This is a genomic window from Paraburkholderia sp. NMBU_R16, from assembly GCF_013282575.1.
Taxonomy (GTDB): Bacteria; Pseudomonadota; Gammaproteobacteria; order Burkholderiales; family Burkholderiaceae; genus Trinickia.
The window spans coordinates 57672-98767 of sequence record NZ_JAAAYE010000020.1 but is presented as its reverse complement, the minus strand read 5'-3'; the positions used below and the strand labels follow the sequence as shown (position 1 = coordinate 98767).

40 protein-coding genes are annotated in these 41096 nt (G+C 63.6%); 18 read left to right on the top strand and 22 right to left on the bottom strand.

Annotation, left to right across the window (positions count from 1 at the left end; all coding sequences use genetic code 11):
* Positions 1-206: acetyl-coenzyme A synthetase N-terminal domain-containing protein (locus GWC77_RS12835; protein ID WP_367949040.1), on the bottom strand; the 206-nt coding region annotated here is incomplete at its 3' end.
* A gap of 252 nt (positions 207-458) precedes the next feature.
* On the opposite strand from GWC77_RS12835, the gene GWC77_RS12830 reads away from it, so the two are divergent.
* Together GWC77_RS12830 and GWC77_RS12825 are read left to right on the top strand one after the other, a co-directional pair.
* Entirely contained in the window at positions 459-647 is a 189-nt protein-coding gene (locus tag GWC77_RS12830; RefSeq protein ID WP_173257278.1) for a hypothetical protein, read from the top strand.
* A gap of 145 nt (positions 648-792) precedes the next feature.
* Positions 793-1089 (top strand): YciI-like protein, encoded by a 297-nt coding sequence (locus GWC77_RS12825; protein ID WP_173257277.1) that lies wholly within the window; start codon positions 793-795, stop codon positions 1087-1089.
* Positions 1090-1105: 16 nt separating this feature from the next.
* Here the strand turns inward: GWC77_RS12825 and GWC77_RS12820 are convergent, their stop codons facing one another.
* A complete protein-coding gene (locus GWC77_RS12820) occupies positions 1106-1669 on the bottom strand; it encodes a cupin domain-containing protein (protein ID WP_173257276.1) in 564 nt (187 codons plus the stop codon).
* A gap of 120 nt (positions 1670-1789) precedes the next feature.
* Here GWC77_RS12820 and GWC77_RS12815 point away from each other — a divergent pair, with 120 nt between their 5' ends.
* Positions 1790-2386, top strand: coding sequence for an ATP-binding protein (locus tag GWC77_RS12815; protein WP_173257275.1), 597 nt, complete (start codon positions 1790-1792; stop codon positions 2384-2386).
* 37 nt (positions 2387-2423) lie between these two features.
* Here GWC77_RS12815 and GWC77_RS12810 read toward each other — a convergent pair whose 3' ends face one another.
* Positions 2424-3527, bottom strand: a complete 1104-nt coding sequence (locus GWC77_RS12810) for a saccharopine dehydrogenase family protein (RefSeq protein WP_173257274.1) — start codon at positions 3525-3527, stop codon at positions 2424-2426.
* A gap of 184 nt (positions 3528-3711) precedes the next feature.
* The gene (locus tag GWC77_RS12805; RefSeq protein WP_173257273.1) at positions 3712-4173 is read right to left on the bottom strand and encodes an Lrp/AsnC family transcriptional regulator; all 462 of its coding nucleotides are present in this window, start codon (positions 4171-4173) and stop codon (positions 3712-3714) included.
* Between the two features lie 205 nt (positions 4174-4378).
* Between GWC77_RS12805 and GWC77_RS12800 the strand changes: the two genes are divergently transcribed.
* Both GWC77_RS12800 and GWC77_RS12795 read left to right on the top strand, forming a co-directional pair.
* On the top strand, positions 4379-4867 hold the full coding sequence (locus GWC77_RS12800; RefSeq protein ID WP_173257272.1) for a Spy/CpxP family protein refolding chaperone: 489 nt from the start codon (positions 4379-4381) through the stop codon (positions 4865-4867).
* Between the two features lie 74 nt (positions 4868-4941).
* The gene (locus tag GWC77_RS12795) at positions 4942-5376 is read left to right on the top strand and encodes a PGDYG domain-containing protein (RefSeq protein ID WP_173257271.1); all 435 of its coding nucleotides are present in this window, start codon (positions 4942-4944) and stop codon (positions 5374-5376) included.
* 37 nt (positions 5377-5413) lie between these two features.
* Here GWC77_RS12795 and GWC77_RS12790 read toward each other — a convergent pair whose 3' ends face one another.
* From GWC77_RS12790 to GWC77_RS12760, 7 genes are all read right to left on the bottom strand, one after another.
* Positions 5414-5779: a DUF3022 domain-containing protein gene (locus GWC77_RS12790; RefSeq protein ID WP_173257270.1), complete on the bottom strand. Its 366-nt coding sequence runs from the start codon at positions 5777-5779 to the stop codon at positions 5414-5416.
* Positions 5780-5874: 95 nt separating this feature from the next.
* Entirely contained in the window at positions 5875-6957 is a 1083-nt protein-coding gene (locus GWC77_RS12785) for a LacI family DNA-binding transcriptional regulator (protein WP_173257269.1), read from the bottom strand.
* A 288-nt stretch (positions 6958-7245) separates the two neighbouring features.
* The gene (locus tag GWC77_RS12780; protein ID WP_173257268.1) at positions 7246-8244 is read right to left on the bottom strand and encodes a D-glycerate dehydrogenase; all 999 of its coding nucleotides are present in this window, start codon (positions 8242-8244) and stop codon (positions 7246-7248) included.
* 4 nt (positions 8245-8248) lie between these two features.
* Positions 8249-9535, bottom strand: coding sequence for an MFS transporter (locus GWC77_RS12775; RefSeq protein ID WP_173257267.1), 1287 nt, complete (start codon positions 9533-9535; stop codon positions 8249-8251).
* Positions 9536-9591: 56 nt separating this feature from the next.
* The gene (locus GWC77_RS12770) at positions 9592-10551 is read right to left on the bottom strand and encodes a sugar kinase (protein WP_173257266.1); all 960 of its coding nucleotides are present in this window, start codon (positions 10549-10551) and stop codon (positions 9592-9594) included.
* 26 nt (positions 10552-10577) lie between these two features.
* Positions 10578-11339 (bottom strand): TIM barrel protein, encoded by a 762-nt coding sequence (locus GWC77_RS12765; RefSeq protein ID WP_173257265.1) that lies wholly within the window; start codon positions 11337-11339, stop codon positions 10578-10580.
* A 118-nt stretch (positions 11340-11457) separates the two neighbouring features.
* Positions 11458-12372 (bottom strand): LysR substrate-binding domain-containing protein, encoded by a 915-nt coding sequence (locus GWC77_RS12760; protein ID WP_173257264.1) that lies wholly within the window; start codon positions 12370-12372, stop codon positions 11458-11460.
* Between the two features lie 110 nt (positions 12373-12482).
* On the opposite strand from GWC77_RS12760, the gene GWC77_RS12755 reads away from it, so the two are divergent.
* From GWC77_RS12755 to GWC77_RS12730, 6 genes are all read left to right on the top strand, one after another.
* Positions 12483-13559, top strand: a complete 1077-nt coding sequence (locus GWC77_RS12755; protein WP_173257263.1) for a YeiH family protein — start codon at positions 12483-12485, stop codon at positions 13557-13559.
* Positions 13560-13629: 70 nt separating this feature from the next.
* A complete protein-coding gene (locus tag GWC77_RS12750; RefSeq protein ID WP_173257262.1) occupies positions 13630-14364 on the top strand; it encodes a glutathione S-transferase in 735 nt (244 codons plus the stop codon).
* Between the two features lie 98 nt (positions 14365-14462).
* The gene (locus GWC77_RS12745; protein WP_367949043.1) at positions 14463-16196 is read left to right on the top strand and encodes a ClcB-like voltage-gated chloride channel protein; all 1734 of its coding nucleotides are present in this window, start codon (positions 14463-14465) and stop codon (positions 16194-16196) included.
* Positions 16197-16339: 143 nt separating this feature from the next.
* Positions 16340-17677, top strand: a complete 1338-nt coding sequence (locus tag GWC77_RS12740) for a C45 family peptidase (protein ID WP_173257260.1) — start codon at positions 16340-16342, stop codon at positions 17675-17677.
* Between the two features lie 92 nt (positions 17678-17769).
* A complete protein-coding gene (locus GWC77_RS12735; RefSeq protein WP_173257259.1) occupies positions 17770-18033 on the top strand; it encodes a hypothetical protein in 264 nt (87 codons plus the stop codon).
* Between the two features lie 98 nt (positions 18034-18131).
* Complete coding sequence (locus GWC77_RS12730) at positions 18132-18362, top strand: DUF2795 domain-containing protein (protein ID WP_173257258.1); 231 nt, start codon at positions 18132-18134, stop codon at positions 18360-18362.
* A 44-nt stretch (positions 18363-18406) separates the two neighbouring features.
* Here the strand turns inward: GWC77_RS12730 and GWC77_RS12725 are convergent, their stop codons facing one another.
* Both GWC77_RS12725 and GWC77_RS12720 read right to left on the bottom strand, forming a co-directional pair.
* Positions 18407-19483, bottom strand: coding sequence for a hypothetical protein (locus GWC77_RS12725; RefSeq protein ID WP_173257257.1), 1077 nt, complete (start codon positions 19481-19483; stop codon positions 18407-18409).
* 121 nt (positions 19484-19604) lie between these two features.
* Positions 19605-20213 (bottom strand): TetR/AcrR family transcriptional regulator, encoded by a 609-nt coding sequence (locus GWC77_RS12720; RefSeq protein WP_173257256.1) that lies wholly within the window; start codon positions 20211-20213, stop codon positions 19605-19607.
* A 222-nt stretch (positions 20214-20435) separates the two neighbouring features.
* Here GWC77_RS12720 and GWC77_RS12715 point away from each other — a divergent pair, with 222 nt between their 5' ends.
* From GWC77_RS12715 to GWC77_RS12705, 3 genes are read left to right on the top strand one after another with little or no spacing between them, the layout of a single operon-like run.
* A complete protein-coding gene (locus GWC77_RS12715) occupies positions 20436-21560 on the top strand; it encodes an efflux RND transporter periplasmic adaptor subunit (protein WP_367949042.1) in 1125 nt (374 codons plus the stop codon).
* A 41-nt stretch (positions 21561-21601) separates the two neighbouring features.
* Complete coding sequence (locus GWC77_RS12710) at positions 21602-24754, top strand: efflux RND transporter permease subunit (RefSeq protein ID WP_173257283.1); 3153 nt, start codon at positions 21602-21604, stop codon at positions 24752-24754.
* Between the two features lie 2 nt (positions 24755-24756).
* Positions 24757-26205, top strand: coding sequence for an efflux transporter outer membrane subunit (locus GWC77_RS12705; RefSeq protein WP_173257255.1), 1449 nt, complete (start codon positions 24757-24759; stop codon positions 26203-26205).
* A 33-nt stretch (positions 26206-26238) separates the two neighbouring features.
* On the opposite strand, the gene GWC77_RS12700 is transcribed toward GWC77_RS12705, so the two are convergent.
* The 4 genes from GWC77_RS12700 to GWC77_RS12685 all read right to left on the bottom strand — a co-directional run bounded on the left by GWC77_RS12700 (position 26239) and on the right by GWC77_RS12685 (position 30325).
* Entirely contained in the window at positions 26239-27057 is an 819-nt protein-coding gene (locus GWC77_RS12700; RefSeq protein ID WP_173257281.1) for an ABC transporter permease subunit, read from the bottom strand.
* The gene (locus tag GWC77_RS12695; protein ID WP_173257254.1) at positions 27057-27986 is read right to left on the bottom strand and encodes an ABC transporter permease subunit; all 930 of its coding nucleotides are present in this window, start codon (positions 27984-27986) and stop codon (positions 27057-27059) included. Before GWC77_RS12695 ends, GWC77_RS12700 begins: the two co-directional genes overlap by 1 nt.
* The gene (gene potA / locus GWC77_RS12690; protein ID WP_173257253.1) at positions 27983-29137 is read right to left on the bottom strand and encodes an ABC transporter ATP-binding protein; all 1155 of its coding nucleotides are present in this window, start codon (positions 29135-29137) and stop codon (positions 27983-27985) included. Before potA ends, GWC77_RS12695 begins: the two co-directional genes overlap by 4 nt.
* A 90-nt stretch (positions 29138-29227) precedes the next feature.
* On the bottom strand, positions 29228-30325 hold the full coding sequence (locus tag GWC77_RS12685; RefSeq protein WP_173257252.1) for a polyamine ABC transporter substrate-binding protein: 1098 nt from the start codon (positions 30323-30325) through the stop codon (positions 29228-29230).
* 388 nt (positions 30326-30713) lie between these two features.
* Between GWC77_RS12685 and GWC77_RS12680 the strand changes: the two genes are divergently transcribed.
* Entirely contained in the window at positions 30714-30917 is a 204-nt protein-coding gene (locus GWC77_RS12680; protein WP_173257251.1) for a DUF1289 domain-containing protein, read from the top strand.
* A gap of 24 nt (positions 30918-30941) precedes the next feature.
* Here GWC77_RS12680 and GWC77_RS12675 read toward each other — a convergent pair whose 3' ends face one another.
* The 3 genes from GWC77_RS12675 to GWC77_RS12665 form a co-directional block, all read right to left on the bottom strand.
* Positions 30942-32381 carry an aldehyde dehydrogenase family protein gene (locus GWC77_RS12675; protein ID WP_173257250.1) on the bottom strand — a complete coding sequence of 480 codons (1440 nt, stop codon included), beginning with the start codon at positions 32379-32381 and terminating at the stop codon, positions 30942-30944.
* Between the two features lie 109 nt (positions 32382-32490).
* The gene (locus GWC77_RS12670; RefSeq protein WP_173257249.1) at positions 32491-34083 is read right to left on the bottom strand and encodes an ABC-F family ATPase; all 1593 of its coding nucleotides are present in this window, start codon (positions 34081-34083) and stop codon (positions 32491-32493) included.
* 61 nt (positions 34084-34144) lie between these two features.
* A complete protein-coding gene (locus tag GWC77_RS12665; protein ID WP_173257248.1) occupies positions 34145-36445 on the bottom strand; it encodes an AsmA family protein in 2301 nt (766 codons plus the stop codon).
* A 212-nt stretch (positions 36446-36657) separates the two neighbouring features.
* Between GWC77_RS12665 and GWC77_RS12660 the strand changes: the two genes are divergently transcribed.
* Both GWC77_RS12660 and fetB read left to right on the top strand, forming a co-directional pair.
* Positions 36658-37350 carry an ATP-binding cassette domain-containing protein gene (locus GWC77_RS12660; protein ID WP_173257247.1) on the top strand — a complete coding sequence of 231 codons (693 nt, stop codon included), beginning with the start codon at positions 36658-36660 and terminating at the stop codon, positions 37348-37350.
* On the top strand, positions 37347-38153 hold the full coding sequence (gene fetB, locus GWC77_RS12655; RefSeq protein WP_173257246.1) for an iron export ABC transporter permease subunit FetB: 807 nt from the start codon (positions 37347-37349) through the stop codon (positions 38151-38153). Before GWC77_RS12660 ends, fetB begins: the two co-directional genes overlap by 4 nt.
* Positions 38154-38171: 18 nt before the next feature.
* On the opposite strand, the gene GWC77_RS12650 is transcribed toward fetB, so the two are convergent.
* Complete coding sequence (locus GWC77_RS12650) at positions 38172-38738, bottom strand: DUF6013 family protein (protein WP_173257245.1); 567 nt, start codon at positions 38736-38738, stop codon at positions 38172-38174.
* A gap of 264 nt (positions 38739-39002) precedes the next feature.
* Here GWC77_RS12650 and serB point away from each other — a divergent pair, with 264 nt between their 5' ends.
* Complete coding sequence (gene serB, locus GWC77_RS12645) at positions 39003-39854, top strand: phosphoserine phosphatase SerB (RefSeq protein ID WP_173257244.1); 852 nt, start codon at positions 39003-39005, stop codon at positions 39852-39854.
* A gap of 43 nt (positions 39855-39897) precedes the next feature.
* On the opposite strand, the gene GWC77_RS12640 is transcribed toward serB, so the two are convergent.
* Complete coding sequence (locus GWC77_RS12640) at positions 39898-41085, bottom strand: cystathionine beta-lyase (protein ID WP_173257243.1); 1188 nt, start codon at positions 41083-41085, stop codon at positions 39898-39900.
* Positions 41086-41096 lie beyond the last annotated feature (11 nt).

Below are 41096 nucleotides of genomic sequence, written 5' to 3'. Positions count from 1 at the left end.
TTCGATTCGTCGAGCACCTTCGTGAACGGCTTGTGCCACGACAACGTCTCGCGAGCGAGCTTCGCCCAGAATCCTTCGTAGTCGTGCTCCGCTTGCTCCATCAGCGCGCGGTACGCGTCCATTCCGGCAATCGATGCATTGGCAACTGTTTGAGCGCTGGGCTCGTAGATGCGGCCCTCGCGCAGAACCGATTCGATGACACTCACTGTCTCCTCCATAGGGTTGAGCACGCGAGCATCGGAACGACGCGCCGAGTTGCTTTCGGATATACAAGCATCCGCTCGAGCCCGGCTTTCGCGTGCGGCCTCGATTCCCTACGCTACCGCTCTTCTCTTACCCAAAACTTACTCGGCCCCGCTTATGCGGGCATACCCGCACAGGCATGTACGCAGCTTGCTCGATTGCGATAACGGCGCATGCCGCAACGGCATCGACGGTTTCTTCAAGGGAGGTGTCTCATGGCCACACAGCAGCAGCAAAACCCCGGCCGGCAGCCGTCGCAATCGGACGAAAAGCAGGGCAGCGACGAGACGTTTACAACTGACGTTTCGGAGACCGATAGCGAAGGAACGACGGTCCGCGAGGCCGAGGTCCGCAAGGACGACCTCAGCGAAGTCGACCCCGCTACCCGCAAGGACCAAGGCTGACACTACGGCCGGCCGCCGCCGAATGGCGCTCGGCCGGCGCGGCCTGGAGCCTGCCCTCGCCCTGCATGGGCAGGCTACGTGGTCCCTCGGCTGCGCTGCTAAGATGGCGATCTCGCGACCGAGGTCCTTTCACGGGAGAATCGCCATGCACTACCTGTTGTTTTACGAACTTGCGCACGACTACCTCGAACGGCGTCCGCTTTATCGAAACGAGCACCTGAAACATGCATGGCAGGCCGTCGAACGCGGCGAGCTCCTACTCGGCGGGGCGCTCGCCGATCCGGTGGATCAATCGATCTTACTTTTTCAATGCAAGGATCCCGAGACTGTCGATGCCTTTGCGCGCAACGACCCCTATGTACGGGAGCACATCGTCACCGGCTGGAAAATCAGGCCCTGGACGACCGTGGTCGGCGAAGGTGCCGACAACCCGATCCGCTGAGGCTGCCTATCCGGCTTCAGCCGTGCCGCGTGCTTGCGCCCGGGCTGAGTCGGCGCAACAGCGCGGCGTGTTGGGGATAGCGCGCGAGAAGCGATAGCGTGTCGGCGAGTTCGAACGCGGAAAACTCGAAGCCGGGTGCCACGGTACATCCCACCAGTGCGAAGCTTGCGTCGTCCGCCGGCACGCACTCAGCCGCGAACCAGCAGCCTGCGGGCACCACGACCTGATAGGCGGCGCCTTCGTGGCTCAGTGCGGCAGCAAGCCTTCGCGTCGTCAACACACCTGCCTCATCGATCATGTGGATATCGAGCGGATCGCCTGCGTAAAAATGCCACACCTCGTCGGCATCGATGCGATGCCACGCGGAATAGGCGCCATCGCAAAGCAGGTAGTAGATGGCAGTCGATGCGGCGCGTACCGGCCCCTTCGCCGCGTTTGCCGCGTTCGCGCTATCCGCCGAAGCCAACCGCACGACGCGGGCGCCGTCGCGGTGGGTTTCCCGGTAATAGCCTCCCTCCGGGTGCGGCGCAAGCCCGAGCCGATCGATCAATGCGCGCGCGGTGGCGTTCGACACGCTCATCGGTAGTCTCTCCTGCCCGAAATGATGGGAACAGCGACGCAGTTTAGCCGCGAACGCGCCGTCCCTGCAGCCAGCCGAACCGCTACACTTGAGCGCGTCAACTTCGAAGGACATCGATCCGTGACGCACCTCGTTTTCTTCTGCGGTCATTCGGGCACCGGCAAGACTACGATTGCCAAACGCCTGATCGGCCCCCTCATGCACGAGACGGGCGAAGCGTTTTGCCTGCTCGACAAAGACACGCTCTACGGCGGCTACAGCGCGGCGGCCATGCGGGCACTGACCGGCGATCCGAACGATCGTGACAGCCCGCTCTATCTTCAACATCTGCGAGACCCGGAGTATCGCGGACTGCTCGATACCGCGCGCGAAAACCTCGAACTGGGCATCAGCGCGGTGGTGATCGGCCCGCTTTCCCGCGAAGTCCGCGATCGGCGCCTATTCGATCGCAGCTGGCTCGGCATCGGCGATGACGTCGTCATTCGCATCGTCTGGGTTTCGACGTCGGAGGAAACGGCGCACGCCCGCATCGTGGGACGGCGCAATCCCAACGATGCGTACAAGCTCGCGCATTGGGACGAGTATCGGCAGCGCCGCTTCGTACCCGACGGTGCCGCGCGCGAGGGGCTGATCATGTTCGACAATACGTCGCCCCGGCAGACCGATTTCGACGCCCTGCTCCGGACTATCGTTGCCGCCCCGGGCCCCCTGCCTTGAACATCTCTCGCCCTCGCGCCGAGTGTTCGCCGCGCGCTCAGACGGACACGGCCGCTTGCGCTTCCAACGTCGCGCCATCGTAGAGACGCCCGAAGCGGTTCGCGAGAAATTCGCGCATCGACACCTGCTCCTGCCGAATGAACCCGCTGCGCGGCAGCCTGTTCTCGCGGAAAAGATCGAGGACCGCGCACATAGCGCCCGCCGTGGTGATTTCGATCGCGCTCATCGCCACGCCGCAGAGATCCTTTGCGAAAACCTTGCGCGTGAACACCTCCTGCACGAGTTGCCCATCGCGCATACCGGTGACGGTGACGAAAATGAGCACGACGTCTTGCGCAGTGGACGGTACCGCGCGCCGCATCATCGATTTGAGCGTATCGCGGTCGCTGGCAAGCCGCATATCCTCGAGCAGAAACTGCATGAGGTCTCGATGCCCGGGATAGCGCACCGACTTGTAATCGAGCGTCTCGACACGGCCGGAGAGCGTCTCGCACAGCGTACCGAGGCCGCCCGAGGTATTGAATGCCTCGTACTCGGTGCCGTCGAGAGAGAAGTGCTCGAGCCCTTCGAGCGGCTGCACCCATTGCTTGCGCGAGTCGCGGATCGCTTCGCAGGGCTGGCAATACTCGTTGATGAGCCCGTCGACACTCCACGTCAGGTTGTACTTGAGCGCGTTGGTGGGAAACTGCGGCAACGCACCGACACGCATCTTCACGTCGCGAACCTGCGAAAAGCGGTTTGCCAGTTCGTGAGCGGCAATGCCGATGAACCCCGGCGCGAGACCGCATTGCGGCATGAACGCGTGCGCGGCACCGTCGGCCAGGCTGCGGATCGCATGGGTCGCCCGTACGTCCTCTGTCAAATCGAAGTAATGAACGCCGGCCGCCTTGGCCGCCGCAGCCACGTTGACGGCAAGGTAATACGGCAATGCGTTGACGAGTGCGTCGAATCCGTTCAGAGCCGCCTTGAGCGCATTCGCATCGGCCGAGTCGACGCGGTACGTGGAGATGCCTTGCGCCGCGAGCTTCTCGAGTGCGACTGGATCGCGATCGAACGCGGCCACTTCGTAATCGCCGGTTCCCCGCAGCATGCGGGCGATGGTGTGGCCGATGAGACCTGCTCCGACGATGGCTACTTTCATGCGCTTCTCCTTGGCGTTCTGTTTGGTGGGTGCGCCCCTCCCGCCGCGCGGGACAAGGCGAGCGCAGTCCGCGCTTCAGAACAGTTTAAGGATGCGCAAAACCGGAAAACAGGCGCAAAGTGCCGCGGGCTGCCGCTAGTTTCGTCGAAAAGACGACTCGAACCGACACTTCGACGAAACGCGCCTAGGTGAGCGTTCCGCGATCGATTTTTCGAGCGAGGATGATCGAGGTCGTTGTCCGTTCGACGCCTTCCAGCGCACCGATCTGGTCGAGCAACTCGTTGAGCCGCTCAGGGGAATCGGCCCGCAGCCACGCGACGTAGTCGTATTCGCCACTCACGGCGCAGAGCAATTGCACTTCCGGCATCTTCGCGAGCCGCTTTTGAACGTCCGGACCGTACTTCGGCGCGAGAATGATGCCGACAAAGGCATTGATACTGGCGTCCAGAACGTCCTGTCCGAGCCGTACGCCATAACCGGCGATCACCTGCGTGCGCTCTAGCCGCTCGATCCGAGCCAGGACCGTGGTACGGGCCACGCCGAGGCGGCGGGCCAGATTGGCGACGCTCTCGCGCGCGTTGGCCTGCAGCAATGCCACCAGGTTGCGGTCGAGTTCGTCGAGTTGATCGAGGCGTGGCGGTCTCATCGATGAAAGGCGGGGCGCCCGGCTAAATGACAAGCGCCGCATTATCGCTCATAGCGCTTGCTCACGGGTGCGCTTACGAGGCGGTTTCATTTGTAAGCGCATGTCTCAAGGCAGACGAATGCCGCAGCGCAGTGGTACAAATCGACTTTGCTTGGCGCAGGTCGCTGCGCGCCGGCTGCTTGTCCGAACGAACGAAGGAGCTCCAATGAAAAAAACGTTTGTCATCGTCGCGTGCACGCTCGCGGTCAACGGGGCGTTCGCGCAAACCGCCTCACAGGCGCCTGCGTCGGCGGCCTCTTCGCCCGCGACACCCGCCGCGAAGCATGAAGCTCGTATCGAGCAGCGTATCGCCTATCTGCACGATCAGTTGAAGATCACCCCTGCGCAGGAGACGCAGTGGAAGGCATTCGCCGACGCGATGCGCGAGGACGGCGAGACGATGGGTAAGCTGTACGAGCAGCGCATGAAGGGCATCGACACGGAGACGGCGCTCGACAACATGCGCGGCTACGCACAGCTCACGCAGGCGCACGCCGATGGCGCGAAGAAGCTCGTGGCGGCGTTCGAGCCGCTTTACTCGAGCCTCTCGGCAGAACAGAAGAAGCTGGCCGACACGACGTTCCGAGAGAACATGGGCCGGCACAAGCACCGCGGCGCGCCCATCCCGAAGATGCCGAAGCCTTCGCAGCAATAACGCTTGCGCATGAAAAGGCGTGCGCGATGGCCGGCTTCGGGCTACGCTCACGCCTTTGTCTTGACGCCGCTTCGATGAACGAACTGAAAGATGTCGATTTGAGCCGCGATCCTGCTGCGGACCGATACGTGAAGGACGAGACAGTCAGTGTGGCCTTCGCGCGAAGCCCCGGCACGTTGATGAGCCTGGAGGGCCCCAATCGTTACGAGCCGGGCGACGCGCTCGTCACCGGAACGGGCGGTGCCCGATGGGTCGTCGAGCGCGCGCGCTTCGATGCCAAATACCTCCCCGCCGTCCCCGGCGTCACCCACGGTGAAGCGGGTGCCTACCGCAATCGGCCGGTCGCCGTGCTCGCGAAGCGAATGACGCAACCGTTTTCAATCGCGCGCACGGCCGATGGCGATACGCTCACCGGTGCAGCTGGAGATTGGCTCATGCAGTACGCGCCCGGTGACTACGGCGTCGTGAAGGCTGAACGTTTCGCCGCCGTCTACCGTCGAGCCGATTGACGAGCCGGTCCGACGGCGTGTCCGTCATGGCCGCGGCTTATGCGAATTCGTCGCCCAATTCGATATCGACCTCGCGCGGCACGGCCTCACCGTTGGCATACTGCTCCTCCAGCGAGCCCAGCGCCGCTTCGACATACGCGCGCAGGACCGCAAAGCTGCGCGCGCGCATCGCTGCCGGCACTGCGACGTAGCGCGCATAGGCGGGCGCGGGGAGACGGACGGTCAATGTCATGCGCCGCGCGGTCGGCCCGAACCGCATCGCGACCCATTGAACGGCAAGTCCGGGCGTGCCGTCGTCCGCCGGCCGATCCGAAAAGAGCGTCTGCTCGGGAAAGAGGTCGCTAATGACGCGCGCGAGCGTTTCCAAGTGCGCGTTCGCACATTCGTAGCGATAAGCTTCCATCGTTGCGCACTCTCTGTTTTATGTCGACGACGCGTATGCGCCTGCGGATGCGGATGCCCTGACGCTCGCCGCGTGCGGCGAACCTGCCATACCGGTCACACCGGGCCGGTGGACGCCCGCGCAATCAGTTCGCCGGGCAGCATCGCTTCGCGTACCGGATCGGTCGCGCCTTCTATGCGCTCATGTAAAAACTCGACGGCCCGGTAGCCGATCGCATAAGTCGGCTGACGGATCGTCGTCACGCCGACGAGCTCGGCCCACTCCGAATCGTCGATCGCGATCAGCGCTGCGTGCTCCTGCCAGTGTACGCCGTAGCGCGCATGCAGATGCAGCGCCAAGGAAAGTGCAACCGGGCCATTGGCCGCGAACAGGGCCACCCGCTTGCGCCCTTTCGCCGTAGCGTTGGCGAGATGAGCATCGATCTCGGCATAGGCTCGGTTCATCTCTTGCGTATCGACGAGGTCGGCCACGATCGTACGTCCCATGATGGCTTGCCCGCCGCTGGCGCCGGCGCTGCTGCCGTGCTTCGCTTGCGCGAGCGCGTCCCTGAACGCGGCTTCGCGCAGGCGGCGCGAGCTGATGCGCTCGTAGGGTTGGACGACAAAGCAGATATCGTCGAAACCTTGCTCGAACAGATGCTGCATGCCCAAGCGCACCGCGGCATCGTTATCGAGACCGACCATGTCGGCCGCGACCCCTTCGACCGTACGATCGACGAGCACAGCCGGCGTGCCTTCCGCGTGAATCGGCTGCAGCGTCTCTTCACTGACACCGAGCGCATTGACGATCACGCCTTCGACGCGATACGTCGTCATCAGCTGTACGTAGCGCCGCTCCATCTCGAGTTCGTTTGCCGCGTTACATACGAGCGGCATCAGTCCGAGTGCGTGACACGCAGCCTCGACGCCGCGCAACACCTCGACGGTGTAAGGATTCGTGATATCGGCGACGAGCATGCCGATCAGCCGATTGCGCCCGCGTTTCAGCCCGCGCGCCATCTGGTTGGGCCGATAGTCGAGGCGCTTGATCGCGGTTTCGATACGCGAGCGCAACTCGGCGGAAAGGACATTCGTCTCGCCATTCAGGAATCGCGAGACGCTGGTCTTACCCGTGCCGGCTTCGCGCGCGACATCGCTGATCGTCGCGCGACGCGGTACACCAGAAGGCCGAACGTTCATCGCGCGTGTTCTCCTCCGCGAAATGCGTGCTCGAATGCAAGTGCCAACGAAAATCTCCTCGTGGGAAACAGTGGCGATCGCCAAAGGGACGCGTCAGTACTCTGCGGAGGACTGGCGCGGGTGCCGCTGCGGCTCGGCACCCGACGCGCTGACTCGCGCCGCAAAAAAAAGCGCGCCGTGGCGCGCTTCCCGACTCGTACGGTGGCCGCATCATAGCGCAGCAAGGCACGCCGCACCACCCGTCACGCCGCCGATTCACCTACGCAATCTGGGAGGTGCGTTCGCATGTCATCGCAGTTGCCGCCCAAAAACCTCTCGGTTGGCAACGTTACCGACGAGTTTGCCGTCGAGCGCATCGAGAAGATTGTGTACCGCGCAGGCAGCCATCGCGTGGCGCGTCTCGTGTGTGGCCGAGCCGATGTGCGGCAACGCGACGACCTGTGGCATGCGCAACAGCGGCGAGTCGGCGGCAAGCGGTTCGTGCTCGAAGACGTCGAGCCCGGCACCGGCGATCGTGCCGTTCCGTAGCGCCTCGATCAACGCGCGTTCGTCGACGATGGGCCCGCGCGATGCGTTGATCAGGATTGCACCGCGCTTCATGGCGGCCAGCTCTCGCGCACCGATGAGCCCCTTCGTTTCAGGCGTGAGCGGTGTCTGCAGACAAACGAAATCGGCTTCGGCCAGCAGCGTATCGAGTTCTGCGCGGCGAGCACCGAAGGCCTGCTCGGCCGCCTCGTTGGGATGCCGATTGGCATAAAGCACGCGCATATTGAAACCGAGCGCGGCGCGGCGTGCGACAGCCGAGCCGATGCGCCCGAGCCCGACGATGCCGATCGTCTTGCCCTGGACCTCGACGCCGTATTGCTGCGGCCCGATGCTACCGCGCCAGTGTCCCGCCTTGACCCACTCGGCGAGTTCGACGACGCGTCGTGCCGTCGCGAGAATCAGCGCGAAGACGGTATCGGCCGTCGACTCCGTCAGGACGTCGGGCGTATGCGCAAGGACGATACCGCGCCGGTTCAGATCGGGCACATCGAAGTGATCGATGCCGACTGAAATCGTGGACAACACGCGCAGCCGCTTCGCGCCCTCGAGCATCGCAGGCGTGATCGGCACGCTTGCACCCACGGCGCCGTCAGCGGTAGCCAGCGCGTCCGCGAGCGCCGAGGCGCGCGCCTCGGCGGATGCAAACGCGGCGGAATCGAAGAGTTCGACTTCCGCGCGCTCGCGCAAGCTGGCGAGTACGTCCGCAGGCAATGACTTATAAACGACGACACGAGGTTTCATCGATTCATTTTCCCGACGCATGGGCATGTGCGCCAACCGCTGCGCTGGCTTCAGGCTGAGCCTTGACCGCGAGTGTCAGCAGCACCGACGCGATGAGCGCCGCGCTCATGAAGGCATACGACGCAGCCGGCGAGCCCGTGGCGCCATTCAGATAGCCGACGACATACGAGCCGACGAACGAGCCGAGCGCGCCCATGCTGTTGATGAGGGCCATCGCGCCACCCGCGACGTTCTTCGGCAGCAGTTCGGGAACGATGGCGAAAAACGGCCCATAGGGCGCATACATCGCCGCGCCCGCGATGACGAGCATCGCATACGAGAGCCAGAAATGCGTGCTGCCGAGCGCATAGGACGCCGCGAACGCCGCTGCGCCGACGAGCAGGCTGGGCCACACGAACGCCTTGCGCACGCGCAGCTTGTCCGATGCCCACGAAACGACGAGCATCGCGATCGTCGCCATCAGATACGGCAGCGCCGACAGCCAGCCCGTTGCCACCATGCCGAGCGCCGAGCCGTTTTTCAGGATCGACGGCAGCCAAAGGACGAATCCGTAGACGCCGATGCTCCAGCAGAAATACTGCGCGCAGAGCTTGACGACAGCGGGGGAGCGGAACGCTTCGCCATAATTGCGCACGGGTTTGATCGTCGCTTGCTCGGCCGCGAGCGCCGCGTCGATGCCGCGCTTGTCTTCGGCGCTCAGCCACTTCACCTCGCGCGGGGTGTCGCGCGCAAGCGCCCACCAGCAAAACGCCCAGATAACGGCGGGAAAGCCTTCCGCGATGAACATTTCGCGCCACCCGAACGCATGCACTAGGTAACCCGACACGACCGACATCCAGAGCACCGTGACGGGATTGCCGAGGATGAGGAACGTGTTGGCGCGCGATCGCTCGGCCCGCGTGAACCAGTTGCTGATGAAGATCAGCATGGCCGGCATGACCGCGGCTTCGACGACACCGAGCAAGAAGCGAATGACGATGAGCGAAGGAACGTTGGCGACGACACCGGTCAGCGCCGCGCACGCGCCCCACAGAATCAGGCTGACGAAAACGAGCTTGCGCACACTACGCCGCTCGGCATAGATGGCGCCCGGAATCTGGAAGAAAAAATAGCCCAGAAAAAAGAGCGCGCCAATCAGCGAAGACAATCCCGCGCTCACGCCGAGATCCTTGTTGATGCCGGCGGCCGACGCGAAGCCGTAGTTCGCGCGATCGAGATAAGCGAGGCTGTAAGTGATGAAGACGATCGGCATGATCGCCCACCAGCGGCGGGGGGCCAGATTTCCGGGCATAGGTGTCTCCTCCATGTGAATAGGCTTGGCGCGGGGCGCGCCGAGCCTTCGTTACGTCATGCCGGGGCGGCGATCCGTTCGAGCCGGTCGAGCTCGCCGCGCGTCGGAAATCCTTCCGAATCGCCGATCACCTGGACCGCCAGCGCACCGATGCGGTTTCCGCGCGCTACCGCTTCCGGCAACGCCCGGCCTTCGAGCAACGCACTGATCACGCCCACGGCGAACCCGTCGCCTGCGCCGACGGTATCCACGACCTGCGCCACCGGCGCGGCCGCGGCATACCCCGAACATTCGGCAGTGCGGTAATAGGCGCCGCGCGCGCCCAGCTTGACGACTACGCCGCGCGCGCCCGCATCGAGGTAGCAGGCCGCAATGTCTTCAGGGTTCGTGAAGCCGGTCAGGACGGTGCCCTCTTCGAGCCCGGGCAGCACCCAGTCGGCAAGCGTGGCGAGCCGGTTCAGCGATGTCACCATGGCTTCCCGCGAGGGCCACAACGTCGGCCGCAGATTCGGATCGAACGAGATCGACTTGCCGGCCTCTCGCATTTCGCGTGCGAGGTGAAACGCAAGTTCGTGCGACGAAGCCGAAATGGCGGGGGCGACGCCCGTCAAGTGCAAGTGCCGTGCCGCCAACGCGTACTCGGGCGAATAGTCGTCGACCGACAAGTGGCTCGCGGCCGATCCCCTGCGGAAATATTCGACAGCCGGATCGCGGCCGTCATCCTGCTTAGATTTCAGTTGGAAGCCGGTCGGATACCGTCCGTCCACGCTCACGCGGCCCGCGTCGATGCCCTCCTTGGCGAGGGTATCGAGCACATAGCGGCCGAAAGAGTCGTCGCCGACGCGGCTCATCCAGCCTACCTTGAAGCCGAGGCGGGCCAGTCCGATGGCCACGTTCAGATCCGCTCCGGCGATTCGCTTCGTGAACCGGTTAACCTCCGCGAGCGGCCCCGGCTCATCCGCGACGAAAAGCGTCATCGCTTCGCCGTAGGTGAGGACATCGAGAGAAAAAGACATCGAAGACTCCCAGGTCATGACTGTGTTCAGGTCGCGGCCAACCATGCAACGCGTCGGCGCGCGTCGTCGGCGAGGCCTTGCTCGGCGAGCGGAAACTCGATCGCCCGCGGCACGCGCCGCGGCAATATCGCGAAAATCGAGGGGAAAAACGGATCGTCGGCCGCGGGCGCGCACGCAAAACGGCGCGCTCCACTTCCCGTGACCCCTTTGCAATGGATGTACTCGACATGTTCGGCGAGGGCCTGGGCCGCCGCGAGCGGTGCTTCGCCAGCCCAATGCCAGTTGCCGATGTCGAAGGTCATGCCGAGTACGTCGGGTGCCCCCTCTTCAGCGACAGCATCGAACAATGCCACGAAGCGCGCGAGTGTGTCGTCGATTGCGCGTTGACCGTTCTCGACGAGAAGGCGCGCGCGCCCCTGGGCGCAGATGCGTGCAATGGCGGCGGCGTTCGCCCGCCCGGTGAAAGTGCCCAGTTGCAGTTTGACGTATCGTGCCCCCAGCGCGTCCGCCTCGGCCTGCGCTGTCGCCAGCGCATGGTGGTCGAGCCGCCCCTCGATATACAGGCACGCTGGCGTCGAGTAGACACACCACAGGCCACGTTTGCGCGCCTCGGCGCCCAGCTTGGCGAGTGCTTCGTGGTTGGCATCGGCGTCGCTCGCAAAAAGCTCCCGCCGCACTTCGAAGCCGTGAGCGCCTGCGTCCGCCGCAACGCCCAGCCAGGGGAAATGTCCGCTACGCCAGACCGGATCGGCACCGAATGCGTTCGCAACGATCACGATCTCAGTCATCGGACACCCATTTGACGCCTTACCTGCCTCGCTGGAACCGGTTCCATTGGCAATCCAAAAAAACGGGCACCGACGACCCGACTTTCGAATGATGCTCGCACGCCCCGGTTTCTCACCATTATGGAAAGCCCTTAGCTCCGAGCGTCGCCTCGGACAGGCACATATCGATGAACGCCGTGGCGACACGGGATCCGGCGCCTTCATGCGGCACGAGAATCGAAAACCGACGTGTCAGCGGCTGCGGTGCCAGCGAAAGCGCTCGGAGCGCCCCATCCTCGTGGCGCATCGCGAGCGCCGAGACGAAACCGACGCCCATGCCTGCCCGCACCGCTTCTTTCACACCTTCGACACCCGCTACCCTGAGCGCCACGTGCATCGGCACGCCGGCCGCTGCGAATGCCTGCTCGACGATCTGCCGCACGCCGGAGCCCTCTTCACGCAATACGATGGGACAAGCGCTTAACGCACCGAGGCTGATCGTGCCAACCGCCCCGCCGGATTCCGCAAGCGGATGATCCGCCGGCACAATGGCTACGATCTCGTCCTCGCCCCAGCCGCGAAGCCCGGTTCCGGGCGGCAGTCCCGCCCCGGGCGGGCCTTCGATCATCGCGACGTCGAGCGTCTGCAGCGCGGCGACGATGTCCGCGGTGTTGCCGCCCGAAGTCATCACGGTCACTTCAGGAAAACGTCGCTGAAATGCGGCGATCAGGTACGGCAGCAAATAGCTTGCAAGGGTGGTGCTCGCGCCCACGCGCAGGCTCCCGCGCGCGAGACCTCGCAGCGCGTCGCGATAGGCATGGGCCTGCCCGTATGCGTCCCTCACGTGCCGCGCGTACTCGGCAAGTTGTTTGCCCGCGGGTGTCAGCTGTATGCCTCTGCCGTACCGGCGGTAAAGCGGTTCGCCGAACTCGTCCTGCAATTGCCTCAGTTGGCCTGAGACGGCGGGCTGCGACAAATGAAGCGCGAGCGCGGCGTGGCTGATGTTCAGATGCTCGGCGACAGAGGCGAAGGTTATCAGCTGGTCGGGGGTCATGGAGATATATATCGGCCGAGCCGATATATTACGTCGCTAATGACAATTTTTCATAGCGGTACGGCAGAAATACCATAAGCCTTGTTGCTACTCCCGTCGAAGGCACCTCGATGTCTCGCTCCTCCCCGCTTGCTTTTCCCGCCGCAACGCCCGCGGGGTCCGACAAACAGGCGCGTCTGAACGGTCTCCTGTTCGTTGCACTATTCGCCGCCGCCGTAACGCGGCTTGCCGCTCTGCCGTCGCTCGCCGCGTTGGGCGTGAGTCCGTTGATCGTAGGCATCGTGGCCGGCGCAATCTACGGCAACACACTGCGGGCCGGGATGCCTGCCCATTGGGCCAGTGGAGTCAACTTCGCTGCGCGCCGGCTGCTGAGAATCGCGGTTGCGTTCTTCGGACTGCGGGTGAGCTTGCAGGAAATTGCTCAGGTGGGCCTGCCTGGCCTCGCCGTGTCCGTCCTGGTGGTGCTCAGCACACTCGCAGTGGGAACTTGGATCGGTATGCGGCTATTCAAGCTCGACCGCGACACCGCCATGCTGACCGCTGCCGGTAGCGCGATTTGCGGGGCGGCCGCGGTGCTCGCGTTCGAATCGACGCTGCAGTCGAAGCCCGAGAAGAGTGCCGTCGCCGTGGGAAGCGTGGTGCTGTTCGGCACACTTTCCATGCTCCTTTACCCGCTGGCGTACCGCGCCGGCTGGTTGCATCTCGACGCCACAGGGGTGGGACTGTATTTCGGCGGCACGATCCACGAAGTCGCGCAAGTAGTCGGCGCTGCCAGCGATGTCGGCCCCGCGGCGACGCATGTTGCGACAATCGTCAAGATGACGCGCGTGATGCTGCTCGTACCCGTTCTCCTCATGGTCAGTGCCTGGCTCATGCGCTCGGGCGCGCGCACCCATGCCGACCGACCGCGCGCGGCCAAGCTGGCGGTCCCCTGGTTCGCGTTGGGCTTCCTGGCCTGCGTGCTCGCCAATTCCCTGCATGCGTTGCCGCATGGCGTCATTCAAGCTGCCAACGCGCTCGATACCTTCGCACTGACGATGGCCATGACCGCGCTCGGAATCGAAACGCAACTCGCGCAAGTCCGCCGTGCCGGCCCGCGTGCGTTGGCAACGGGTCTCGTCCTCTATCTATGGCTGAGTGTCGGCGGATTGGCCATCACCTGGGGCGTTCAACGGTATCTGGGTTGAACGCCCCCCCTCGCGGAGCGATCAAAGCGACGGCGCCCTGGCGCCACCGCTCGTTTCAAAGGAGAAATCGATGGCTTATGAACTGCACTACTGGAACGGCTTGCCAGGCCGCGGCGAGTTCGTCCGCCTGGCGCTCGAGGAATCGCGCGCGCCGTATATCGATGTCGCCCGCGCCCCTGCCGAGGAAGGGTATGGCGAGAGCGCCATGCTGGAGGTCCTGTCGAGCAAAAGCGAGCCGCATATTCCGTTCGCCCCGCCTTTTCTCAAAGACGGCGATCTGATCGTGCCGCACACCGCCAACATCCTGCTTTATCTCGGGCCGAAGCTTCATCTCGCGCCGAAGGACGAACTTCGCTATGTCGTGCACGGACTGCAGCTGACGATCGCCGATATGGTCACCGAGGTCCACGATACTCACCATCCGATTGCCACCGGGCGCTACTACGAGGAACAAAAGGATGCCGCCCGTGCCCGCGCAGCCGATTTCATCGAGCACCGGCTGCCGAAGTTCATGGGGTACTTCCAGCGCGTTCTGGAACAAAACCCCAACGGCGACCGATATATGGTGGGTGACAGCCTGACCTACGTCGATTTGTCGATGTTCCAGCTGATCGAGGGGCTCCGCTACGCGTTCCCACGCGCGATGAAGCGCTTCTCCACCCGCTATCCCGGCCTTGCCGCGTTGCACGATGCCGTCGCCGAGCGGCCGAACATCGCCGCTTATCTCGCCTCCGAACGACGCCTGCCGTTCAACGAGACCGGCATCTTCAGGCATTACCCCGAACTCGACAAGGACGTGCGCTGACGATGTCGTCTTCCGACAAGGCTGCGGTACGAAATGGCGGCGCGCGCGCCGAAAAGGCGATGCTATCCTTGCGCTCGACCCAATCTGCCACCGCCGCCGTGCTTTCATTCCTGCTCCGCCTGCGTACCCGCGCGCAAGCCGTGTTTCGACTGTCCGAGGCCCATACGATGCTGCTGTGGGCCGTCGCCACGGGTTTGCTCGGCGCCTTCGCCACGATCGCCTTTCGGCGCTGCATCGATCTGCTCCAATGGGCGATCTCCGGGCGGGCCAGCGGCTTGGTCGAAATGGCGCGCGCGCTGCCGTGGACCGTTCGGCTCTGGCTGCCCGCGGCCGGCGGGCTGATCGCGGGCGGCATACTGGTTCTGTCGCAACGTCGGGCCAGCGGGCCGGCGAATTCGGACTATATGGAAGCGATCGCGATCGGCGATGGTGTCGTGCCGGTCTGGCAGAGCGCGTGGCGCAGCGTTTCGGCGCTTTTCACGATCGGCTTCGGCGGCTCGATCGGCCGGGAAGGCCCGATGGTTCAGTTGGCCGCCCTCGCCGGTTCCGTCATCGGCCGCCTCGTCCATTTCGATCCGCAGCGCTTGCGTCTGCTCGTCGCCTGCGGCGCGGCGGCCGGCATCACTTCAGCTTATAACGCACCGATCGCGGGCGCGTTTTTCGTCACCGAGATCGTACTCGGGTCGATCGCAATGGAGAACTTCGGCCCCGTGGTGGTGGCCTCCGTCGTCGCGAACATTACGATGCGCGAGTTCGCGGGCTATCGGCCGCCTTATGAAATGCCGGAATTCCCGCCCATCGCCGGTCTCGAGGTGCTGCTTTTCGTTGCGCTGGGCTTTCTGTGCGGTGCGGCGGCGCCGCAGTTCCTGCGGCTCATCGATCTCGCACGTGCACAGTTTCGCAGGCTGCCTGTACCCCTGCCGTTGCGGCTCGCCATCGGCGGACTCGTCGTCGGGCTCATCTCCGTCTGGGTCCCGGAGGTCTGGGGCAATGGATACAGCGTCGTCAATTCGATTCTGCACTCGCCCTGGACGTGGACGGCACTCGTCGTCGTCCTCGCCTGCAAGCTCGTCGCCACGGCGGCGACGGTGGGCTCCGGCGCGATCGGCGGCGTATTCACGCCGACGCTGTTCGTCGGCGCGACACTGGGCTCGCTGTTCGGACTCGCCGTACACGCCCTTTGGCCGCACGGCACCTCGGGTGCGTTCGCCTACGCGATGGTCGGCATGGGCGCGTTTCTGGCGGGTGCGACGCAGGCTCCGCTGATGGCGATTCTCATGATCTTCGAGATGACGCTCAGCTATCAGGTCGTGTTGCCGCTGATGCTTTCTTGTGTCGTGGCGTATTTCGTCGCCCGCGCCATCGGCAACGCATCGATGTACGACATCACGCTGCGCCGCCACGCGGACGAGCAAGAACGGATGCGCCTGCGGGCAACCCAGATGCGCGAGCTCATCCAGCCCGCGGACACCGTCGTGCCGTTGACTGCGAGCGTGCGCGAGATGACGCGAATCTTCCTCGAGTATCCGGTCAAGTATCTCTACGTCGTCGATGCAGAAGGCCGTTTCCTCGGCGTCGTCGCGCTCAAGCACATCACGTCCGATCTGCTCGACAAGCGCGACACCGCATCGCGCACCGCGGCCGATTATTTACAGCCCGAATTCGCGACGCTGACGCCCGATATGCCGATCAGCGTTGCATTGCAGCGTTTTCTGGCGTTTCAGGGCGAACGGCTGCCCGTCGTCGCGAGCGCGGAAGAGCCGACCTTGATGGGGGCGGTCTACAAAACCGCCTTGCTCGACGCCTACCGTCGGATGAATCCGGCGATCTGATCGGCATGGGCCGCGCGTGATGGCCCGGATGGCAAAGCTCGGCAATTTCTCTACAATGAAACGGAAGCTGGGCAACGACGCCGTACCGTGCGCAACGCACCGGGTGAGCGTTCTCCCGGCCGATTCGTCGATCCGGAGCGAAGATGAGCGAGCCGTTCCTCGATGCCGTGCGCCGCGACCACGCGGGATGGATTTTCGTCCATATTGAAGGCGAGCCGTACGACCGTGGCGAGCAGCACGGCAAAGTGTTGGCCGCGGAGATCCACAACGCGATCCGCACCGCCAAATATCTCGCCCGCTGGGATACCGGGGAAGAGTTCGAAACGTTCACGCGTGCTGCCGTCGAGCAGTTTTCGCGCAAGCTCGATACCGAATACCTGGACGAAATTCAGGGTATCGCCGACGGTGCAAAGTTGCCGTTCGCCGACGTGCTCGCATGGAACGGCTATATGGACTTGCTGCAAAGCTGGTGGCCGACCCAGGCGGCGGCGCGGGATCCTTCGGCCGGCATCAAGCTCTGGCGCGGCCGACGGGGGCATCACTGCAGCGCATTCATTGCGACCGGCAGCGCCACGCGCGATGGCAGCATCGTCATGGCCCACAACTCGTGGGACCGCTACGCGGCGGGCGACGCATTCAACGTGGTATTCGACATCGTCCCAGACGCGGGACACCGCATTCTGATGCAGGGCCTGCCCGGCTGCATTTCGAGTCTGACGGACTTCTGGCTGACGTCTGCCGGCCTCATGGTGACCGAAACGACGATCTCGAACTTCGCCGGCTACAACCCATCGGGCGCGCCGGAATTCTACCGTTCGCGACGTGCGACGCAATACGCCAATTCGATCGGCGAATGGTGCGACATGTTTGCACTGTCGAACAACGGCGGCTATGCGAACAGCTGGTTGCTGGGCGATTTGAAAACTGGCGAAATCGCTCGCTTCGAACTCGGGCTGCACGCCCGCGGATTCGAAAGCACCAAGGACGGCTTCTATAGTGGTTGCAATACCGCCACCAACTTGAAAATTCGCAATCAGGAGTGCATTGGCGAGGGCGAAGACTATACCGACGTTCGTAAAAACGGAGCGCGCCGCCTGCGTTTCATGCAGTTGGCCGACATCCACCACGGCAAGATCGATGTCGAGCTCGCGAAGGAAATGATCGCCGATCATCACGATGTCTATCTCGACCGCGACGACAATCCTTGCTCGCGCACCATCTGCGGGCATTTGGAGCTCGACGACGCGCGCTTCGCCGGTCACGACCATGGACCGTTCAATCCTTGGGGTGCGAACGATGGCAAAGTCGTCGACAGCGAAATGGCGCGCGATCTCGCGTTCTGGGCGCGCTGGGGACATCCCTGCGGCCGCCCGTTCGATGCACAGGCGTTCATGAAACGCCACCCGCAGTGGAATTGGCTCAACGGTTACATGCGCGACAGGCCCTCGTGGCCCTGGACGCGCTTCGAAGTGCTGCGCTAGGGCACGCCCTGCCCCGGGCACGCGGCATGCTGCGTTTGCCGGTCGGAAGACGACTCAAAGGCTGCATGTCGCATCGAGAAGGAGGTCGAGTCATGAAAGTCTCGACACTGACGACCATGGCATTGCTTTCGGCATCGTGCTTCGCCGCGCCCAACCATACGACGGCGCTCGACAGCCTGACGGCACGCGCCGCGCTCGCCGCGGCGCGAATCAACGCGCCGCCCGTGGCACCGCCCGCACCGCACGTGCTGGCCGGGACCGGGCCGGGACCCCAGCATTGGAGCCGCATCGAATTGCCGAAGCCGCACGGCCTCGCGGCCCGCTTCGGTCCGCACGAGCGACAGGCGCAAACCTGAAGACGGCCCCCGAAGCCCGGAGGACCGCAATCGAGCCGCAACAGAGCCGCCGCCGCAGGTCGGCGGGCGGCGCCCCGTACTGCCAAAGGAGCATGCTCATGTCGACACCCGCGGTCCCGGACGAACCCATCGATCTTCAGATCGCGGATGTGCTGCATTCGGTGTCCTTTCCGGCGAACAAGGACGAGATCGTCGACATTGCTCGCGATGCCGGCGCGAGCAACGAGCTCCTGTCGATTCTCGACGGACTACCTGAGCAGGACTACGCTGACGTCGATGCGGTCACGCGCCTGATCGGCAGCAACTACGGGCCCGGCGTCAGCGTTTGACGGCGCCCTGCGCACGGCGTCCCACTGCCGATGCGCGGTGCCGCCTAGCCTATCAAGCCTTTGATCTTCTCGACTGCGCTCGCCTGGTTCGAGACGATCGCGGCGACCGCCTTCGCGGCACCTTCCTCAAGGTTCCCCCGTCCGAACAACGTCGCGAGAATGAGCATGGCAATCGGGCAGCGGCCATCGTTGCCGAGGACATGGGGAAAGTGGTATTTGAACACCTCGTGCTCCGACGGGTTCGGCTGCGCGGCGCCCCATAGCGCGCAAGCGCTGTAGTACCCGTCCCGGTGCCGTTCCTTGCCTTTCTTCGCAGCGAGCTTTTTTGCGACATAATGGCCGCCTTTGTCGAGCGCACCATAGGCCGCCACCGGCACCGCAATGACCGGATGCAGCGCGGCGGCCGATAACGCCGCCCCCTTCATCCATTCCTGCGCAATATTTGCCGCCACGCCGCAGCAACTGCACGTACCGCGATAGCGATCCTCGAGCGCCTGCAGCGGATCGAGCCTGCTGCCCGTCACGAGCACCGTGATGACGGTCGTAATATGGCTGAGAATGTTGAGATAACCGCTTGCGAGCGTCGTCGCATTCGCAGCGGCGTTGGCGCTCATCCACCACGTCATGCACTGTTGCACGAGCGAGCTGTGGGTCGTGCTCATTACGGTGGTAACCATCGACGGAACAGAGGCAAACGTTCCCACCGCGCTGATGGTGGCGTCGGTGACATCGTGGACTTGTTTGACCCCTTCGAAGACCTTGCCGACCGTCTCGCTGCCGGTGGCTTTCGCGGCGAGCTGTCCTGCTGCATTGATCGCCGTCGGCACAGCAGAGGTCACGAGTTGCCCAATGGTATCGGCGACCGCGCTCACTTTGGCTCGCGTGAACTTCGGCTTCGTCTCGATCAGCGTATAGACGAGCTGCTTGGATTCTTCGTAGCTCGTGCCCGACCCGGACTGCATCGCGCGAACGTCTTGCGCGCCTTTGATGAGTAGCAGCATTGCCTGCAGAATGTCGAGATCCCGCTGCAGATTATCGGTTTGTGGCGAGGGCGTCCGGGCATCCATCATCAGCCTCAGTCGCCGCTTGGCGTCCGCGTACCTGTTGTCTTCGTTGGTCATCGTCGACTCCTATAACGTTGGCGAACCGAGCGCATTCGCTCGTTTCCACTCGCCTAGTTTTAGTCATCGTCGACGCCCAAATCTCTGAGAAATATCTCGATATTGCAGACTGGAGGCTCTTTCAGGCAACCAGGACCCGTTGGAAGAAGCCCGCGAGGACCGATTCGGTTATCTCGTCGGTGAACTGCTGAGGATCGCACATGCGAAAGAACTGCAGGCCGTCGCAAAGGCTCACCAGCCCTAGCGCCAGCGTTTCGGCCGGCAACGGCAGCTCGCTGCCCACCTGCTCGGAAAAAGCGCGGATATACGCTGCGATCTGCTCGAGCTTCTCGTTTCTAAACGCGTTGAAGCGGACGCGGAATTTGGCGTCGCGGCCCGCCAGCAGTTTCGCCTCGACCCAAAGCGGGAAGCAATGATCGTCCCGAATCATCTGGCTGTAGTAGGTCGTGACGCGCGTTTCGATCTCCGCTTTCGTGCCGCCGTCTTGCATGATCGCTTGGAAATCCGCATCCATCCGGTCGTGGTCGCGGCGCAGCAGTTCGATCAGCAACTCGGCCTTGCCGTCGAAGTTCGAATAGAACGCGCCACGCGTATAGCCCGCCGCTGACGCGATGTCCTCGACGCTCGTTGCGACATACCCCTTTTTGATAAACATCGTGCGCGCGGAGTCGATCAAGCGCTCGCGCGTCTGGTCCTTGCTCTGCTCGCGGGTCAGGCGTTTTCGTTTCATATCACATAGTGTAGCACCGCCAGATCGGCAAATCCGTCTTTGCATTCTGATACACACCTGTATTAGAATGCACCTGCAAATTTGAGACGACTTACCCCGGTGCGGCTGACCGGCCGCGCTCGCGCGGTCCACCCTGCGGCGCTTTTTCTTCACCTTTCATCTGCTTTCGAGGGCTTCGTGGATCGTTCCGATCATGGCGCGCCGAATGGCGTGCGCGCGTCGTTGCGTCGCGCCGCTTCGTCCCCACGCCGATACAGCGTTCTGGCATCGGTATGCTGCGCCCTGGCGCTCGCCGGCTGCCATCCGCGGGAAGCCGCCGCGCCCCCGATCAAACCCGTCGTGGCGATTGCGGTGCATCCGGACGGTCGCGCACCGCACGCCTCGCTGCCCGGCCAGGTGCAGGCACGCTACAGCACGCCCCTTTCGTTCCGCGTCGCGGGCAAGATCGTCGAGCGACGCGTGCGTCTCGGCGATACGGTCAAGCCAGGACAAGTGTTGGCGAGCCTGGATCCGGCGGACATGCAAAAGAACGTCGCCAACGCGCAAGCGCAGCTCGACGCGGCACAGCACCGGCTCGTCTATGCGAAACAGCAGCTCGAGCGCGATCGCGCCCAGGCACACGAAAACCTCATCGCGTCCGCTCAACTCGAACAAACGCAAGACGCTTATGCGGCGGCCGCGGCGCAGCGCGATGCCGCGCAAGCCCAACGCGCGCTGGCTGCCGATCAGCTCCGGTATGCAACGCTCGCGGCCGATCATGCCGGCGTCATTACGGCTGAAAACGCCGATACGGGCCAAAACGTGTCGGTGGGTCAGGCTGTCTACCAACTGGCGTGGAGCGGCGAGATCGATGTCGTCTGCGACGCGCCCGAACGCTTGCTGCCCTCGCTTGCCGTCGGTCATACGGCGCGGGTGAGTCTGCCGGCTTTACCGGGCCAGACGTTTGCGGCGCGGGTGCGCGAAGTCTCGCCGGCCGCCGATCCGCAAAGCCGCACTTACCGCGTCAAACTCACGCTGCAGGCGCCGACGCCCGCGCTCAAGCTCGGCATGACCGCGAACGTCGCGTTCGAAACGTCCGGCGACACTTCGGTCGCGCATCCGTTCACCCTGCCCGCCACCGCGCTCTTTCACGTCGGCGAGCGGCCGGCCGTATGGGTCGTGCGCGCGGGCAGCGATACGCTCGAGCTTCGTCCGATTGAAGTCGTGCGCTACGACGAACGCACGATCTCCGTCGCCTCGGGACTTCGCGATGGCGAACGCGTGGTGCTGCAAGGCGTCCACGCCGTCAGCGCGGGCGAACACGTCCGCGCCGTCGCGCCGTTGCACCCCGAGGATTTTGCGTCATGAGCGTCGATCGCACCAACGATTCCGACGGCCTGCCGCAATCGATGCCGGCCGCGTCCCCGCAGGAAGACCGTTTCAATCTGTCCGCATGGGCGCTTCGCCATCAGGCGCTCGTGATCTTTCTCATCACGCTCGCGACGCTGGCCGGCATCCTCGCCTACACGCGGCTCGCACAATCGGAAGATCCGCCGTTCACGTTCCGGGTAATGGTGATTCGTACGCTCTGGCCCGGTGCGACGGCTCGGCAGGTGCAAGAGCAGATCACAGACCGTATCGGTCGCAAGCTGCAGGAAGAGCCGCACATCGACTTCCAGCGCAGTTACTCGCGCCCGGGCGAGTCGATGATCTTTTTCACGATGAAGGACTCCGCTCCGGTCAAGGATGTGCCCGAAACGTGGTATCAGATTCGAAAGAAAGTGGGGGACATTGCCGCCACGCTGCCTCCGGGGACCGTCGGCCCGTTCTTCAATGACGAGTTCGGCGATGTCTATACGAACGTCTATACGCTCCAAGGCGACGGCTTCACGCCGGCCCAGTTGCATGACTACGCCGATCAATTGCGCACGGTCCTGCTGCGCGTGCCCGGCGTGGCGAAAGTCGACTATTTCGGGGACCCGGATCAGCACGTCTTCATCGAGATATCGAATGCACAGCTCACGCGTTTGAACATCTCGCCACAACAGCTGGCCGCGGCCATCAACGCACAAAATGCCGTTTCGCCGGCCGGCACCGTCACGACGGGTGTCGACCGTGTGTTCGTCCGCCCGAGCGGACAATTCCGCGATGACGAGGCGCTCGCCAATACGCTCATCACCATTAACCAGCGCACGTTCCGCCTCGGCGATATCGCCAAGATCACGCGCGGTTACGACGACCCGCCCGTGACGCAGATGCGCGGCAACCACCAGGCGGTGCTCGGCATCGGCATCACGATGCAGCCCGGCGGTGACGTGATTCGCCTCGGAAAAGCACTCGATGCCAAGCGCGCCGAATTGCGCATGCATCTGCCGGCCGGGCTCGAGCTCGCAGAGGTGTCGAGCATGCCGCATGCGGTATCGCATTCGGTGAACGACTTTCTCGAAGCGGTCGGCGAAGCCGTCGCGATCGTGCTGATCGTGAGCCTGATCTCGCTGGGCCTGCGAACCGGGATGGTGGTTGCCATTTCGATTCCGATCGTGCTGGCCGTCACGGCGCTGTTCATGTCCCTCTTCGATATCGGCCTGCACAAGGTTTCGCTCGGCACGCTCGTGCTGGCACTCGGGCTGCTCGTCGACGATGCGATCATCGCCGTCGAGATGATGGCCGTGAAGCTCGAACAGGGCTGGAATCGGACGCGCTCCGCGGCGTACGCCTATACGAGCACCGCATTTCCGATGTTGACGGGCACCCTCGTCACCGTTTCGGGCTTCTTGCCGATCGCGCTCGCCAAATCGAGTACCGGCGAATATACCCGCTCGATCTTCGAAGTCTCGGCGATCGCGCTGATCGCATCGTGGTTCGCCGCCGTGGTGCTGATTCCGCTGCTCGGCTATCACCTGCTGGCCGAGCGCAAGCGTACCCCACACGGCACGGACCCGGGCGGCGACGGCGCCGCGGCGGACGACGCGCATCACGTGGATATCTACGACACGCGCTTTTATCGCCGATTGTCCGTCTGGGTCGCATGGTGCGTCGAGCGGCGCGCGATCGTGCTGAGCATAACCGTCTTGCTCTTCGTCATCGCGCTGGCCGGGTTCTCGCTCGTGCCGCAGCAATTCTTTCCGAGTTCGGATCGCCCCGAGCTGCTCGTCGACATGCGGCTGCCGGAAGGCGCGTCGTTCGAGGCGACGTTGCGCGAGGCCAAGCGCCTCGAGAAGACGCTCGATGGGCGCCCTGAAATCGACCACTTCGTGGACTTCGTCGGCACGGGTGCCCCGCGCTTTTATCTCCCGCTCGATCAACAACTGCAGCAGCCGAACTTCGCGCAATTCGTGGTGACTGCCAAATCCGTCGAGGACCGCGAGAAGCTCGCCCGCTGGCTCGATACGCAGCTCGAAAACCAATTCCCCGGTGTGCGCACGCGCTTGTCGCGGCTCGAGAATGGGCCGCCCGTGGGCTTTCCGATCCAGTTCCGCGTGAGCGGCGACGACATCGCGACGGTGCGCTCCATTGCCGAGAAAGTCGCATCGATGGTCCGCGCCGACACTCGCACGCGCAATGTGCAATTCGATTGGGACGAGCCCGCGGAACGGTCTCTGTCGTTCGAGATCGACCAGATGAAAGCACATGAACTCGGTGTGACGTCACAAGACGTATCGAATTTTCTTGCGATGACGCTCTCCGGCTACACCGTCACGCAGTATCGCGAGCGCGACAAGCTGATCGGTGTCGAGCTGCGCGCCCCCAAGAGCGAACGCGTCGACCCCGCAAGGCTGACGAGTCTCGCGATGCCGACTCCGAACGGGCCGGTGCCGCTCGCCTCGCTCGGCCATATGCGCGCGACGCTCGAATACGGCGTCATTTGGGAGCGCGACCGTCAGCCGACCATCACCGTCCAGGCCGACGTGCGCGGCAACGCGCAAGGCATCGACGTCACGAACGCGATCGATCGCGCGCTGAGTACCGAGCGCGCCCAGTTGCCGCTCGGCTACCGGATCCAAGTTGGTGGATCGGTGGAGGAAAGCGCGAAGGGCCAGTCGTCGATCAACGCGCAAATGCCGCTGATGGCGATCGCCGTATTGACGCTGCTGATGATCCAACTGCAGAGCTTCGCGCGCGTGCTGATGGTCGTGCTGACCGCGCCGTTGGGGCTGATCGGCGTCGTCGCGACGCTGCTGCTGTTCGGCAAGCCGTTCGGTTTCGTGGCAATGCTCGGGGTCATTGCGATGCTCGGCATCATCATGCGCAACTCGGTCATCCTCGTCGACCAGATCGAGCAGGATATCGCGGCCGGGCATCGGCGCGTCGATGCCATTATCGGCGCCACCGTCCGCCGGTTCCGTCCGATCACGCTGACCGCGGCGGCTGCGGTGCTCGCGCTGATTCCGCTGCTGCGCTCGAATTTTTTCGGGCCAATGGCCACCGCTTTGATGGGCGGCATCACGAGCGCGACGATCCTGACACTTTTCTATTTGCCGGCGCTTTACGCGGCGTGGTTCAGGGTGCGGCGCGACGAGCGCGATCCGCCGCCGTCCGGTACTGAGCATACGGGGAACTGACGATGAATTCCGCCTCGAGTCGTGTTGTTCTCGCCGCGGCCATCGCATCCGCATTGGCCGGCTGTTCCTTCGGTCCGAACGGTGCACCGCCCGCGATGCCATCGCCCGCCCAATACGGCGCGGCACCGCAACCGCCGCGCACAGCGACGGCTGGCGGTGTTGCTCAGCAGTTCGAGATGGGCGCTGAACCGGTGCCCCAATGGTGGCGGCTTTATCGTTCGGATGCGCTCGACGCGCTCGTCGATGAGGGTCTGCGCAACAGTCAGACGCTTGCCGCAGCCGAAAAATCACTCGCCGCCGCCCACGAGCAACTGCGCGCACAGATCGGTTCGTCGTTGCTGCCGCACGTTGATGCCGGCGCACAGGCAACACGCGAACGGGCGCTCGGCATCCCCACCGCGGGACCGAATACCGTCCTCTACAACGTGTTCGTGGGGCAAGTGGAAGCGAGCTATACGTTCGATCTTTTCGGCGCCGTGCGCTACGCAAATGCTGAATTGCGTGCGCGGGTGAACCAGCAGGCGTTTCAGCTCGATGCGGCACGACGGGCGCTCGCGGCCAATATCGTCGGCTCCGTCATCAACGTCGCCGCGCTCGACCGTCAAATCGCCGTGACGGAACGACTCGTGGCACTCGCCAACGACACGGCGCGCGAGGATGAACGCCGCTATGCGCTGGGCGCCGTCTCGCACGCACAGGCGCTGACGTCGAAGCAAAGCGCGGCATCGCTCGCGGCCAATTTGCCCGGCTTGCGTCAAGAGCGCGCCGCCGCAGCACATGCCCTCGCCGTACTGTTGGGCCGCACGCCCGACGCCGCGCCCCCCGTGCCGGCGCTGGAGAGCTTCGCGTTGCCCGAGCGCGTACCCGTGGTGCTGCCGTCCGAGCTGTTGTGCTCGCGTCCCGACATCCGCGCCGCCGACGCCACACTGAAGGCGGCCGCGGCGGACGTCGGAGTGGCAACGGCGCAACTGTTCCCCAGCGTTTCGCTGTCGGCAAGCATGGGGCAAAGCGGCTTCTCGTGGGCCAAAGCGCTGTCGGGCGCCGGCGCGGTGTGGAGCATTGGCGCCGGGCTTTCTCAGCCGATCTTTCACGGTGGGGCGTTGCGCGCGCAGCGCCGAGCCGCGATCGACAACTACGACGCAGCCGTGCTGCAGTACAAAGCGACCGTGCTGTCGGCCTTCCAGAACGTAGCCGACACGCTCGCGGCACTCGAGCATGATGCCGAAACGCTCGCATCGGCCGATACTGCCGCCGGGGCTTCGCGTACCGGCTTCGAGGAGACCGCCGCGCGGCACCGACTGGGGGCGTTACCGCCCTCTGCCGAACGCGCGAGCGAACAGCAATATCTGAACGCGGAGCTCGATGCGATTCGCGCGACCAGCCGGCGCCTGACCGATACCGCGAGCCTCTTTCAGGCAATGGGCGAAGTGCCGACGGACGAGCGCTCCTGAGCGCACGCCAACCGGGCAACCCGCGCACGCCGATCAGGCGACGCCTTCGAGGCGCCGCCGCTCGGCCCTCAACATGAAGTAGTTGATGACGAGCACGCCGATCGTGACGACGGCAATGAAAAGCGTTGCGAGCGCGTTCATTTCGGGATTGAGCCCAAGCCGGACCCGCGAGAACACGACGAGGGGCAGCGTCGTCGATCCGGGCCCTGAAAGAAATGCCGACAGCACGAGATCGTCGATCGAGAGCGTGAACGACAGCAGCCAGCCGGCCATGAGCGCCTGCGAGATGAGCGGCAGCGTGATCGTGAAAAACACCTTCAACGGCGTCGCGCCGAGGTCGAGCGCCGCCTCTTCGAGGGAGGGGTTCAGATCGCGCACGCGCGACTGCACGATGATGGCGACATAGGACATGCAGAGCATGACATGGCCGATCCAGATCGTGACGAGACCGCGCCCTTCGGGCCAACCGAGCCACTTGCCCATTTCGATGAACAGCAGCAGCAGCGAAATGCCCTGGATGACCTCGGGGATGACGAGCGGCGCATTGATCATCCCGGTAAAGAGCGTGAAGCCGCGAAAGCGGCCCATGCGCGCCAGCACGAAGCCCGCCCAGGTACCGATGAAAACCGAAGCGAATGCCGTCAGCAACGCAATGCGCAGCGAAAGCCAGAACGACGCGATCAGTTCGTCATCCTGTATGAGCGCGGCGTACCAACGCGTCGAAAATCGCGTCCAGACGGTGACGAGCTGAGACTCGTTGAACGAATAGACAACGAGGCTCAGGATCGGAATGTAAAGAAACGCGAAGCCGATGCCGAGCGCGATCAGCTGCAACGTGCGATTCGGTTTGATCATCGGTGCGCTTCGAGTTGTTTGGCCTGATAGTGCTGAAACATCGCCATCGGGACGAGAAGCAGCAGCACCATCGCGCAGGTCACCGCCGATGCCATTGGCCAGTCGGCGTTATTGAAGAACTCGTTCCACATGACGCGACCGATCATCAGCGTATTCGCGCCGCCGAGCAGCTCGGGGATGACGTACTCGCCCACCGCGGGGATGAACACGAGCAGGCATCCGGCGATGATGCCGTTCTTCGATAGCGGCAGCGTGATCTGAACGAACGCTCTCCATGGCTTGGCGCCAAGGTCGTATGCCGCCTCCAGCAGCGTCAGGTCCATCTTCACGAGATGCGCATACAGCGGCATCACGAGAAACGGCAGATACGAATAGACCATGCCGATATAGACGGCGATGTTCGTCCGGTAAAGCTCGATCGGCGTGTGGATGAGGCCGATCGTCATCAAAAAGTTGTTGAGCAGCCCGTTGTTCTTGAGGATGCCAACCCACGCATAGACGCGAATCAGGAACGACGTCCAGAACGGCAGCATGACGGCCATCATCAGCAAATTGCGCGCCCCCGGCGCCGAGCGGGCGATGTAATACGCCATTGGGTAGCCGAGCAGCAGGCACAACAGCGTCGTGACGGCGGCGACGACGACCGAGTTGACGTAAGTCGCGAAATAGAGGCTGTCGCTGAACAGAAACGCGTAATGCGCGATGTTCAACGATATCTGGATGACACCGTCCTTGAACGCCGCGAGCTCGGAGTAAGGCGGAATACCGAGCTGCAGCTCCGCGAAGCTGATCTTGACGACGAGCAGAAACGGCACGAAGAAGAAAAGCAGCAGCCAGATGAACGGCCCGGCGACGACCGCGGTACTGCCTGTGAGCCGCAAGCGCCGCGCCGGCCATGCGGCCAACGAAATCAGAGGGTTCTTCATGCTGTCAGCACCACCCCGGCCGAAGCGCTCCAGCGCACATAGATCTCGTCGCCCCAGGTCGGCGTATCGATCTCCGAAAGCGCGAGGCTCGTGACGTTCGCGATCACCGTTTTGCCCGAATCGAGCTTCACGTGATAAAGCGAGTAGCCGCCGAGATAAGCGATGTTCGACACGACGCCGCGCCCCCAGTTGTAGGCACCCTCGGGCGGTTTGCGCGTGAGCGCGACGCGTTCGGGGCGCACCGAGATCGTGACCGGCATGCCGAGCGGCCCTGTAATGCCATGGTTGACATACATCCGGCACGGCAGCTCGGAGGTCTCGACGAATATGTGATCGGGCTCGTCCTCGACGACGTGCCCATCGAAAAGATTCGTCGACCCGATGAATTCGGCGGAAAAGCGCGTGTTGGGATACTCGTACACCTCGCTGGGCGTACCCAGTTGCACGATCTTTCCCTCGCTCATGACGGCGAGCCGGCCGGCCATCGTCATCGCTTCCTCCTGATCGTGCGTGACCATGATGCAGGTCACGCCAACGCGCTCGAGGATATTGACGAGCTCGATTTGCGTGCGCTGACGAATCTGCTTGTCGAGCGCCGACATCGGCTCATCGAGCAACAGCAGCTTCGGCCGTTTCACGAGCGAGCGCGCGAGCGCCACGCGCTGTTGCTGGCCGCCCGACAACTGATGCGGCTTACGCTTGGCGAAGCGGCCCATTTGAACGAGATCGAGCGCGGCTTGCACGCGCTCCTTCAGTTCAGCCTTCGGCACGCCCTCCTGCTTCAGACCGAATGCGACGTTCGATTCGACCGTCATATGCGGAAAGAGCGCATACGACTGAAACATCATGTTGACCGGGCGCCGGTACGGCGGCATCAGTGCCAGGTCTTCGCCGTCGATCAAAATCTTTCCCGACGTGACGGTCTCGAGCCCTGCCAGCATTCTCAGGAGCGTCGACTTGCCACACCCTGAACTGCCGAGCAGCGCAAAGAGTTCCCCCTTCGCGACCGACAGACTGACGTTGCGGACCGCAACGGTCTCGCCGAATTTTTTGACGACATCCACGATCTGGACGAAGTCCTCGGCCGAAGCCGTTACTGACGATGGGGCCCGCGCGCCGCTTGCGGCCTGCGAGCTCGGCTGATCGCTCATGGTCTTCTACTTGATTCGAATCGTTTGACGTACAAAGCCCCCGGCTCCGGTCCGGGGGCTTTTGAGATTACATGCCGGCTAACTATTCTCTTACCGACCCGACTTGAACTCCGTCCACAGCCGCGTTTGCAGGCGCTGGATATCGGCGGGCAACGGTTTCAAGAGGAACAGTGTCTTGACCACATCGGCGGGCGGATACACCGCCGGGTCGTTGGCGATGTTCTTGTCCACGTACTTGCGCGCTTCGGCATTGGCGCTCGGGTAATACACCGCGTTCGTAATCGCCGCATGCACCTTCGGATCTTCGATGTAATTGATCCACTCGAGCGCCGCTTCCTTGTGTTTCGCGTCTTTCGGAATCGCCATCACGTCGAACCAGATCGGTGCCCCGCCCTTCGGAATGTAGTACTCGATCTTGTAGGGCTTCTTCGCCTCCTGCGCGCGATGCTTGGCGATCACGACGTCACCGGACCAGCCGTAGGCGAAGCAGATATCGCCGCCGACCATGTCGTTGATATAGCCCGAGGAGTTGAACTGCGTGATGTACGGGCGAATCTTCTTGAGCATGGCCATCGCCGCCTGGTAGTCGGCCGGGTTCGTGCTCATCGGATCCTTGCCGATATAGTGGAGCGCAGCCGCGAAGACCTGATCCGGCGCATCGAGCACCGAGACGCCGCACGTCTTGAGTTTGGAGATGTTCTCGGGCTTGAAGAGAACGTCCCAGTTATCGAGCGGTACTTTGCCGAGAATCTTGGTTGCCTTGTCGACGTTGTAGCCGAGACCCGTCGTGCCGTAGGCCCAGGGCACCACATACTTGTTGCCCGGATCGGCGCCGGCCACGAGCGCCATCAGTTGCGGGTCGAGGTACTTGAGGTTCGGCAGTTTCGATTTGTCGAGCGGGGCAAAGATGCCGGCCGCGATCTGTTTGCCGGCGTAGTTGCTCGTCGGCACGACGATGTCGTAGCCCGAGTTGCCCGTGAGAAGCTTGGCTTGCAGCGTGTCGTCGCTGTCGTAGTTGTCGTATTTGACCTTGATGCCGGTTTGTTTCTCGAAGTTCGGGATCGTGTCCTTGGCGATGTAGTCGGACCAGTTATAGACATTCAATTGCGTGTCTTTTGCGATCGACGCAGTCCACGGTGCCGCGCACAACGCGAGCACGGCCAGTCCACCCAGAACCCGTTTTTTCATTCCACTCTCCGGTCCATCCGGCCAGCGCCGGTGCCAACCCGTTCCGATATCGCGGCGCGATACGCGCCGCGCGCTGAAAAACCCGAAACCTATCATCAATCGCCAGGCAAGACCAAAAAAAACCGCGGCATTCGGCCCGGCTGTCGCGCAAAGGGTACAGGCGCTGGCCGCGCCGCTGCGGGTGAATGGACGGGCGTCGGCGACTGATGAAAACGGGCGCAATTTTATCCCGTTGCACAGCGGTGTCCAGCGGAAAAAATACCGGATCGGCCATTCGGCCGGTCTGTCCGTGACATTCGATATCCATTCGGGAGACAGCGCCAACAGAAAATCGTGCCGCGCGTATGGGCTACCATAGCGCCTGATCTGTCTATTACCAAGGTTTCAAATGGCCTCCAATCTCCACGATGTCCCGGACAGCCCGTGCATCGGCGTGTGTTCGACGCTTTTCGACGACATCTGCAAGGGCTGCGGACGCACGGCAACCGAGGTCTCGAACTGGGTTTTCATGAGCGACGAGGAAAAGCGTGCCGTCTGGGTGCGCATCGAGAAAGAAGGCACCGCCATGCGCTTTCAGTACGACAAGCTATAGGCGCGCCGAGCCGATGTCGACTGCTCAGCCGGCCGGCTTCGGCTGCTTGAATTGCAGCGACTTGTACTCGAGATACTCTTCGAGGCCGTACGTACCGTTTTCCCGACCGTAGCCCGACTGCTTGAAGCCACCGAAAGGCGCTTGCATGTTCCAGTCGCCGCCATTGATGTCGATCTGCCCCGTCCGAATGCGCCGCGCAACGCGTTGCGCCCGCTCGTCGTCGCCCGCCCAGACTGCGCCGGCAAGGCCGTAGGGCGAATCGTTGGCGATCCGGACGGCCTCTTCCTCGTCCTTGTAAGTCAGGATCGAGAGCACTGGGCCGAAGATTTCCTCCTGCGCGATGGTCGCCTTCGGATGGACGCGGCCGAAGACGGTCGGCCTGACGAAAAAGCCTTTCGACAACCCTTCGGGCATGCCGGGGCCGCCCGTCACCAGTTCCGCGCCCTCTTCCACGCCACGCTCGATATAGGCGCGCACGCGGGCCTGTTGCGCAGCCGAAGCCAGCGCGCCCAGGCGTGTGGTTTCCCTGCGCGGGTCGCCCGCCACATAGGCTTCGGCCGCCCGCTTCGCGAGTTCACGTGCCTCCTCGTAGCGCGACTCGGGCACGAGCATGCGCGTATGCGCGGAGCAGGTCTGGCCGGCATTCAGGAAGCAGTCGGAGACGGTGCGCTTGACGGCTGTGGGAAAGTCCGCGTCGTCGAGAATCAGCGAAGCCGATTTCCCGCCAAGCTCGAGCGCGACGCGTTTCACGGTTGCCGCGGCGAGTTCTGCAACGCGCTTGCCCGCGCGCGTGGATCCGGTAAACGAAACCATGTCCACAAAGGGATGGCTCGCGATGATCTCGCCGACGACCGCCCCGTAGCCGCTCACGAGATTGAATACGCCCGCCGGCAGTCCCGCATCGTGAATGGCTTCGGCCAGCACGAATGCGTTGAGGGGGGCGATTTCGGAGGGTTTCAGGACAACGGTGCAGCCTGCGGCAAGCGCCGCGGCCACCTTGAGCGTGATCTGATTCAGCGGATAGTTCCAGGGCGTGATGGCAGCGACCACGCCGACCGGCTCGCGCACCACGAGCGAATTGCCCACGCGTTCTTCGAATGCGAATTCTCGAGCCAGTTTCGCGTACGCGTTCCAGTGATAGACGGGCGAGCCAACCTGAATCGCGCGCACGAGCTTGATGGGCATGCCGACTTCGCCGCAGATCAGCTGCGAGAGTTCCTCGGCGCGGGCTTTGAGCCCATCGGCAATCTTTTGCAGATACGCGGCCCGTGTGGCGGCGGGCGTGGCGGCCCATGATTCGAACGCGAGCTTCGCAGCCTCGACGGCCGCCTCGGCGTCGGCCGCAGCGCCCTCGGGGATGCGGCCCATGACCGCTTCGGTGCCTGAATCGATTACGTCGATCGTGCCGCTTGACGACGGCTTCAGCCACTTGCCGTCGATGTAAAGGTGCTCGTACGTTTTCATGTCGAATTCCGTCTCGCGGGGCGATCAGAGCATTTTACGCGCGGCGGCGTCGCGACGATGTACGTACGCCATCGGGGCGCGAGGCACTCACGAAGGCATACGCGAACGGTTACTCGACGCCCTGACTGGCCAGGAAGTCCTCGTAATTGCCGCCGAAGTCATACAGCGTCCCATCGGTTCGCACTTCGATGATGCGGTTCGCGAGACCGCTCACGAACTCCCGATCGTGTGAAACGAAGATCAGCGTGCCGTCGAATTTATCGAGCGCGACCTGCAGCGATTCGATCGATTCCATATCCATATGGTTCGTCGGCTCGTCCATCAGCAGCACGTTGTGCCGGCCCAGCATCAGCTTGCCCCAGATCATGCGCCCCTTTTCACCGCCCGACAGCACCTTCACCGATTTTCTGATGTCGTCCGCATTGAAAAGCAACCGCCCGAGCGTGCCGCGCACCATTTGATCGTCGTCGCCCTCCTTGCGGTAGGCATCGATCCATTCGGTCAACGTGACGTCGTCCGGAAATTCCTCGTACGTATCCTGCGGCATATATCCGATATTGGCGTTTTCCGCCCATTTGACGCTACCGCCGTCGAGCGCGAGGTTGCCATGCAGTGCGCGCAGCAACGTCGTCTTGCCGGCACCGTTCTCGCCGATGATCGCGATACGTTCACCGGGCTGTACGCTGATGCTGAAGTTCTCGAAAATCGTCCGGTCGTAACGCTTGGTGATGCCTTCGGCCACCACCGCGATGTTGTGCAGCTTCTTTTCGAACTCGAAGCGGATGAACGGGTTCTGCCGTGAGGACGGTTTGAATTCCTCGATCTTGATCTTGTCGATCTGCTTGAGGCGGCTCGTGGCTTGTCGGGCTTTCGACTTGTTGGCCGAAAAGCGCCGTACGAAGTCCTGCAGATCGGCAATGCGCTCCTTCGCCTTGGCATTCGCGGCCGCTTGTCGCTCGCGGGCTTGCGTCGACGCCAGCATGTAGTCGTCGTAATTGCCCGGATAAACCTTCAGCGTGCCGTAATCCATGTCCGCCATATGGGTGCAGACCTGGTTCAGGAAGTGCCGATCGTGCGAAATGATGATCATCGTCGAGTTGTACTCGTTGAGCACATTCTCGAGCCAGCGGATCGAATTGATGTCGAGGTTGTTGGTCGGCTCGTCGAGCAGCAGTACGTCAGGATTCGAAAACAATGCCTGCGCCAGCAGCACGCGCAGTTTCCAGCCCGGTGCGATATTGCTCATCGGCCCGGTGTGATCGTCGATATGAATGCCGATGCCGAGGAGCAGCTCGCCGGCCCGTGCTTCGGCGGTGTAGCCGCCGTATTCGGCGAACTTCGCTTCGAGCTCGGCCGCGTGCATGTAGTCGTCGTCCGTCGCCTCGGGGTTGGCGTAGATCGCATCGCGTTCGGTCATCGCGGCCCACATTTCGGTATGGCCCATCATGACGACGTCGAGAACGCGCATTTCCTCATACGCGAACTGATCCTGGCGCAGCTTGCCCAGCCGTACGTTCGGCTCGAGCATGACATTGCCCGAGCTGGGCTCGAGATCGCTGCCCAGTATCTTCATGAACGTCGATTTCCCGCAGCCGTTCGCGCCAATGAGGCCGTACCGGTTGCCCTCGCCGAACTTGACGGAGATGTTCTCGAAGAGCGGCTTCGGCCCGAATTGCATGGTGATATTGGCGGTAGACAGCACGGCGAGGCCCTCAGAGTGGTATTCGACGAAAAACTCGTAATTTTAACAAGTTTCGGCGACATCACCCACCATGCTGCGCTTGCGCTTCCGGTTGAACCGCCGCGCCGCCGGGCGCGCTGGCCGCACGCGGCGCCGGACTGGCCGTTTTCGCGCCGGGTGGCGGCGCACGCGGTGCCTCCCGCATGCTCGCCAACAGCGCGGCACACGGCGCGTCCGTGTTGTGGCTCGGCGCGATGAGCGGGATCAACGCGGCGAACGGATTGAGGAGCCCCAGTCCCACTGCGGCGCCTGCGCGCAAGATGAGCGCCCCCTTGCTCACGCCAACGTCGGGATGTTTGAACGTACCCTTCACGTAGAGCGGCGAACGCAGCGAAACCACACGCAACCCCTTCGTGTGCGGATGAATGGTGAGATCCATCGTCTCGTTGCGCATATCGATATGCCCGTTCATGGAAATCAACGCGTCGTCCGTGTCGATGGCGAACGTCTTCGATTCGAGCACGCCGTTCGTTGCCGTGAAATCGGCGGCGCCGCAGCGGATATTGACGTTGCGGTGTCCGAAAAGCTTTTCGTAGACGATATTGGCGACGTTGAGTCCTGCCTCTTCCATCAGCAACTGGCTCACGGTGCCCTCTGTGACGAGCACTTTCGTTTCCCCGTCGGCCGTCGCAGCCAGCGCCGCCGGCGAATTGCCGGTGGCCGACAGCGCCGCATCGCCATTCACCTCGCCCAAGGCCGACTCCATGCTCTTTTGCTTCGGGAACAATTGCTTGAGCTTCAAATGGCGCGCCGACAGCGACATGCGGGCCTTCAGCGGGACCGCACTGCCATCCAGATGCAATTCCGAGGCCAGTGTGCCGCCGGCCACGCCGAAACGCAGCGGAGCGAATGTCAGCGCGCCGTCTTTCAGCAGCACGTGCGTATAGAGATCGGTCACGGGAAGATCGGGATTCTTGATGATGCGTTTGCCCGTGAATGTCACGTTGGCATCGATCGCGTGCCACCGGTCGGTCTTGAACGTCTCGACCGGCAAAGCCCGATCGGCCGGCTGTTTCACGGCCGCCCCGCGGCGCGCCTTGCTGGCGTTCGTATCGGCGCCCACGACGGGCGCGAGGTCCGCAAAACGCAGCAGACGCGACTCCACGTTGCCCGTCAACAGCGGCCGCGCGTCGCGCCCGGTGTAGCTCAGCGTTCCCTCCAGATCGCTCTCGCCGACGCGTCCGGTGAAGCCGCTATAGGTCAGCACCGTATCGCCGGTTCTGATATGTCCCGCGAGCCGCCCGTCCGTCGCGTAAGGCGGCGTGTCGGGTAGCGTCACCCCGAGGATCGGGTAAAGGTGCGACAAACTCGCGCCTTGCAACCACAGCCGCACATCGAGCGCGGCCAGATGCAGCGGATCGGTCAGCGTTCCGACGAACGCGAGCCGCGTGTCGCCCACCTTGACATCGACTTGCAAGGGGAAAGGTCGATGCGCGTCGCGCAGCGACAGCACGCTGCCCAGCTTGCCGCTGCCCTCGACCGCGGTCGTCCGATAGTGCCCCTTGGCGGTAAAGCCCAGCGCGTAAAGATCGCGCGGACCGGGAGCGGGCTTCGACACTTCCTGCGCCTCGCTCGTCGGCACCGCGGAGGCTGCCGATGCCGCCGCGGCCGACGCTTCGGACGCAACGGCCGGACCCTTCTTTTGCGCCGCCAGCTTGCGAGCGCCTCCCTGCCCAACGGTGTGCGCTGCGCTTTCGCGCGCGGCCGCCTCTTGCTGCTTGAGCACATCGCCTATCGCTAGCGGTTTGCCTAGCGTATCCACACCGATTGCGAGATCGATTTTCTTGAGCGCGTCATTCAGCGCGATCGTGCCTTTCGAGAAACCGAGCGTGGCAAGGCGTACCGTCCAGCGCGTCGGATTCTTCGATTTAGGCAGCGTGAATGTCCAGTTCTCGCGCCCGTCGGCCAGACGCTCGAGGTCGATGGACGGGCTCACGAGATCGATCGACGGCACCGAGATCGTATGAGCGAGAAGCGGCAGCATCTCGACCGTGAACGCGATCTCGTCGGCCGTTGCGAACTGCGGCGCGTGTGTCCAGTCGGGATTGCCGATGCTCACGCGCTGGGCCGAAAATCGCGGCCACGGCACCCACGCCCGCCATCCGTGCTCGCCGGCAGGCCGATGCCAGGAGACGCGCAGATCGCCGTTGATCGCGAACGGGCGGCCGATGGCTTGCGAAACCTTATCGTCCACCCACGGCCGGGCGCGGTTCCAGTCAAACGTGGCGATCGCCACCGCAAGCACGGCGATCAGCACGACGATAACGGCAAGTGTCCAGGCAAGCACTTTGCCGGCAGTACGCGGAACGGATCGAATCGGCATATGGACTCCGGCGTGCGCGAACGGCGATGAACTCGGCAGCCGCCCGATGCGCGACCATCATGACCCGAAATTCAGCAAGGAGTGTGCCGCGCGCAAAGCGGCGGCCGCGCAGACCGGTCCGATCGTCTATCATGTCGCAGCAGCGTGGCGGTCCGCCGGAAACGGCGCCAGTGCGCATCGCAATCCATCCCCACATCGACGAATCTTCTCCGATGTCCGCCCTTCCCCTCGTGCAGGCGTTCGGCATCGTTCGCCGCGATGCGCGCACCGCGACGACATTGCTCTTTTCGACCGACTTCGCATTGGCGGCTGGCGAGCGCATCGCCGTAACCGGCCCATCCGGAGCCGGGAAAAGCGTCTTGCTGCGCGCACTGGCGCTGCTCGATCCGCTCGATGCCGGCCGGATCTGCTGGCATGGCCGCGAGGTCGACCGAAGAACCATCCCGCGCTATCGCTCGAGCATCGCCTATGTGAAGCAACGGCCCGCCATTGTCGACGGCACCGTCGAAGACAACCTGCGCTATCCGTACATGCTCGGCGTCTACCGGGATCGGCGATTCGATCGCGCGCGAGCCGCATACCTTGCCAAACGCGCGGGTCGCACGGACGGTTTTCTCGATAAACGCGCGAGCGAGCTCTCCGGCGGCGAAGCCCAGCTCACTGCATTGATTCGTGTCCTGCAGCTCGATCCCGAGGTGCTGCTCCTCGACGAACCGACCGCCTCGCTCGATCCACAAACGACGCAGGCCGTCGAGGCGCTCGTCGACGACTGGTTCTCCTCCGGCGAACACGCGCGTGCGTCGATGTGGGTCTCGCACGACCCGGCGCAGGCAGGCCGCGTCGGCACGCGCCGGCTCACGATGCAGGCCGGGCGCGTGAACGCCTGTGAGGAGATCCATCGATGAACGCCCCGCTCCAAGCGTTGAGTCTCGCCGATGTGGCCATCGCGACGCTGCTCATCGTCGTCAATGGCGCGGTGTCCGCCGCGCTCTCGCTCGGCTTGGGCCGCAAGCTCGCGCTCGCGGCCATACGGACCGTCGTCCAGCTGCTCGCGATCGGTTACGTGCTCGGCTGGGTCTTCCGGTTCGACCGCTGGTACGTGGTCTTGCCACTCATGGCATTGATGACGCTCGTCGCCGGATTCGCGGGGGCATCCCGCGGCACGCACAGCTATCGCGGCCAGCGCGTGGACAGCATCGTATCGATCTGGCTCAGCGCCTGGCTCATCGCGGCAATCGGTCTTTTCGCCGTGATCCGCATTCATCCCTGGTATGCACCGCAGTACGCGATTCCGATCCTCGGCATGATTCTCGGCAACACGCTGACCGGTGTTTCGCTCGCGATCGAGCGCATGACGGAGGCATTGACCGCGCGGCGCGATCGCGTGGAAATGGCGCTGGCGCTCGGCGCGACGCGCTGGGAGGCAGCGCGGGCGCCGGCGCGCGAGGCCGTGCGCGCCGGCATGATCCCGACGTTGAACCAAATGACCGTGGTCGGCGTCGTGAGCCTGCCCGGCATGATGACCGGACAAGTGCTCGCGGGGCAATCTCCGCTGCAGGCAGTCCGGTATCAGATCGTCATCATGTTTCTGATTGCAGCCTCATCCGCGCTCGGCACCGTGGGCGCGGTTCTGCTGACGTACAGGCGTCTTTTCTCCCCCGAGCACCGCTTTCTTGTCGCACGTCTGAACGAGCGTGAGGCGGCTTGATGCCGCCTATGCGGACCGTCAGCGTTGCGCCGAGACGGTCACCTTCGAGCCGTCGCTCAGGGCAACCATCTTCGCGCTGCCGTTGGTCGGCATCGTGAAGCGCACGATCTGACTGAGGGTCGCGAGTTGCGGACACTGCAGCGTCTTACCGCCCGCCTTCATCGCCGCCTTGCCTTTGGGCGCCGTGCCCTGCACGCTCATCTGCACGGTGGCCGTACCGTCAGCCGCCACGACCGGCGCGAGCCGGATGCTGAGCGCGCGCATCGCCGCGCCGTTGGGATCGAGCGTCATCTCGGAGCGATTCGGACAATTCTCCGGGACTGCAACGGCCCCGCCGGGCGGAGCCGTCTTCCAGTTGTAGTCGTCGGTCTGCCCGGAGCTGATCGTGCGCGTTTCCTGCACATTGCCGAAGACCTTCGACGCAACCTTGACCGTGTATTTGATCGGCCCGTCGGCGGGTGCCTTCGACGTCACCGTGATGGGCGGCGCGGCGTATGCGGCGACACTCGACAGAACCGCGGCGCATACGGCGACGCGAGCCCAAGCGACAGACGATTCAATAAACGATCTGCGGTGAACACTCATGCTGGCACCTCCTTTTCGAGCTGCGCACGACGGCGTGTCATGCAACGATGCGATTTCCGTGACCGCTGGACGATGCCATGCCAGTCTAACGCCAACTCCGGCACATCGTTGGCCGAAAGCGATCGGGGCTTGCCCCGCTTGTATTCCTTGCGCAGCTGGGCTTGGACGGCAATGTAATGCCCGGCCGGGCGGCTACCGCTACAATAGGCGGATTTTCGAAAGGCTCGCATCGCGCGGCCCGGCAACTCCCCTCTTTGCATCGCCATGAACCTCGTCATTCAGAGCACCGAGCCGCTACCGGCCGCCCACCTCAAACCGCTCGTTGCTCTCGCCCACGGCAAGCACGCCGAGCCGATCGATGCCTGCGCCGTGCGCATTGTCGAGGCCGATGAAGCTCAACGCGGCGATATCGAGGCTTACTGCGAAACGCATGCTCTCGATTATGCGTTCGTTCGGCCGGGACTCGGCTGGCGCGATTTCGGGCTCGTGGCCATGGATATGGATTCGACGCTGATCACGATCGAATGCATCGACGAAATCGCCGATTTCTGCGGCCTGAAGGCCGAGGTGTCCGCCATCACCGAGGCAGCGATGCGCGGCGAGATCAAGAACTTCAACGAAAGCCTGATCGCCCGCGTAGCGCTGCTCGAGGGGCTCGATGCCAGCGCGCTCGATCAGGTCTATGCGCAACGGCTACAGCTTTCTCCGGGCGCGCAAACGATGCTTGCAGCAGCGCAGGCCGCGGGCATGCGTACGTTGCTGGTCTCGGGCGGATTCACCTTTTTTACCGATCGATTGAAATCCCGCCTGAGCCTCGATTTCACACGAGCCAATTCGCTCGAAATCGTGGACGGCAAGCTGACGGGCAAGGTGCTCGGGGAAATCGTGAACGCGAGCGTCAAGGCACGGACCGTTCGCGAGACCTGCGAAAAACTCGGCATTCCGACCTCGCGCGCGATCATCCTCGGCGACGGCTCGAACGACCTCGAGATGATGGCGGAGGCAGGGTTGTCCGTCGCGTTTCGCGCGAAGCCTGTCGTGCGTGCCGCGGCGGACGTGGCGTTCAATCACGTGGGACTCGATGGGCTCTTGCGTCTGCTCGAACCCGCGTCCTGATACGACGATGACGGCGCGCGCCCGTCCGTCATCGATACCGCTGTCAGCCTAGGGCCGACGCCATCGCCCGCTCGATGTCGGCTCGAAGGTCCGACTCGTCCTCGAGACCCGCATAAAAGCGCACCAGTGTGCCGCGATGCGGCCATTGCGATGCAGTCCGCATCTTCGCCACGTCGTAGGGCATGGCGAGGCTGTGCGCCCCGCCCCAACTCCAACCGATGGCAAAGAGCTCGAGCGCCTCGACGAACGCGTCGATTTGCGCCGGGCTGTAGCGCGCATCGAAGATGACCGAGAACAGCCCGCCCGCGCCCGTGAACTCGCGCATGAACACCTCGTGCCCCGGGCAATCCTCGAAGGCCGGGTGCAGCACTGCTGCAATCTCTCCTCGCGTCTTGAGCCAGCGCGCCAGCGCAAGCGCCGTGCGGTCATGCGTTTCGAAGCGCGCCTTCATGCTCGGCAGGCTGCGCAAAACGAGCGAGCAGTCGTCGGCCGAGACACCGACGCCGAGACGCATGCGCGCTTGCTTGAGCTTCAAATGCAAGTCGCGATCGATCGTAATCGTCGCTCCCATGAGCACATCGCTGCCGCCCGATTGATACTTGGTCAATGCCTGAACCGAGATGTCGACGCCCAGTTCCAACGGACGGAAGGCGAGGCCCGCCGAGTAGGTGTTATCGATGGCGGTCACGACGTTACGCGTGCGCGCGGCCGCGGCGATCGCCCGCACGTCCGGTACTTCCATCGTCACCGAACCCGGCGCCTCGATCCAGATCAGCCGTGTATTGGGCCTGATGAGATCGGCAATCCCCGCGCCGACGAGCGGATCGTAGTAGCGAACCGTCACGCCGAAATCGCGCGCGAGCCATTCTCCGTGGTCCCGATTGGGCGAATAGACGTTATCGGGAATGAGCACGTCGTCTCCGGCCTTCACGATCCCGAAGTAGACATTCGAAATGGCGGCCAGACCCGACGGTTGCAGCAGTGCGTACTGCCCGCCCTCGATCGCGGCAATGCGCTGGGCGAGCGCCGCCGAAGTCGGCGTGGCATGCAGCCCGTAACGCCATTGCGATTCGTCGCGCCAATCGGCCGCGCGAACGGCCGCCAGATCGGGAAATACGACGGTCGACGCCCGCACGACCGGCGCGGCGAACGACGCAAAGCCGGGTGCGAGCTCGATGTCGGGATGGACGATGCGCGTTTGCGGCGCGCGCTGAGATTTCGAATCGGTCATGTTCGATTGAT

What these genes read in the sequence shown, in the direction of transcription:
- GWC77_RS12830 (WP_173257278.1), top strand. Translation starts at nt 459, where the DNA reads ATGGCCACACAGCAGCAGCAAAACCCCGGCCGGCAGCCGTCGCAATCG.
- GWC77_RS12825 (WP_173257277.1), top strand. Translation starts at nt 793, where the DNA reads ATGCACTACCTGTTGTTTTACGAACTTGCGCACGACTACCTCGAACGG.
- GWC77_RS12820 (WP_173257276.1), bottom strand. Translation starts at nt 1,669, where the DNA reads ATGAGCGTGTCGAACGCCACCGCGCGCGCATTGATCGATCGGCTCGGG.
- GWC77_RS12810 (WP_173257274.1), bottom strand. Translation starts at nt 3,527, where the DNA reads ATGAAAGTAGCCATCGTCGGAGCAGGTCTCATCGGCCACACCATCGCC.
- GWC77_RS12805 (WP_173257273.1), bottom strand. Translation starts at nt 4,173, where the DNA reads ATGAGACCGCCACGCCTCGATCAACTCGACGAACTCGACCGCAACCTG.
- GWC77_RS12800 (WP_173257272.1), top strand. Translation starts at nt 4,379, where the DNA reads ATGAAAAAAACGTTTGTCATCGTCGCGTGCACGCTCGCGGTCAACGGG.
- GWC77_RS12795 (WP_173257271.1), top strand. Translation starts at nt 4,942, where the DNA reads ATGAACGAACTGAAAGATGTCGATTTGAGCCGCGATCCTGCTGCGGAC.
- GWC77_RS12790 (WP_173257270.1), bottom strand. Translation starts at nt 5,779, where the DNA reads ATGGAAGCTTATCGCTACGAATGTGCGAACGCGCACTTGGAAACGCTC.
- GWC77_RS12785 (WP_173257269.1), bottom strand. Translation starts at nt 6,957, where the DNA reads ATGAACGTTCGGCCTTCTGGTGTACCGCGTCGCGCGACGATCAGCGAT.
- GWC77_RS12780 (WP_173257268.1), bottom strand. Translation starts at nt 8,244, where the DNA reads ATGAAACCTCGTGTCGTCGTTTATAAGTCATTGCCTGCGGACGTACTC.
- GWC77_RS12775 (WP_173257267.1), bottom strand. Translation starts at nt 9,535, where the DNA reads ATGCCCGGAAATCTGGCCCCCCGCCGCTGGTGGGCGATCATGCCGATC.
- GWC77_RS12770 (WP_173257266.1), bottom strand. Translation starts at nt 10,551, where the DNA reads ATGTCTTTTTCTCTCGATGTCCTCACCTACGGCGAAGCGATGACGCTT.
- GWC77_RS12765 (WP_173257265.1), bottom strand. Translation starts at nt 11,339, where the DNA reads ATGACTGAGATCGTGATCGTTGCGAACGCATTCGGTGCCGATCCGGTC.
- GWC77_RS12760 (WP_173257264.1), bottom strand. Translation starts at nt 12,372, where the DNA reads ATGACCCCCGACCAGCTGATAACCTTCGCCTCTGTCGCCGAGCATCTG.
- GWC77_RS12755 (WP_173257263.1), top strand. Translation starts at nt 12,483, where the DNA reads ATGTCTCGCTCCTCCCCGCTTGCTTTTCCCGCCGCAACGCCCGCGGGG.
- GWC77_RS12750 (WP_173257262.1), top strand. Translation starts at nt 13,630, where the DNA reads ATGGCTTATGAACTGCACTACTGGAACGGCTTGCCAGGCCGCGGCGAG.
- GWC77_RS12740 (WP_173257260.1), top strand. Translation starts at nt 16,340, where the DNA reads ATGAGCGAGCCGTTCCTCGATGCCGTGCGCCGCGACCACGCGGGATGG.
- GWC77_RS12735 (WP_173257259.1), top strand. Translation starts at nt 17,770, where the DNA reads ATGAAAGTCTCGACACTGACGACCATGGCATTGCTTTCGGCATCGTGC.
- GWC77_RS12730 (WP_173257258.1), top strand. Translation starts at nt 18,132, where the DNA reads ATGTCGACACCCGCGGTCCCGGACGAACCCATCGATCTTCAGATCGCG.
- GWC77_RS12725 (WP_173257257.1), bottom strand. Translation starts at nt 19,483, where the DNA reads ATGACCAACGAAGACAACAGGTACGCGGACGCCAAGCGGCGACTGAGG.
- GWC77_RS12720 (WP_173257256.1), bottom strand. Translation starts at nt 20,213, where the DNA reads ATGAAACGAAAACGCCTGACCCGCGAGCAGAGCAAGGACCAGACGCGC.
- GWC77_RS12710 (WP_173257283.1), top strand. Translation starts at nt 21,602, where the DNA reads ATGCCGGCCGCGTCCCCGCAGGAAGACCGTTTCAATCTGTCCGCATGG.
- GWC77_RS12705 (WP_173257255.1), top strand. Translation starts at nt 24,757, where the DNA reads ATGAATTCCGCCTCGAGTCGTGTTGTTCTCGCCGCGGCCATCGCATCC.
- GWC77_RS12695 (WP_173257254.1), bottom strand. Translation starts at nt 27,986, where the DNA reads ATGAAGAACCCTCTGATTTCGTTGGCCGCATGGCCGGCGCGGCGCTTG.
- potA (WP_173257253.1), bottom strand. Translation starts at nt 29,137, where the DNA reads ATGAGCGATCAGCCGAGCTCGCAGGCCGCAAGCGGCGCGCGGGCCCCA.
- GWC77_RS12685 (WP_173257252.1), bottom strand. Translation starts at nt 30,325, where the DNA reads ATGAAAAAACGGGTTCTGGGTGGACTGGCCGTGCTCGCGTTGTGCGCG.
- GWC77_RS12680 (WP_173257251.1), top strand. Translation starts at nt 30,714, where the DNA reads ATGGCCTCCAATCTCCACGATGTCCCGGACAGCCCGTGCATCGGCGTG.
- GWC77_RS12675 (WP_173257250.1), bottom strand. Translation starts at nt 32,381, where the DNA reads ATGAAAACGTACGAGCACCTTTACATCGACGGCAAGTGGCTGAAGCCG.
- GWC77_RS12665 (WP_173257248.1), bottom strand. Translation starts at nt 36,445, where the DNA reads ATGCCGATTCGATCCGTTCCGCGTACTGCCGGCAAAGTGCTTGCCTGG.
- GWC77_RS12660 (WP_173257247.1), top strand. Translation starts at nt 36,658, where the DNA reads ATGTCCGCCCTTCCCCTCGTGCAGGCGTTCGGCATCGTTCGCCGCGAT.
- fetB (WP_173257246.1), top strand. Translation starts at nt 37,347, where the DNA reads ATGAACGCCCCGCTCCAAGCGTTGAGTCTCGCCGATGTGGCCATCGCG.
- GWC77_RS12650 (WP_173257245.1), bottom strand. Translation starts at nt 38,738, where the DNA reads ATGAGTGTTCACCGCAGATCGTTTATTGAATCGTCTGTCGCTTGGGCT.
- serB (WP_173257244.1), top strand. Translation starts at nt 39,003, where the DNA reads ATGAACCTCGTCATTCAGAGCACCGAGCCGCTACCGGCCGCCCACCTC.
- GWC77_RS12640 (WP_173257243.1), bottom strand. Translation starts at nt 41,085, where the DNA reads ATGACCGATTCGAAATCTCAGCGCGCGCCGCAAACGCGCATCGTCCAT.